Annotated in this window: 54 protein-coding genes and 2 pseudogenes (1 of these 56 only partly in view); 38 read left to right on the plus strand and 18 right to left on the minus strand. The window is 71.0% G+C overall.

Going from position 1 to position 57322, the window contains the following annotated elements:
• Positions 1 to 326 precede the first annotated feature (326 nt).
• From LV75_RS26305 to LV75_RS26315, 3 genes are all read left to right on the plus strand, one after another.
• On the plus strand, positions 327 to 1277 hold the full coding sequence (locus LV75_RS26305) for a serine protein kinase RIO (RefSeq protein WP_372504232.1): 951 nt from the start codon (positions 327 to 329) through the stop codon (positions 1275 to 1277).
• Between the two features lie 238 nt (positions 1278 to 1515).
• A complete protein-coding gene (locus LV75_RS26310) occupies positions 1516 to 3324 on the plus strand; it encodes a DEAD/DEAH box helicase (protein WP_425547630.1) in 1809 nt (602 codons plus the stop codon).
• A 156-nt stretch (positions 3325 to 3480) separates the two neighbouring features.
• Positions 3481 to 4065, plus strand: a complete 585-nt coding sequence (locus LV75_RS26315) for a hypothetical protein (RefSeq protein ID WP_253889708.1) — start codon at positions 3481 to 3483, stop codon at positions 4063 to 4065.
• Here the strand turns inward: LV75_RS26315 and LV75_RS26320 are convergent.
• Positions 4028 to 4522, minus strand: a pseudogene (locus tag LV75_RS26320) (DUF6069 family protein). The gene LV75_RS26315 and the pseudogene LV75_RS26320 sit on opposite strands and share 38 nt — an antisense overlap.
• Positions 4523 to 4629: 107 nt before the next feature.
• On the opposite strand from LV75_RS26320, the gene LV75_RS26325 reads away from it, so the two are divergent.
• Both LV75_RS26325 and LV75_RS26330 read left to right on the plus strand, forming a co-directional pair.
• Positions 4630 to 4983: a YciI family protein gene (locus tag LV75_RS26325; protein ID WP_253889711.1), complete on the plus strand. Its 354-nt coding sequence runs from the start codon at positions 4630 to 4632 to the stop codon at positions 4981 to 4983.
• Positions 4980 to 6164 carry an RNA polymerase sigma factor gene (locus LV75_RS26330; protein WP_253889712.1) on the plus strand — a complete coding sequence of 395 codons (1185 nt, stop codon included), beginning with the start codon at positions 4980 to 4982 and terminating at the stop codon, positions 6162 to 6164. The genes LV75_RS26325 and LV75_RS26330 overlap by 4 nt, the downstream gene beginning before the upstream one ends.
• Here the strand turns inward: LV75_RS26330 and LV75_RS26335 are convergent.
• Entirely contained in the window at positions 6161 to 6526 is a 366-nt protein-coding gene (locus LV75_RS26335) for a VOC family protein (RefSeq protein ID WP_253889714.1), read from the minus strand. The two genes, LV75_RS26330 and LV75_RS26335, sit on opposite strands and share 4 nt — an antisense overlap.
• On the opposite strand from LV75_RS26335, the gene mtnA reads away from it, so the two are divergent.
• The 4 genes from mtnA (at position 6519) to LV75_RS26355 (ending at position 15109) form a co-directional block, all read left to right on the plus strand.
• Entirely contained in the window at positions 6519 to 7544 is a 1026-nt protein-coding gene (gene mtnA, locus LV75_RS26340) for an S-methyl-5-thioribose-1-phosphate isomerase (RefSeq protein WP_253889716.1), read from the plus strand. The two genes, LV75_RS26335 and mtnA, sit on opposite strands and share 8 nt — an antisense overlap.
• 55 nt (positions 7545 to 7599) lie before the next feature.
• Complete coding sequence (locus LV75_RS26345; protein ID WP_253889717.1) at positions 7600 to 9345, plus strand: proline--tRNA ligase; 1746 nt, start codon at positions 7600 to 7602, stop codon at positions 9343 to 9345.
• 206 nt (positions 9346 to 9551) lie between these two features.
• Positions 9552 to 10394 carry a DUF4132 domain-containing protein gene (locus LV75_RS26350; RefSeq protein ID WP_253889725.1) on the plus strand — a complete coding sequence of 281 codons (843 nt, stop codon included), beginning with the start codon at positions 9552 to 9554 and terminating at the stop codon, positions 10392 to 10394.
• Positions 10391 to 15109, plus strand: a complete 4719-nt coding sequence (locus tag LV75_RS26355; protein WP_253889727.1) for a serine/threonine-protein kinase — start codon at positions 10391 to 10393, stop codon at positions 15107 to 15109. The genes LV75_RS26350 and LV75_RS26355 overlap by 4 nt, the downstream gene beginning before the upstream one ends.
• Before the next feature lie 270 nt (positions 15110 to 15379).
• Here the strand turns inward: LV75_RS26355 and LV75_RS26360 are convergent.
• The 5 genes and pseudogenes from LV75_RS26360 to LV75_RS26380 all read right to left on the minus strand — a co-directional run bounded on the left by LV75_RS26360 (position 15380) and on the right by LV75_RS26380 (position 19496).
• Positions 15380 to 16135, minus strand: a pseudogene (locus LV75_RS26360) (transposase family protein).
• Between the two features lie 164 nt (positions 16136 to 16299).
• Positions 16300 to 17142 (minus strand): DUF8017 domain-containing protein, encoded by an 843-nt coding sequence (locus LV75_RS26365; protein ID WP_253889734.1) that lies wholly within the window; start codon positions 17140 to 17142, stop codon positions 16300 to 16302.
• The gene (locus tag LV75_RS26370) at positions 17139 to 17864 is read right to left on the minus strand and encodes an HAD family hydrolase (RefSeq protein WP_253889735.1); all 726 of its coding nucleotides are present in this window, start codon (positions 17862 to 17864) and stop codon (positions 17139 to 17141) included. The genes LV75_RS26365 and LV75_RS26370 overlap by 4 nt, the downstream gene beginning before the upstream one ends.
• Positions 17865 to 17884: 20 nt before the next feature.
• Complete coding sequence (locus tag LV75_RS26375; protein WP_253889736.1) at positions 17885 to 18676, minus strand: DUF8017 domain-containing protein; 792 nt, start codon at positions 18674 to 18676, stop codon at positions 17885 to 17887.
• A 112-nt stretch (positions 18677 to 18788) separates the two neighbouring features.
• Positions 18789 to 19496 carry a DUF8017 domain-containing protein gene (locus LV75_RS26380; RefSeq protein WP_253889737.1) on the minus strand — a complete coding sequence of 236 codons (708 nt, stop codon included), beginning with the start codon at positions 19494 to 19496 and terminating at the stop codon, positions 18789 to 18791.
• A gap of 125 nt (positions 19497 to 19621) precedes the next feature.
• Here LV75_RS26380 and LV75_RS26385 point away from each other — a divergent pair, with 125 nt between their 5' ends.
• A complete protein-coding gene (locus LV75_RS26385) occupies positions 19622 to 20578 on the plus strand; it encodes a YhgE/Pip domain-containing protein (RefSeq protein WP_308211041.1) in 957 nt (318 codons plus the stop codon).
• Here the strand turns inward: LV75_RS26385 and LV75_RS26390 are convergent.
• Positions 20563 to 20973 (minus strand): YjbQ family protein, encoded by a 411-nt coding sequence (locus LV75_RS26390; protein ID WP_253889976.1) that lies wholly within the window; start codon positions 20971 to 20973, stop codon positions 20563 to 20565. The genes LV75_RS26385 and LV75_RS26390 overlap by 16 nt on opposite strands.
• Positions 20974 to 20997: 24 nt before the next feature.
• Between LV75_RS26390 and LV75_RS26395 the strand changes: the two genes are divergently transcribed.
• The 3 genes from LV75_RS26395 (at position 20998) to LV75_RS26405 (ending at position 24577) form a co-directional block, all read left to right on the plus strand.
• Positions 20998 to 22029: an aminotransferase class V-fold PLP-dependent enzyme gene (locus tag LV75_RS26395; protein ID WP_253889977.1), complete on the plus strand. Its 1032-nt coding sequence runs from the start codon at positions 20998 to 21000 to the stop codon at positions 22027 to 22029.
• 48 nt (positions 22030 to 22077) lie between these two features.
• Positions 22078 to 22845, plus strand: coding sequence for a hypothetical protein (locus LV75_RS26400; protein ID WP_253889738.1), 768 nt, complete (start codon positions 22078 to 22080; stop codon positions 22843 to 22845).
• 136 nt (positions 22846 to 22981) lie between these two features.
• Positions 22982 to 24577 (plus strand): methyl-accepting chemotaxis protein, encoded by a 1596-nt coding sequence (locus tag LV75_RS26405; RefSeq protein ID WP_253889740.1) that lies wholly within the window; start codon positions 22982 to 22984, stop codon positions 24575 to 24577.
• 118 nt (positions 24578 to 24695) lie between these two features.
• Here LV75_RS26405 and LV75_RS26410 read toward each other — a convergent pair whose 3' ends face one another.
• Together LV75_RS26410 and LV75_RS26415 are read right to left on the minus strand one after the other, a co-directional pair.
• Positions 24696 to 25214 carry a ferritin-like domain-containing protein gene (locus tag LV75_RS26410; protein ID WP_253889742.1) on the minus strand — a complete coding sequence of 173 codons (519 nt, stop codon included), beginning with the start codon at positions 25212 to 25214 and terminating at the stop codon, positions 24696 to 24698.
• Complete coding sequence (locus LV75_RS26415) at positions 25211 to 25711, minus strand: hypothetical protein (RefSeq protein WP_253889744.1); 501 nt, start codon at positions 25709 to 25711, stop codon at positions 25211 to 25213. Before LV75_RS26415 ends, LV75_RS26410 begins: the two co-directional genes overlap by 4 nt.
• A 166-nt stretch (positions 25712 to 25877) precedes the next feature.
• On the opposite strand from LV75_RS26415, the gene rimP reads away from it, so the two are divergent.
• From rimP to LV75_RS26470, 11 genes are all read left to right on the plus strand, one after another.
• Positions 25878 to 26420, plus strand: coding sequence for a ribosome maturation factor RimP (rimP, locus tag LV75_RS26420; protein ID WP_253889745.1), 543 nt, complete (start codon positions 25878 to 25880; stop codon positions 26418 to 26420).
• Positions 26417 to 27430, plus strand: coding sequence for a transcription termination factor NusA (gene nusA, locus LV75_RS26425; protein WP_253889746.1), 1014 nt, complete (start codon positions 26417 to 26419; stop codon positions 27428 to 27430). Before rimP ends, nusA begins: the two co-directional genes overlap by 4 nt.
• A 22-nt stretch (positions 27431 to 27452) precedes the next feature.
• Positions 27453 to 27809 (plus strand): YlxR family protein, encoded by a 357-nt coding sequence (locus tag LV75_RS26430; RefSeq protein ID WP_253889748.1) that lies wholly within the window; start codon positions 27453 to 27455, stop codon positions 27807 to 27809.
• Between the two features lie 86 nt (positions 27810 to 27895).
• Positions 27896 to 30952: a translation initiation factor IF-2 gene (gene infB, locus LV75_RS26435; protein ID WP_253889749.1), complete on the plus strand. Its 3057-nt coding sequence runs from the start codon at positions 27896 to 27898 to the stop codon at positions 30950 to 30952.
• A 68-nt stretch (positions 30953 to 31020) separates the two neighbouring features.
• Entirely contained in the window at positions 31021 to 31314 is a 294-nt protein-coding gene (locus LV75_RS26440) for a DUF503 domain-containing protein (protein WP_204455358.1), read from the plus strand.
• Positions 31315 to 31345: 31 nt separating this feature from the next.
• Positions 31346 to 31798, plus strand: a complete 453-nt coding sequence (rbfA, locus tag LV75_RS26445; RefSeq protein WP_253889751.1) for a 30S ribosome-binding factor RbfA — start codon at positions 31346 to 31348, stop codon at positions 31796 to 31798.
• 189 nt (positions 31799 to 31987) lie between these two features.
• The gene (locus tag LV75_RS26450; protein ID WP_253889752.1) at positions 31988 to 32851 is read left to right on the plus strand and encodes an alpha/beta hydrolase; all 864 of its coding nucleotides are present in this window, start codon (positions 31988 to 31990) and stop codon (positions 32849 to 32851) included.
• A 114-nt stretch (positions 32852 to 32965) separates the two neighbouring features.
• Positions 32966 to 33796 (plus strand): alpha/beta hydrolase, encoded by an 831-nt coding sequence (locus LV75_RS26455; RefSeq protein WP_253889753.1) that lies wholly within the window; start codon positions 32966 to 32968, stop codon positions 33794 to 33796.
• Positions 33797 to 33856: 60 nt separating this feature from the next.
• A complete protein-coding gene (locus tag LV75_RS26460; protein ID WP_253889754.1) occupies positions 33857 to 34840 on the plus strand; it encodes a DHH family phosphoesterase in 984 nt (327 codons plus the stop codon).
• A 218-nt stretch (positions 34841 to 35058) separates the two neighbouring features.
• Complete coding sequence (locus LV75_RS26465; protein WP_253889756.1) at positions 35059 to 36456, plus strand: ABC transporter substrate-binding protein; 1398 nt, start codon at positions 35059 to 35061, stop codon at positions 36454 to 36456.
• Positions 36457 to 37192: 736 nt separating this feature from the next.
• Positions 37193 to 38485: an MATE family efflux transporter gene (locus tag LV75_RS26470; RefSeq protein ID WP_308211042.1), complete on the plus strand. Its 1293-nt coding sequence runs from the start codon at positions 37193 to 37195 to the stop codon at positions 38483 to 38485.
• A gap of 44 nt (positions 38486 to 38529) precedes the next feature.
• Here the strand turns inward: LV75_RS26470 and truB are convergent, their stop codons facing one another.
• Together truB and LV75_RS26480 are read right to left on the minus strand one after the other, a co-directional pair.
• Complete coding sequence (gene truB / locus LV75_RS26475) at positions 38530 to 39420, minus strand: tRNA pseudouridine(55) synthase TruB (protein WP_372504233.1); 891 nt, start codon at positions 39418 to 39420, stop codon at positions 38530 to 38532.
• Positions 39421 to 39431: 11 nt separating this feature from the next.
• Positions 39432 to 40757 carry an MFS transporter gene (locus LV75_RS26480; RefSeq protein WP_253889757.1) on the minus strand — a complete coding sequence of 442 codons (1326 nt, stop codon included), beginning with the start codon at positions 40755 to 40757 and terminating at the stop codon, positions 39432 to 39434.
• Between the two features lie 156 nt (positions 40758 to 40913).
• On the opposite strand from LV75_RS26480, the gene LV75_RS26485 reads away from it, so the two are divergent.
• The 8 genes from LV75_RS26485 (at position 40914) to LV75_RS26520 (ending at position 48523) form a co-directional block, all read left to right on the plus strand.
• Positions 40914 to 41849 (plus strand): bifunctional riboflavin kinase/FAD synthetase, encoded by a 936-nt coding sequence (locus LV75_RS26485; protein WP_253889759.1) that lies wholly within the window; start codon positions 40914 to 40916, stop codon positions 41847 to 41849.
• Between the two features lie 105 nt (positions 41850 to 41954).
• A complete protein-coding gene (locus LV75_RS26490; RefSeq protein ID WP_253889762.1) occupies positions 41955 to 42425 on the plus strand; it encodes an XRE family transcriptional regulator in 471 nt (156 codons plus the stop codon).
• Positions 42422 to 42964 carry a 2'-5' RNA ligase family protein gene (locus LV75_RS26495; RefSeq protein WP_253889765.1) on the plus strand — a complete coding sequence of 181 codons (543 nt, stop codon included), beginning with the start codon at positions 42422 to 42424 and terminating at the stop codon, positions 42962 to 42964. The genes LV75_RS26490 and LV75_RS26495 overlap by 4 nt, the downstream gene beginning before the upstream one ends.
• 84 nt (positions 42965 to 43048) lie before the next feature.
• A complete protein-coding gene (rpsO, locus tag LV75_RS26500; RefSeq protein ID WP_092778728.1) occupies positions 43049 to 43318 on the plus strand; it encodes a 30S ribosomal protein S15 in 270 nt (89 codons plus the stop codon).
• Positions 43319 to 43588: 270 nt separating this feature from the next.
• The gene (locus LV75_RS26505) at positions 43589 to 45853 is read left to right on the plus strand and encodes a polyribonucleotide nucleotidyltransferase (protein ID WP_253889766.1); all 2265 of its coding nucleotides are present in this window, start codon (positions 43589 to 43591) and stop codon (positions 45851 to 45853) included.
• Between the two features lie 128 nt (positions 45854 to 45981).
• Positions 45982 to 47307, plus strand: a complete 1326-nt coding sequence (locus LV75_RS26510; protein ID WP_253889984.1) for a M16 family metallopeptidase — start codon at positions 45982 to 45984, stop codon at positions 47305 to 47307.
• Positions 47304 to 48086 carry a 4-hydroxy-tetrahydrodipicolinate reductase gene (gene dapB / locus LV75_RS26515; RefSeq protein ID WP_308211043.1) on the plus strand — a complete coding sequence of 261 codons (783 nt, stop codon included), beginning with the start codon at positions 47304 to 47306 and terminating at the stop codon, positions 48084 to 48086. Before LV75_RS26510 ends, dapB begins: the two co-directional genes overlap by 4 nt.
• Positions 48086 to 48523 (plus strand): tetratricopeptide repeat protein, encoded by a 438-nt coding sequence (locus LV75_RS26520; RefSeq protein ID WP_253889767.1) that lies wholly within the window; start codon positions 48086 to 48088, stop codon positions 48521 to 48523. Before dapB ends, LV75_RS26520 begins: the two co-directional genes overlap by 1 nt.
• Here LV75_RS26520 and LV75_RS26525 read toward each other — a convergent pair.
• Positions 48520 to 49029: a hypothetical protein gene (locus tag LV75_RS26525; protein ID WP_253889768.1), complete on the minus strand. Its 510-nt coding sequence runs from the start codon at positions 49027 to 49029 to the stop codon at positions 48520 to 48522. The genes LV75_RS26520 and LV75_RS26525 overlap by 4 nt on opposite strands.
• Positions 49030 to 49102: 73 nt before the next feature.
• On the opposite strand from LV75_RS26525, the gene LV75_RS26530 reads away from it, so the two are divergent.
• From LV75_RS26530 to LV75_RS26545, 4 genes are all read left to right on the plus strand, one after another.
• Positions 49103 to 49768 carry an alpha/beta fold hydrolase gene (locus LV75_RS26530; RefSeq protein ID WP_253889769.1) on the plus strand — a complete coding sequence of 222 codons (666 nt, stop codon included), beginning with the start codon at positions 49103 to 49105 and terminating at the stop codon, positions 49766 to 49768.
• Positions 49769 to 49834: 66 nt separating this feature from the next.
• Positions 49835 to 50308 (plus strand): GyrI-like domain-containing protein, encoded by a 474-nt coding sequence (locus tag LV75_RS26535; protein WP_253889770.1) that lies wholly within the window; start codon positions 49835 to 49837, stop codon positions 50306 to 50308.
• A gap of 50 nt (positions 50309 to 50358) precedes the next feature.
• On the plus strand, positions 50359 to 50496 hold the full coding sequence (locus LV75_RS26540; protein WP_253889771.1) for a hypothetical protein: 138 nt from the start codon (positions 50359 to 50361) through the stop codon (positions 50494 to 50496).
• A 135-nt stretch (positions 50497 to 50631) separates the two neighbouring features.
• On the plus strand, positions 50632 to 50847 hold the full coding sequence (locus tag LV75_RS26545; protein ID WP_253889772.1) for a DUF2277 domain-containing protein: 216 nt from the start codon (positions 50632 to 50634) through the stop codon (positions 50845 to 50847).
• Between the two features lie 5 nt (positions 50848 to 50852).
• Here LV75_RS26545 and LV75_RS26550 read toward each other — a convergent pair whose 3' ends face one another.
• The 3 genes from LV75_RS26550 to LV75_RS26560 form a co-directional block, all read right to left on the minus strand.
• Entirely contained in the window at positions 50853 to 51371 is a 519-nt protein-coding gene (locus tag LV75_RS26550) for a hypothetical protein (protein ID WP_253889773.1), read from the minus strand.
• A 147-nt stretch (positions 51372 to 51518) separates the two neighbouring features.
• Positions 51519 to 51944 carry a hypothetical protein gene (locus LV75_RS26555; RefSeq protein ID WP_253889774.1) on the minus strand — a complete coding sequence of 142 codons (426 nt, stop codon included), beginning with the start codon at positions 51942 to 51944 and terminating at the stop codon, positions 51519 to 51521.
• A 127-nt stretch (positions 51945 to 52071) separates the two neighbouring features.
• On the minus strand, positions 52072 to 52680 hold the full coding sequence (locus LV75_RS26560; RefSeq protein ID WP_308211044.1) for a GNAT family N-acetyltransferase: 609 nt from the start codon (positions 52678 to 52680) through the stop codon (positions 52072 to 52074).
• 38 nt (positions 52681 to 52718) lie between these two features.
• On the opposite strand from LV75_RS26560, the gene LV75_RS26565 reads away from it, so the two are divergent.
• Complete coding sequence (locus LV75_RS26565) at positions 52719 to 53927, plus strand: winged helix-turn-helix domain-containing protein (RefSeq protein ID WP_253889990.1); 1209 nt, start codon at positions 52719 to 52721, stop codon at positions 53925 to 53927.
• 1417 nt (positions 53928 to 55344) lie between these two features.
• On the opposite strand, the gene LV75_RS26570 is transcribed toward LV75_RS26565, so the two are convergent.
• Positions 55345 to 56223 (minus strand): DUF4097 family beta strand repeat-containing protein, encoded by an 879-nt coding sequence (locus LV75_RS26570; protein WP_253889775.1) that lies wholly within the window; start codon positions 56221 to 56223, stop codon positions 55345 to 55347.
• Positions 56220 to 56723 carry a toxin-antitoxin system HicB family antitoxin gene (locus LV75_RS26575; RefSeq protein WP_253889776.1) on the minus strand — a complete coding sequence of 168 codons (504 nt, stop codon included), beginning with the start codon at positions 56721 to 56723 and terminating at the stop codon, positions 56220 to 56222. Before LV75_RS26575 ends, LV75_RS26570 begins: the two co-directional genes overlap by 4 nt.
• A gap of 142 nt (positions 56724 to 56865) precedes the next feature.
• On the opposite strand from LV75_RS26575, the gene thyX reads away from it, so the two are divergent.
• Positions 56866 to 57322 carry the 5' portion of an FAD-dependent thymidylate synthase gene (gene thyX / locus LV75_RS26580; RefSeq protein ID WP_253889777.1) on the plus strand. Its footprint extends 296 nt past the window's final position, so only the first 457 of its 753 coding nucleotides appear in the window; its start codon is at positions 56866 to 56868; the stop codon falls past the right edge of the window.

Genomic DNA, 57322 nt, shown 5'->3' on the forward strand with positions numbered 1-57322 from the left:
GCGAACCCCGAGCGGCGAACCCCGAGCGGCGAACCCCGAGCGGCGAACCTGGGCCCGAGTCCCAGGCTCAGGGCGCGGACCCCGCTCGAGCTCACCCCCGAAGCCCCAGAGCCCGCCCCAAGAACCCACCCGAATAAATCAGTTGCCGACGTCCACGCGCACGCGGCAAGCTGTCCGACGTAGCGACCGGGATGAGCCGGTGGAGAGAGCAGGGAGGTGCCAGGTGAACACGACCGTCGTTGTGGGCGCGGCGCTGTCCCGTCCACCCGCCCCACTCGGCTGATCGCGGCTGTGGGGCGTCCTTCCCGATCAAGGAGTCCCACCCAGTGCGCGAGCACGACTTTTCCCACGATGACGACGCCCCCCGTTCGACCAGGATGCGGCGGCGGCGATTCGATGATGACCCCCAGCCCCAGCGGTCCGGCAGGCTTACCGAGGCCGAGCGGGTCAGGCTGGCACGTGTCCGTGAGGACGCCTACACCGCTGCGCAAGAACTCCCCGAAGGCACTGACCGATGGTCTACCTGGGGTGACAGCGAGCAAGGACCGCACCCTCGCCCGGATTGGCTTGTCATCGACGATGGCGCCGCCGATACCGAGCTCGGGGTCCTTAAGACCGGTAAAGAAGCCGATGTGTTCGTTGTTGAGCGCGCCGTGCCCGAAGGGCAATCGTGCCTCTTGGCGGCGAAGCGCTATCGCAGTGGCGAGCACCGGTTGTTCCACCGTGACGCCGGTTACCTTGAGGGGCGGCGGATGCGGCGGTCCCGGGAGTCCAGGGCCATCGCCAACCGCACGGTCTTCGGGCGCAACCTGATCGCCGAGCAGTGGGCGGTGGCCGAGTTCGCGGCGTTGTCGCGGCTGTGGTCGGTCGGCGCGCCGGTGCCCTACCCGGTGCAGCGCGACGGCACGGAGTTGCTGTTGGAGTTCCTGTCCGACGCCGACCGGCAGGGCTCGCCCCGGCTGGCGCAGGCGCGGCCGGAGCTCGACGAGCTGCGCGAGTTCTGGGAGCAGATGGTCGCGGCGCTGGAGCTGTTCGCGGCGCACCGGATGACCCACGGCGACCTGTCCGCCTACAACGTCCTCGTCCACGAGGGGCACCTGGTGCTGATCGACCTCCCGCAGGTCGTCGACATCGTCGCCAACCCGGCCGGGCCGGAGTTCCTCGCGCGTGACGTGGCCAACATCGCGCGGTGGTTCGCCGGTCGGGGCCTGCCGGAGCACGTCGTCGACCCGGGGGTGCTGACCGCGCACCTGATCGACGTCGCGGGCCTCGGTTAGCGAGGTCTTCACCCCCCGAATACGTGATCCAGCTCCCGCCGTGCGGGCACGTGTCACGCCGTCGGGTAGAGTTGTGGGGCATCGTGCGCGGAGCCGACCTGAGGCTCCGGGAACACAGCCGATGCCACACCACCCGACGGCGTGACACACGCGCCGGGCTCGTCCTGCGATAGCCTGCCGGCCTCCTGTGAAGAGGGCGGAGCCTCCTGAGACGTGCCATCGTCCGGAGAGGACTCCGTTGCTCGACTCCGCTGTGCCCACAACCGCCCTGACCACGAATGACCCGGCCGACGAGGCTGGCGAGCGCAAGCTGCGCCACCGCCAGAGCGGCAAGGGCCGCTTCGAGACCTCCGAGGTCACCTTCGCCGACCTGGGTCTGCCCCGCCCGCTGCTGCGCGCGCTCGCCGACGCCGGGATCGACCAGCCCTTCCCGATCCAGGCCGCGACCATCCCGGACGCCCTCGCGGGCCGCGACGTGCTCGGTCGCGCGCAGACCGGCTCCGGCAAGACCCTCGCGTTCGGGCTCGCCCTGCTCGCCCGCCTCGCCGACGGCGAGGCCAAGCCGCTGCGCCCCCGCGCCCTGGTGCTCGTGCCGACCCGCGAGCTCGCGCTGCAGGTCAGCGACGCGCTGACCCCGCTGGCCCGCTCGCTGGGCCTGTGGTGCCGCACCGCGGTCGGCGGCATGTCCTTCCCGCGCCAGGCCGAGGCGCTGCGCCGCGGCGTCGACCTGCTCATCGCCACCCCCGGTCGGCTCTCCGACCACGTCCGGCAGGGCACCTGCGTGCTCGACTCGGTCAGCTTCAGCGCGATCGACGAGGCCGACCAGATGGCCGACATGGGCTTCCTGCCCCAGGTCCGCGAGATCCTCGACCTCACCAACCGCGACGGCCAGGTGCTGCTGTTCTCGGCCACCCTCGACGGCGACGTCGACCAGCTGGTCCGGCGCTACCTGAACGACCCGGTGACGCACTCGGTGGACAGCTCGACCGCCAGCGTGTCCACCATGGAGCACCACATGCTGGTGGTGTCCAAGCAGGACAAGGCCGACGTCATCACCGAGATGGCCGCCCGCGACGGCCGCACGATCATGTTCGTGCGCACCAAGCACCACGTCGACCGGCTCGCCGACAAGCTGCGCTCGGTCGGTGTCCGCGCGGGCGCGCTGCACGGCGGCAAGACCCAGGGCGCGCGCAACCGCGTGCTCAGCCAGTTCCGCGACGGTGACATGCCGGTCCTGGTCGCCACCGACGTCGCCGCCCGCGGCATCCACGTCGACGGCGTCAGCCTGGTCGTGCACGTCGACCCGCCCGCGGACCCCAAGGACTACCTGCACCGCGCCGGTCGCACCGCCCGCGCCGGTGAGGCGGGCACCGTGGTCACGGTCGTCACCCACGACCAGCGCCGCGGCGTCGTGCGGCTCACCGACAAGGCGGGCGTCAAGCCGGAGCACACCAAGGTGCGCCCCGGTGACGCCGACCTGATCCGCATCACCGGCGCCCGCGTGCCCAGCGGCGAGCCGGTCGTGGAGAAGGCCCCGCCGGTCCGCGCGCCGCGCTCCGGGCACACCGCCCGCCGCACCGGTGGCGAGTTCCGCCGCCGCACCGGTGGTTCCGAGGGCCGCGGCCCGCGCGAGAGCCGGGCGACCAGCCGCGGTGGCGAGCGCAACGAGGGCCACCCCCGTGACGACCGCCGCGACCCCAGCCGCGACCACCGCACCCGCGACTTCCGCGACTCGGCCCCCAGCCGCGACCGCGCGCCGCGCGAGGGTGGCCCGCGTGAGGGTGGCAACCGCGAGTACGGCAGCCGCGACAACGGCGGCTACCGCGCGGGCGGCAACACCCGCGACGGTGCCCCGCGCACCGGTGGCTTCCGCGGCGAGGGTGCCCCCGCCCGCGACGGCGGCTTCCGCGGCCGCGCGCCGCGTGAGGGCGGCAACCGCGAGTACGGCAGCCGCGACGCTGGCCCGCGCCGCGAGTTCACCCCCCGTGAAGGCGCTCCCCGCGCGAACGCCTCCCGCGGCTGGCGCGACGGCGACCGCAACCGCTAAAGCACGCTGAAGAAGGCCCACTCCCGGTCGGGGGTGGGCCTTCTTCCTTTGTGGACACTTACCGAAGTCTTACCCCGAGCCCGGATTCCTTGTCCGCGCCCAGCAGCCCCGAAAGGCTTGTGCCGTCACGCCACACCACCGCTAGGAGATGACGACATGCCGACGACGCTGATCCGGATCGCGGGCTGGTCGGGTCCACTGTGCTCACTGGTCCTGCTGCTCAACGCCGGTCGCCGGGGCGGTGTGCTGCCCGACACCGCCTTCGGGCACGCGGTCGCCCCGCTTGGCCAGGTGACCGGCCTGGTCCTGATGATCGGCCTGTACCTGGTGCACACCAGGCCGACCAGGGGCCTCACCATCGGGTTCGTGCTCAACGTCGCGGGCCTGGGCGCGGTGCTGGGGGTCGAGTACATCCTCAACCTGGTCTACCCCCAGTTGGACCCGGCGCTGGTGCGCGAGCTCAACGCGGGCTTCACCGGCAAGGGCCTGCTGGTCTCGTCGGTGGTGTTCCTGATCGGCATCCTCGCGTTCGGCATCGCGCTCATCGCGGCCAGGCAGGTCCCCCGGGCGGCCATCACGATCTACCTCGTCGCGTTCGTCCTCGTCGCGCTGCGCCCGTTCCTGCCGACCTTCGTGCTGCCCATCGCGGTGGCCGTGGGGGCGGTCGCGACCGCGTGGCTGGGCATCGCGCTGCTGCGCAAGGTCAGCGGTGAGCGAGCCGCCGCGCTACCGGTGGGATGACGATCGCCGCGGCCAGCAGGTGCGCGACCACCAGCACGACCTTGGTCGAGGTGGCCGTGTCCGCGGCGGCCAGCGGACCTGCCAGCGACAGCGCGGTCAGCACGACCGTGGTCCGCAGGTAGGTCCGTGCCGCGTCCTTGGCGTAGCGGGCCACCAGCAGCGCCAGCACGGTCCCTCAGAAGACGCTGATCACGGTGCCCATGGCGAACATCCCCACGGTGATCGGCTCGGCGGTGTCCGCGCCGAGGCCCCCGGCGGCCATCGGGACGCCCGCGGCGCGGGCGAGCAGTCCGTACACTTCGGTCGCCGCGGCGGCCGCGAGTCCGGCGGCGGCGCTGACCAGCCAGATCGGGCGGGTGGTCATGGGCGGGCGCGCGGTGGTGGTCATCGGGTGCTCCTCGGATTGTCGTCTCGCTCGGACACCCTGGGGTCGGAACCGACCCGCGCCGCTCGACATCGCACCGCCGGGAAAAAGTTCGCCGATCGATGTCGAGGACGTCCGGGTCGCTCCGACTCGAGGGTGGGAGCGGGCCGCTGCGGCCCGCCGGACACGAGGAGACCCGGATGAAGTACCTGATGCTCGTCTACGGCAACCAGGAGAAGTGGGACGCCATCCCCGCCGACCAGTGGCCCGCGGCGATCGCGAAGCAGGAGGCGTTCAACACCCGCTACCGCGAGACCGGTGAGCTCATCGGCGCCTACGGCTTGGCCGACGCCGTGATGGCCCGGTTGGTGCGCCGCGAGGGCGGTGCCCCCGCGGTCACCGACGGGCCCTACCTGGAGACCAAGGAGTACCTCGCCAGCCTGTACCTGCTGGACGTGGACAGCCAGGAGCGGGCCGAGCAGATCGCCGCGGACATGCCGTGGGCCGACGAGGCGCCGGTCGAGGTGTGGCCGGTCCTGCACGAGTCGGCGTGACCGGGGCCGAGGGGGACCTGCTGCGCGAGCTCGCGCCGCGGGTCCTCGCAGCCCTGGTGCGCCGCCACGGCTGGGTCGACGGGGCCGAGGACGCCGTGCAGGAGGCCCTGCTGGCCGCCGCCGCCCAGTGGCCGACCGAGGGCACCCCGGACAACCCGCGGGCCTGGCTGGTGACGGTCGCTTCGCGCAGGCTGGTCGACCAGGTGCGGTCCGCGGTGGCGCGCAGGCGCCGCGAGGACGAGGACCTCGTGGCGCGGTCGGCGCCGCCCGAGGTGCCCGACCTGGACGACTCGCTGGAACTGCTGTTCCTGTGCTGCCACCCGGAACTGAGCTCGTCCTCGCGGATCGCGCTGACGCTGCGCGCCGTCGGCGGGCTCAGCACCGCCCAGATCGCCGCCGCGTTCCTGGTCCCGGCGGCCACCATGGCGCAGCGGATCAGCCGCGCCAAGCAGACGATCCGCCAGGTCGGCTTCGGCACCGCGGGCGCCGACCGGCTCGACGCCGTGCTGCACGTGCTCTACCTGGTGTTCACCGAGGGGCACACCAGCACCGACGGCGCCGAGCTGACCGCCCCCGCGCTGTCGGACGAGGCGATCCGGCTGACCCGCTGGCTGCGCGGCCTGCTGCCCGAGGACACCGAGGTCGCGGGCCTGCTCGCGCTGATGCTGCTCACCGACTCGCACCGCCAGGCCCGGGTGGACGCCGCGGGGGAGCTGGTGCCGCTGCCCGAGCAGGACCGGGCCCGCTGGGACCGCGCCGCGATCACCGAGGGCGTCGCGCTCATCACCTCGGCGCTCGCCCGCGGCCGGGTCGGCCCGTACCAGCTGCAGGCGGCCATCGCCGCGGTGCACAGCGAGGCCGAGACCGCCGCCGACACCGACTGGCCGCAGATCGCGGGCCTCTACCAGCTGCTGGAGCGGATCGCGCCGAACCCGGTGGTGACCCTCAACCGCGCGGTCGCCGTCGGGATGACCGCAGGCCCCGCGGCAGGCCTGGAACTGCTGGAGACGGTGGCGGGGGACAAGCGCGTGTCCCGCAACCACCGGCTCTACGCGACCAGGGCCCACCTGCTGGAGCTGGCCGGTGACCACACCGGGGCGCGCGCGAACTACCGCGAGGCGGCCAAGCGCGCCACCAGCGCCCAGGAGCGCAGGTACCTCACCACCCGCGCCCAGGGCTAACCCTGGGTCGACCCGACGCAGAACTCGTTGCCCTCCGGGTCCCGCAGCACCGTCCAGCTCAGCCCCGGGACGGCGTGCTCGCCCGCCTCGACCGCGCCCAAGCCGACCAGCCGGGCCACCTCGGCCGAGCGCTCGGGGGTGGTGAAGTCCAGGTGCAGCCGGTTCTTGCCCGAGCGCTCCTCCGGCACCTTCTGCAACCCGATGAAGACGGCCTCGCCCTGCTGCTTGCCGGGCGGGCCGAGGAACAGGAACTCACCACCGAAGTCCTGCACCACCTCGTAGCCCAGGGCCTGGGTCCAGAACCCGGCCAGACCGCGCGGATCGGCGCAGTCGATGGTCACACCTGCGATACCAATGCTCATATCCAGCACGGTAGCGGCGCGGACCGACAATCATGGTGGCGTGCGCACCATCGATTGGCAGTCCGACCACATCGTCATCGTCGACCAGACCCGACTCCCCGACGAAATCGTCATCCGTGAGCTACGCACTGTTCCCGAACTCGTGACCGCGATCCGCACCCTGGCCGTGCGCGGCGCGCCCGCGCTCGGGGTCGCCGGTGCGCTCGGGGTGGCGCTCGCGGCGCTGTCCACAGCGGATCCGGTCGCGGCCGCCGCCGAGATCAGAGCCGCCCGTCCGACCGCGGTCAACCTTGCCTGGGGCGTGGACCGGGTCTTGGCCAAGCTCCCTGAGGGCATCCCGGAGGCGGTTGTAGAGGCGATCACCGTCCTAGAGGACGACGTCAGGCTCAACCGGACACTGGCACTGCGCGGTGCCGACTGGCTGGCTGCCCGGGTCACAGGGCCGGTCAACGCCCACACGCACTGCAACGCCGGAGCGCTCGCCTGCGTGGAGTGGGGGACCGCACTAGGAGTCCTCCGCGCGTTGCACGAGCGCGGCAAGCTCGGGCATGTCTATGCGGATGAGACCAGGCCGTTGCTACAAGGCGCGCGGATCACCGCTTGGGAGCTTTCCCAGATGGGGGTGCCACATACGCTTGTCGTCGACTCGGCAGGGCCATCTGTCATTGCCAACGGTCTAGTGCATGCGGTGGTCGTCGGCGCTGACCGAATCGCGGCGAATGGGGATGTAGTCAACAAGATCGGCACATATCCACTGGCGTTGGCCGCCGCGCGTGCCGGGATCCCGTTCCTCGTCGTCGCCCCCGAGTCCACCGTGGACATGGCGACCCCGGACGGTGGGGCCATCACCATCGAGGTGCGCTCGGAGGAGGAGGTCACGGGGTTCGGCGGGGTCCGCACGGCGCCGGTGGGGACGCGGGCGCTCAACTACGCCTTCGACGTCACCCCCGCCGACCTGGTCACGGCGATCGTCACCGAGGAACGGGTCATCGAGCCGGGCCGAACCCAGATGCGTTGACCAGGGGCAGGTCACTACGCTCTATGGGCACCCGCCCGACACGAGGAGCATTACCGTGATCACCAGGATGTCGACGCTGTTCCTGCGAACCCTGCGCGAGGACCCGGCCGACGCGGAGGTGCCCAGCCACAAGCTGCTGGTCCGCGCCGGGTACGTCCGCCGGGTCGCCCCGGGCGTCTACTCCTGGCTGCCGCTCGGTCTGCGCGTGCTGCGCAAGGTCGAGGCGATCGTGCGCGAAGAGATGGACGCGATGGGCGCGCAGGAGATCCAGTTCCCCGCGCTGCTGCCCCGCGAGCCCTACGAGGCGACCAACCGGTGGACCGAGTACGGCCCCAACCTGTTCCGCCTCAAGGACCGCAAGGGCGGCGACTACCTGCTCGGTCCGACGCACGAGGAGCTGTTCGCTCTTACCGTGAAGGGCGAGTACTCCTCTTACAAGGACTACCCCCTCTGGCTCTACCAGATCCAGAACAAGTACCGCGACGAGGCGCGTCCCCGCGCGGGCATCCTGCGCGGGCGCGAGTTCCTGATGAAGGACTCGTACTCCTTCGACCTGACCGACGAGGGACTGGCCGAGAGCTACGCCGCGCACCGGGCGACCTACGTGCGCATCTTCGACCGCCTCGGCCTGCGCTACGTCATCGTCAAGGCCACCTCCGGCGCTATGGGCGGGTCGGCATCCGAGGAGTTCCTCGCCGAGGTTCCCATCGGTGAGGACACCTTCGTCCGCAGCACCGACTCCGACTACGCCGCCAACGTCGAGGCTGTCGTCACCCCTGCGCCTCCTGCCCGCGACCTGGCGGGCCTGCCGGACGCGCAGGTGCACCACACGCCTAACACGCCGACCATCGACACCTTGGTCGACTACCTCAACAAGGCCGACTTGGGTCGTGAGTTCACCGCTGCGGACACCCTGAAGAACGTCCTCTTCAAGGTCCGCCTCCCAGGAGCAGCAGACTGGGACATCCTCGCTGTCGGCGTCCCCGGTGACCGCGAGATCGACCTGAAGCGCCTGGAGGCCTCTCTAGCGCCCGCCGAGTTCGCGGTGCTTGAGGAAGCCGACTTCGCTAAGAACCCCTTCCTGGTCAAGGGCTACATCGGTCCCCAGGCCCTCCTGGACAACGGCGTTCGCTACCTCGTCGACCCCCGCGTGGTCACCGGGACGGCGTGGGTGACCGGTGCCGACAAGCCCGACCACCACGTCATCGACCTGGTCGCGGGCCGCGACTTCACCCCCGACGGCACGATCGAGGCCGCCGAGGTCCGTGAAGGCGACCCCGCCCCGGATGGCACCGGAACCCTGGTGGCCGCCCGGGGCATCGAGATCGGCCACGTCTTCCAGTTGGGCCGCAAGTACTCCGAGGCCCTGGGGCTCGACGCGCTGGGACCGGACTCCAAGCCCATCACGATCACCATGGGCTCGTACGGCATCGGCGTCTCCCGGCTGGTCGCGGTGATCGCCGAGCAGACCTTCGACGAGATCGGCCTGGTCTGGCCCCGCCAGGTCTCGCCCGCCGACGTCCACATCGTGATCGCGGGCAAGGACGACACCCTGCGCGAGGCGGGGGAGCGGCTGGCCGCTGACCTGCACGCCCGCGGGGTCGACGTGCTGCTGGATGACCGAACCGCCTCGCCCGGGGTGAAGTTCAAGGACGCCGAGCTGATCGGTGTGCCGACCATCGTGGTCGTGGGGCGCGGGTTGGCGAACGGGGTGCTCGAGGTGAAGGACCGGGTCAGCGGGTCGCGCGAGGAGGTCGCGGTGGACGCCGTGGTCGAGCACGTGGCGTCGCTGATCGGCTGAGGCTTTCGGAGGCCGCCCCCCGGAGTTCCGGGGGGCGGCCTCTTCGTTTCCCGGGCCTGGGAGCGCTCCGCCCTGGGCGGTGTGGACGGACGGTGTGGACAGGCGGGTGTGGGCGGGCGGGTGTGGACAGAGGTGCGCGGGTTGTCGGTGCGGGTCGCTAGGGTGGCGGCGATTGGTGCGGATCCGGACATCGAGGGTGGGGCGTCGTGGGGTGGGTTGATGCGGCTGGTGGTTACCAGGTCCGGGTCGAGGGCGGCAAGGTCAAGTGCCGCAACGCCAAGGGCAAGGTGCTGGGTGCGGTCCCGGCGGCGCTGAAGGAGGACCCGCAGGTCGTCCGGCTGCGGCAGTTGGTCGAGTGGCTCGACCGGCACCAGGGCGACTGCCTCTCCACTGTGGACACCTGGCTGGCCAGGTCGCTGCCGGTGCCGGTCGCCCTGATCACCCGGGTGTGGCCGGACAGCGCCTGGGTGGCCGCGCTGCGCGACGTCGTGGTGGTCGCGGGCGACGAGGTCGGGTTCCTGCGCGACGCCGACCCCGAGCGGGGGCTCGGGGTGGTCAACCTCGACGGCGACACGGTGTGGGTCAACCCGGAGACGGTCGCGCTGCCGCACCCTGTGCTCCTCGACGACCTCGACGACCTGCGGGAGTTCGCGGCCGAGTTGGGTGTCGAGCAGGGGGTGCAGCAGCTGTTCCGGCACACCTTCGCCCGGCCGGACGAGCCCGAGGGCGACTCCGTCGGCGACTACTCCGGCGGCCGGTTCGAGCAGGTGAACCACGTCCTCGCCCGGTGCAGGACCCTGGGCTACCCGGTGCGCGGCGGCGAGGCCGTGTGCTCGGTGTTCGAGGCCGGGGCGACGGTGCAGGCCCGGTACTGGATCGGGGCCGAGTACTACCCGGAGGAGGAGGCCTGGACCGGCGACCTCACCTGGACCCGTCCGGACGGCACTGCGATCCCGCTCGCCCAGGTCGGGCCGGTCGCTTGGTCCGAGGGCATGCGCATGGCGGCCACGGTCTACGCCGGGCGCGTGGTCGAGGCGGCAGCGGAATGATCGTGCTGACCGGCACCCCCGAGCCCGGGGATGACCACGACGTCCTGCTCGCCCGCGCGTATGAGCACCCTGCCCTCGACGACCGGGTTGTGGTGCGCCTCGTCCCCGCCGTGCTCGCTGAGGCCGAGGACCTGACGGCGGAGTACCTGGGGTTCGCCGAGCCCACCGGGTCCGCCGAGGTCGGCGCGGTGCGCCGGGTCGCGTTGGGGTTCCCGGCGTGGGCGCTGGTCAACGACCCCGGCAACGCGCACCACGCTTTGGCGCTGGTCAAGGAGATCGAACGCCTCGACCGGGTGGCGAAGTCGAAGGCGGGTGCGGCGAAGGACGGTTTCACCGAACTCGCCACGATGCTGGGTCGATCCGCGCCGCACTTCCTGCCGACCTTCTACGAAGAGGCAGCGAGGATCTTCCTCAAGCACGACAACACCAACTACGCGTCCACCATGTTCGGCAAGGCGCGCGAAGCGGAGCAAGTCCACGATCTCGCGGTAGACCCAGAGCGAGTTCGGGCCGTATTCCTCGAGTTCGCCTTCGCGGGTGCGCTACCTGCCAAGGCTTTGTCGGCTTACGCCAAGGACCTCGCCCGCCGCTATGACACTGCTGAAGCCTTCGAGAAGTTCCGCACCCTCTGCCTGGAGCGCGTTCGTGCGGGGCTGCCTCCGCACGCCGGGATGCCGGAAGACCTGCGCAGGCTCGCGAAGGCTGCGAAGCTCGATGTCCACGCGGAGGACGAGCGAGTCCTGCGCGAGGTGCTTGGTACGTCCTCCATTGCTCGCGCGGCCGCTAGCTTCTGGAAGTCCTATCGCGATGCGCTCGTCGCGCTAGCCAAGAACGACCCCGAAATTCGGGCGCGGCTGTTGGCTTTCGTCCCGCAGCAGACCTCCACACTGGACCTCTGGTTGGGCATCCTCACCGCTAGCGGCGCCAGCAAAGCTCTAACAGGCCCACCGGACCCCGCTGTGTCTGTTACGCCTGCCGCGTGGTTGACCTCCGTCGTCGCTACTCGGTCCGCGGGATGGCGCGATGTTCCCCGATCGGCCGCTCTGCTCGCCTTGGTGGAAGAGATGGCAGGCAGGCTCGCCGCTGACGGGGAGCGGGTGCAGTTGTCGAGCAGGTGGTACGAGGTCGAACTCGACCTGATCGACCTACTTCTCGCCCACGGCATCCCCATCGACTCCGACGCCGATGAAGCCGACGTGTGGGAGTGGCTGGTTGATGAGACCCCCGGTCGCCGTGACCTCACCGCGTACGCCGCTAGCGAGCGCGGCGCGGTACTGGGCGACGGAATCGTCAACTGCCTGAACAACAACTCGGACGAAGAGGACATCGCCAAGAGCCACTTGGTGCGCGAGATCCTGGCCGTACCGGGGCTGCGTATCGCCCTGCGCGACTGGATCATCAAGCGCACCAGCGCGATCGCTCTTACTGTCCCCAGCCTCACCCAGACTCTTACCGACTTCGCTGTCCTACGCCTCCCGGAAGCTTTCGCCGACGTGCCGGAAGCAGTCGAGAAGCTTGTCGGGATCGATGTTGCCGAGGCGCTGCGGCGGACCCTCAAGGCTGGTCTGCTCGACGAGTTGGGTTGGCCTGCGGTAGAGGAAGCCGCAGCCAAGTTCACCGATCCGGTCGGGCTCAGTGGCGAAGGATGGCCGGCCCTGGTGCTCGGTCGCGGGGAATACTTCGTGGTGGCCGGGCCAGAAGGCGTGCTGGCCGAACACCTGGCCAAGATCCCATCGTCCGCGCGCCACCAGTGGTACCAGGACGCGACTGCGGCCTGGTTCGACGGTGTCCTGTTGGTGAGCTGGTCCGGCCCCAATCGCCGCCTCGCCTACTGGAGCGACAACCCGGGCAACCACATCGCCCCTGGCGCAACAGACCCCTTCGAGTCCTACGACGTGCACGCGTCGGTGGCTCTGCCGGGCGGCGGCAGGTTCACCGGCTGGCGAGCGGTTCACCTCGGCGACACGCTGATTCCGCTACCGCGCAACAGCTACAGCGACGGCGCCACCATGTGGGCCACCGCGCAGTGGATTGAGGTAGACCCGCTCAGTGGGAAGGACGGCCGCGAAAGCCTGCCCGCCTTCCTGGACGGCGTGGAGCGGCTAGAGCGTGAGTACTGCGATCTTCGGCCTACCGCGCCCGGAACTGAGTTGAGTCCGCTGGGCGCGAAGGACGGCCTGCACGGGTGGCGAGTTCACCGTGACGCCGACGGCACTTGGGTCGGGGAGGGTATCGACGGTCGTCGAGTTCAGGCGGCTGTACCGGTGTCCGGGCTGCTCGACCTGCCCGGTACCCGGCTGGCGGTGAGCGAGCAAGAGGACACGTTCACCCTGCTCGACGCGAACGGCGACACTGTTGCCACGGTGGAGTACGCCGAGAACCACCCCCCTTACGCCGCCGGGACACCCATCGTGGTGCCGCTGCGGTGGTGGCACATGTTGCGTCCTCGAGACGAGGCTGGCTCTGCGGCGTTGCGTGAAGTCAGCCGCGAAGCCGCTGAGGCAATCCTGGCTGTGGCGGTCACCGAACTCGATGCCTCGGACTGGGACGGCGACCTAGAGGACGACGACACCGACGACAACCGCGACCGGTACACCGACCTGGTCAGCGGCAAGCGCGACGCTCTAGCCAAGGCCGTGCTTGCCGCGTTGCCCGGGATCAGCCACCCGGGGCTGCTGGCAGGTGTGCTGTCCGTGGTCCGGAAAGCGGCTCGGTTGGTGGTCGTCCACCGCGGGTTCGTCGAGATCGCTCCAGCGGTCGGGCGGCCGGAACCGGTCCAGACGGGCCCGGAGGTGACCGAGAACCAGGTAGCCGTCGCGCTCGACTGGTTCGGTCAGCACCGCAGCGACACCGCGGGCCCGGCGCGGACGGCCTTGCCCGCCCTGCTAGCCGCTTTGCGGGAGATCTCGGCCCGACCCGAGCAGATCGCCGAGGACCTCCCGGAGTGCGGCGCGTTCCACTGGGTCGACCTGATGCCGCACCTGGGTGCCGTGGCGCTGCGCGCGGCCTCGCCGCTCACCCCGGCCGACCGGCGCGACACACTCGTGCAGGTGCTGCGATGGATCGCCGACAGCGGCATCCTCGACCACCCCGGGCAATGGCGCCGCGTGGTCGCGAAGGTGCCCGAGGACCAAACCGCGCACCGCCACCGGGTCCAGCCGACGCCGAATGGCTTTATCGCGGTCGCCTACAGCAGTTGGTTCGGTCCCGGCGGTAGTGCTACCGGCATGCAGTTCACCAGAACCGCGGGTGAGTTTGAGCTGCCTGCGGGCTGGGAGCTTGAGGTCGCCGAGCCGGTCTCGTCGCTAAACAGCGCGTGGGTCATCCGGTTCCTCGACGTGCTCGCCGAACGCGGGCCGCACTCGTGGCAGCCGGAGCCAGTGGCAGCGCTAACACAGCGAACCGGGCTGGGCTCCGCTGAAGCGGCCTATCTGCTCGCAGGCACGCCCATGGTCTTCCGCTCGGGAGCCGGGTTCATCAGCACCGAGGACCGTGCTGTGCTCAGGTTGTCCCAACCGGGCGCGAAAGCCGCTCGCGAGCGCATGCGCGATCTCAACCGGCGCTTGCGCTGGCGGCTGCTCGCAGCCGCCGCTCCGGCTGAACCAGAGGACCTGTGGTCCTCGGGGCTCAACGCCGCCGGGGTCGCTGAGGTGTGGACCGCTGAGTTCGGCGCGACGACGCCGGTCGACGACGACGTACTGGCCGACATCACCAAGCAGATGTCGTCGTGGCGGGGCGCCGCGGAGATCGTCACGGCTCTGCTGAACCCGACCAGTACCAAGTGGCTCACCACTGAAGCGGACCTGCGCGTGGCGAACGGGCACCTGCGGGAGCAGGTCGAGGACGGGTTCACGGAGTCGAACCTGCTCACCGTCGCCCACGTCCTGCTGTGGTTGGCCCAACGGCTCCCGGGGGACTCGCCGCACCGGGCAGCGCTGGCGCAGTCACTGGAGTTGGCCAGGCAGCGGGTGGCCCACCCCTCGTTCGGGCTGGCCCCCGGCGGGTGGTTCGACGCGGAGCAGGTGCACGCCCTGACCGGCGTGACGCCGTCCACAGAGGTCGGTAGCAGCGCCGCCCGGGACTGGCTCGACGTGCACTTCGACGGCGAGGACTATTCGTTCATCGTGTGGCCAGGACGCATCGGCCCCCACGACCGGGACTTGGTCGGCGCCGTCGCCGAGCTCACCCACTCCCGCCTCTTTGACGTCTTAGACCTGCTCGCCGCAGATGGCACTACCGCCGCATGCACGGTCCCGCCGGTGAACGGGTACTACCAGGACGCGTCCATCTCCGTCCCGCACTTAGTGGCTGAGGTCGCCGCCCACCACAACCTCGACCCCGACGCCGCTGTGCTCTACCTGCAGCTGTTGGCACTACCGGACCCGACAGACGCCAACGTCGCCCGCTGGACCGGCTGGAAACCCGCTCGCCTCCGCAAGGCCCGCGCCGCCCTGGCCGAGACCGACCTGGTCCTCACCGCGAAACGCGCCCGAGCGGGCCGCACCCTCTTCCTGCCTGGCGGTTGGTTGGCCTTGGCCAGCCCCCACCTACCGCTCGAATCCTGGAAAGCCCCCTTGTACAACCTCCCCACCAACCCCTGGCTCGTCATCACCGCTCTGGAGCCCATCCCAGACCTGTTCACCCGAGCCTGGACCCGAACCCAAACCGGCGACGCCCCCGGCTACGAGCGGCTCGACACCGCCCGCGGCCGCTGACACCACCGGAAGCCCCCAGTAGGCGCGGAAGCCCGAGATCGCCTCCCAGGCGACCGCCATTATTGCTATGGACATGCTCGGAATATCCAAGGCGGCGAGTTGAAAGGGCTATGCTGGTAGCTGAAAGCCCTGAAGCTGCATGCAGAAAGGAATTGTGTGGAGATGTGACCAAGGGGTGTGGGGTGATCGCTAGAAATTGGGAATTGCGAATGTTAGCCCGATGTTTCCGACCGAATCTCGCAATGGTCGTGACATGACTGTGAGGGTTATTCACGCCTGTCTGTAGAACTGTAGGCCGAGGGCCGCGGAGATGGTTGTCGCGAAGGTGTCGATGGGCCGCCGGTGGTCGGTGTGGAGGATGTGCCAGGTTGTGAGGTTGGCGATGGCGTGTTCGACGATGGCTCGTTTCTTGTTGTGGTGGTAATTGAAGTCCTTCTCCCAGTCGAGCAGGTCGCGGTGTTTGGGTTTCCTGATCGGTGTCAGCATCGCGGTACCGATGTAGCCTTTGTCGCCCATTCAGGCGGTCACATCGTATTCGTCCAGGATCCCCGATGTCCGCAGACAGTACGAGTCGTGTCGGCTTCCCGGAACCGGATCCGACACCCATGCCAAGCGGCCGGACAACGTGCGGGCGACCTGGAGGTTCATGCCGGTGGTGCGATGCTTGCCGGAGTAGAGCTCCTTCTCTCGCACACGCCATGACCAGCAAGGAACCAGCGTCCCGTCGACGATGTAGGTCGAACGGGCATCCAGATCGCCACTCGTGGGCACGCACTCCGACAACACCGCGGCAAGCAACGGGGTGACCGCTGTTACAGCCCGGCTGATCGTCGACTGCGACACCCCGAACATTTCCGCGAGTTCCACTTGAGCCCGGTCGCGGCGCAGATAGATCAACGCGACACGCACCGAGTCGAACAAACCCAACTTCGGCGGCCACGGACGTCTGATGGACAGCCGGGAATGGTGGATGATCGCACACAAGTCCACGATCCGATCGCGAGTCAAGCCGGTGGTAGAATGCATACAGGCAGTCCGTCTGGTGAGGATTCTGGCGTGGCAACCGAATTCTCTTAAACGGACTGCCGCTTACTTGATCAGGGGTAGCGCGAATTCAGCCGCTCCAACTCCTGAATAACCCTCTGTATGTCTGAACGGCTCGGGCGGGCCATCTGCGGGGGGGGGGGGGGTTACTTGCGGGGGCGGATGGACTTGATTATCTGCTCGGCGATGTCCGGGGCCAGCGCGTCTGGTACGCCTTCGTCCAGGTACATCATGAACAGGGCCGTCGAATTGCCGTTCTTGAATGCCACTGAGGTGAATAGGATCGTGGGGGAGGGGCACACGGTGGGGTGGGTGATGGTTACCCGGGCGGTGGCGGTGACCGCGGGGGTGCCGTTGGCGATTGTGGTGGGTTTGGGGTCGGTTATGGCTACCGGGGCCCGGGTGTCGTCTGGGTTGAGGGCTGCGGCGTCGGCGAAGAGGCGGACGCCGTTGAGGGCGGCTCGTTGGGGGTCGGTGGAGCCCACGGAGACGAAGCCGGTGTGGCCTCGGTAGGAGCCGCGGGAGTCGGGGCAGGCTTCGGGCTTGTAGGTGGTGGCGCCGTGCATGATGGCGACGGGGTGGCTGTCGTTGTCGTTGAAGCCGACCTGGGTGCCCGGGCTTTCCACCTTCCAGTCCTTCGGGACGTCGTAGGCGACCTGTTCCTTGATGGAGAGGACGCCCTGCCAGCCGGGGGTGATGGCGGGGACTCGGGCGTCCGACGGCTTTGGTTGGTGGGTGCCTGCTGGCGGAGGCGGCGCAAGCGTGGGGTCTTGGGCTACCGCGACCGGTTGGGGGTTGTTGTCCAAGAGCACGACAACGGTGACGACAGCGCCAACTGCGACAACTAGGAGTATCGCGAGTAAGACGAACAAACGCGTGCGCTTGCGCGGGGGTGGTGGCGGGGGAAGCGGCGGTGGGTACGTCCCGAAGCTCTGGTACACCAAGGGCTTGCCGGTCAGCGGGTCCACCTGGTGGTACTGGTCGCTCATGCGCCCGGGGTCAGGTTGTCCGTCGTCCTGAGCAGGGTGGCCACGACCGCGTCGGTGTCGGACAGGTCGGTCAGCACGACGTCCGCGCCGCAGGCGACCAGTTCCTCCACCGAGTGCCTGCCGGTGGCGACCGCGACCCCGACCGCGCCGTGGTGGTGCGCCGCGGCCACGTCGTGCGGGGTGTCGCCGATCACGACGATCGAGCGCGGGGCGAACACCGTGCCGTACTTGGCCTCCGCCGCCCGCTTGGCCGCCGCGACCAGATCGTGCCGGTCGGTCGACACCGAGCCGTACCCGCCGATCTCCAGGTCGACGAACGGCAGCAGGTCGAACGCGGCGAGCTTGCAGTCGGCCAGCTCCACCAGGTTCCCGGTGACCAGCGACTGCACCACCTCCGCTCGCCCGGCCAGCGCGGCGAGCACCTGCGGCGCCCCGGGCAGCGCGCGACCCAGCGACGGCAGCTGCGGGCGGGCGGCGGTGGCGATGCTGATGAGCTCGGCGAACATCCGCTCGACGTGCTCCTCGGTCCAGTCGACCCCGTGCGCCTCCAGCAGCTCCACGGTGATCGAGCGCTCCGTGCGGCCGGGGAACGCGGGGATGTGCGCTATCTCCAACCCCAGCGCGCCTGCCAGGGCCCGGCCGTACCAGTCGTGCCCGGTGCCGCTGTAGTCGACGAGGGTCTGGTCAACGTCCCACAGGACCAGGGTGCTTTTCTCGGTCACCCGGTCATAGTGGCACGGCCTCACAACGGCCGGACGCTGTCCGCGATCGAGGCCAGGTCGGCGTCCTTGGCGGGCGGCGGTGTCGCCGGGCCGCCCTCGGTGTCACCGTTGACCACCAGCAGCCGCAGGTCGGTCTCGTCCTCGAGCAGGACGATCACCAGTTTCCCCTTGCCCGCCAGGCACTGGTCGCCCGCGCTGGTGACCGTCGCCTCGACCCGCACGCCCTTGTAGTTCTTGTCGTCCGCGCCGGTCACCGTGATCGCCCGCGGTGTGCCCGCGACGACGTCCACGGCGGTGCCGCCGCTGTAGAACTCCTTGCCGAAGGCGGTGGCGATCTCGGTGGCCCGCTGGTTCAGCTCGCCCTTGGCGACCTTCCCGCCGCCCACCACGCCCCGGCTGTAGTTCTTGCCGCCGCAGTCGTAGGAGGTGAGCCCGACCAGGTGGTCGATGGCGACCCCGGGCAGCGACTTCAGCGTGAACGGCTGCGACGACTCGATCGGCGTCCAGGTGTCGGGCACCGCGTAGGAGATCTTGGCCGTGTCGTTCTCGACCACCCGCCCGGCCTGCTTGGACGTGGTGGTGGTCGTCTTTCGGCTGGTCGTGGTGGCCGAAGTGGTTGTGGTGGTCGTCGTGGTGTCCGTTGGCAGAGCCGGTGTGCTCGACTGCCGCTGGAGCAGCACGACCGCGACCACGGCCCCCACGACCAGCAGGATCGCGGCCACCGACACGATGATCACGAGCTTGCGCCGGTCGGGTTTGGGTGGGCCCGGGTAGAAGCCCAGGCCCTGGTAGTCGCCGCCGGGGTAGGTCATGGGCGCCGACAGTACCGGTCGGACAGAGCTACCGCCGCCAAACGGGTGGCCACCGCCCAACTATCACGGCCATCCAACGATCACCGTCGTTGAACGGATCACTGCCGAACGATCACTGCCGGGGGCGCACGCTGTCCGCCATCCCCCGCAAGTCGTCCCCGGACGCGATAGGCGCAGTCTCCCCGCGATCGTCGGTGTCCGCGCCCAACACCACCACCGCTGTACCCAACGCCGTGGCTAGAGCGACCACGGTGACCACGCCCCGCGTACTCGCGCACCGGTCGGCGACCTCGCCTGCCGTGACTTCCGCGTCCGCCTTGATAAGCGTGCCGCGGGCGCCATCCCTGACGATCGGTGTCGGCCGCGACAGCGTCACCTTCGCCGTTTGGCTCCCGTCGCTGTATTGGTCTGCCGCGATGGCCGCCGCCAACTCCGTCGCCACCTCGGCAGGGTCGCCGTCGACGCGTCCGCTGCCGGAGAACGCCCGCCCGTACTCGGCCCCCTGGCACAGGTACGTCCCGAAGTCCGCGAGGTGGGTGAGCACGGCGCCGGAGGACGACTCCAGCGTCTCGGATTCCGGGGCGAGCGCCCAGTTCGACGGCACCTCGTAGCGCAACCCGGCCTCGGCGTCGTCGACCACCTGCCACCCGGGAACGCTCGGCGCGGCGGGGGCGGCCTGCCTGGTTCGGGTCGGTGGCACGGCGGTCACCCGCGGTGCGTCCGGGTCGTCCTCGTCGGACCCGAGGACGGCGACGGTGGCCAGCACCGCCACGGCCGCCGCGAGCGAGAGCGCCGCGATGGCCGCCCGCTGAGTGCGCACCTGATGACCGTAGCCCAGCCGCGCCGGGGCCCGTCGCAGGCTGATTTCAACGCACGTTGACTTCGGGCCCGTCGCGGCCCTACCCTGAGCGCAGAATTCAACGACTGATGAATACGGAGAACCCGATGTCCAGCTCGCGCCTGGTCGCCCTGCTCGCGGTCGTGGGTGCCGCGGTCGCCGCCGTCCTCGGCCTGCTCACCTTCGGCAGCCAGGCCAGTGCCCGACCCGACGGCGTCCCGCTCGCGATCGCCGCCGCCGACCCGCTGCGCCCGGTCGCCGAGAAGATCGCCGCCCACGGTGGCGGGGCGGTCTCCTGGCGGGTCGACACCCCGGACCGCGCCCGCGCGGCCCTGGCGGACAAGGAGGTCTACGGCGTGCTGGAACTCGGCGCGGCGGGGCCGACCATCGTGCTGTCCGGCGCGGTCAACCCGCAGGGCACCCAGATCGCCCAGCAGGTCCTCACCGGCGCCGCGGCGGCCCTCGGTGGTCAGGTCCGCACCGAGATGACCGCACCGGCGAGCACAGCGGGTCGGACCGCGCCACTGGCCGCGTCGGCGCTGCTGTGGATCGCCGGGCTCGTCGCCGGAGCCGGACTCGTCGTACTCGGCGCCAAGCTGGGCTTGAAAGCCACACCCGCTCACCGGATCGGCCTGATCGCGGGAGTTAGCGTTACCGGAGTCGCTGTGGTCGCTGGCTTCTTCGCGCTGTGGGACTCCGGACTACCGCTGAACTTCGACGTCTTGGGCTACCTCTTGCTTACTGCCGTGGCGTTCGCGGCGTTGCAAGGCGCGCTGCTGCGCTACCTCGGCATTCGCGCCATGGCACTGCTGGGACCGCTCTACCTGATCGCCCCGGCCGTCGCGGGTCAGGTCCCCGAGATGCTCGACCCGGCCTATCGCGCGCTCTTGTGGTCGTGGACGCCGTTCCGGTTCGCTGCCGAAGGTCTGCGCAGCCTCTTGCAAGGCACCCCCGACGCGCCGGATGTGACGTTGGGTCTGATCGTCCTCGGCAGCATCGCGGTCGCAGGCTTGGTCGCGGTAGCGCTACCGAACCAGCGCAAAGCTGTTCAGCCTGCCAAGTAGCTCAGCCGGACCTTGCGCACCGGGTTGTCCACATTGGTGTCCACCAAGCAGATCGACTGCCACGTGCCCAGCATCATCTGTCCACTCAGGACGGGGATGCTGGCGTACGGCGGTATCAGGGCGGGCAGCACGTGGTCGCGGCCGTGGCCGGGCGAGCCGTGCCGGTGCCGCCAGGAGAAGTCCTTCGGCAGCAGAGCCCGCAACGCGGCGAGCAGGTCGTCATCGCTGCCCGCCCCGGTCTCCAGCACCGCCACCCCTGCGGTCGCGTGCGGGACCCACACGTGCAGCAACCCGTCCACCGCGCCCGCTTCGGCCAGGAACCTCGCGCACCGACTGGTCAGGTCATAGACGACCTCGGTACTACCGGTCGTGATCTCGAACTCCTCGCTGTGCACGTCATCCACCGTAGTGTCGAAGTCGTGCGCATCGCCTTTGGAGAGCAGTTCGAGATCCCGACCGGTTACCTCAACTCCGCCAGCATCGGCATCCCGCCCACCAGGGTGGCCGCCGCTGTTGGCGCTGCCGTCGAACGGTGGAGCCGCGGCGAAGACGCACCCCCGGTGTTCGACGAGCATGTGGCCACCGCCCGAGCCGCTTGGGCGAGCCTGGTCGGGGTAGACCCAACTCAGGTCGCCACCGGCGCCACGGTCTCCCAACTGATCGCCACAGTTGCCGCTGCCGTCCCCGATGGCACCCGGGTGCTCACCCCTAGAGGGGAGTTCACCAGCGTGATCTTCCCGTTCGCCGCCCAAAGCCACCGCGGCGTGACTGTCACCGAGGTAGATCCAGCTGAACTCGTCGACCGCGCCCCCGGCTACGACCTGGTCGCCGTTAGCGCCGTGCAGTCCGCTGATGGGGCTATCGCGGACCTGCCCGGTCTGCGCGCCACAGGCATCCGCGTCTTACTAGACGTCACCCAGGCCCTCGGCTGGCTCCCCATGGACCTGACCTGGGTCGACTGGGTCGTCGGCGCGGGCTACAAGTGGCTCCTATCGCCGCGCGGCGCCTCTTGGCTCGCCGTCCGACCGCAAGCCCGCGAATGGACCCGACCCGTCGCCGCGGGCTGGTACTCCGGAGCGGACCCCTGGGACACCGTCTACGGCCTCCCGCTGCGCCTCGCGGACGACGCACGCGCCTACGACCTCGGCCCAGTCTGGTTTGCCCAGGTAGGCGCCGCGTCAGCACTACCGTGGCTCGCCGGCCTCGACAGGCTCGCCGTGCGTGACCACGTCGTTGGCCTCGCCGACGACCTGCTGACCCGCTTGGACCTGCCGCCGCAAGGCTCGGCCATCGTCGCTCTTGACCTGCCGGGCGCCGCCGAACGACTCGCGGAAGCGGGTGTTCGCTGTTCCACCCGGGCGGGCCGGGCCCGGCTTGCCTTCCACCTCTACAACACCACCGAGGACGTCGAGGTGGCGGTCGCCGCTATCCGACGTGCGCGAGTCGGATGAATCGGGTCGAATGACACCGGCGGGCCACACCAACTACTGTCAGCGTTCGTGTCGGATCCCCAGCGCCCCGGACCGCCTTGGCCCCCCGAGCAGTACAACCGCTCCGGAGAGACCGAGTGGATCCCGCGCGTGCAAGCGGGCCGACGCCCCGACGAACCGTTCCGCTTCCAGGAGCAGGCCCCGGCCCCCAAGAGCAACTCGGCGCTGACCTGGGCGTTGCGCGTCGCGGGCCTGCTCGCCATCGCCCTGGTCTCCGGCCTGGTCTTCTGGTACGTGCAGGACGAGAGCGGCCAGCAGACCGCGCCCAGCACCGAGCAGACCCGCCCGCGGGCCCCGGGCGTCTACACCTTCGTCGCCCATCCGGATGTCCCCCGACCGAGGGTCGACAGCGACTGCCAGCAGCACGCCTACGGCAAGACCCAGCAGTTGCTGGCGCAGCCCGGCCAGTGCACCAAGGTCACCCAGGCCATGTACACCGCCGACGTGGGCGGCAAGCAGGTCCTGGTCTCGGTCTCCGTCGTGCACATGGCCGACAAGGAGAAGGCGGCGGGCCTCATCGCACTGACCAACGAGGACAAGACCGGCAACGTCAACGACCTGGTCCGCGAGGGCGTGGTCAAGGCGGCACCGCTCAAGTCGGTCAGCGTCGGCTACGACTCCCAGCTCAGCGGCACCGTCGTGGTCATCGTCGAGGCCGACTTCGCCCCGGCGGGCGGCAAGGCCGTGGGCACCAAGGCGGACAAACCCCAGCTGGACAAGGTCTGCGCCGACGCGCTGCGCTTGGGCGCCGAGATCGACCCCGACACCGGCGGCTGAACCCGTCGGCGTGAAGTGACGAGAAACTCCTACACCCGGGCTCGCGCCGCCCGATAACCACGCCTGAGGGGTGCCACCGGTGGGTGGCCCCACCCCGGCGTGGGGTCGTCCGCGCACCGGACAGGGAGAGACTCGCATGGCTGATTCAGGGACCCGCAACCCGCTGCGCCGCAGTGTCGGCACCCGGGTGTTCAGCGCCTTCCTCGTGCTCGCCGTCGTCGTCATCGCGCTCGGCGTGTTCAGCCTCACCCAGCAGGCCTCCGTGAGCGACCGGGCCGCCTCGATCTCCGAGGACACCGTCACCCCGCTGGTGGACGTCAAGTCCGTGCAGACCAACAACCTGTCCGCGCTGACCACCGACGTCGTCATGGAGACCGTCAAGGACCCGGGCGCCCTGGAGAGCCTGGCCAAGGGCCGCGACCAGCAGCTCGCCGACACCGACGCCGCCTTCGCCAAGCTCGCCCAGAGCATCCCGGCCGACCTGCAGCCGCTGCTCACCCAGCTCAAGAGCGACAACGAGACCTTCTGGACCTCGCACAAGAACCGCCGCGCCGCCACCGCCGCCGGTGACACGGCCAACGAGGTCAAGTACAACCAGGAGGCCCAGCAGAACCTGCCCAAGGTCACCGCCGACTTCGCGAACCTGACCGACGCGCTGGTCCGCTTCGCCGAGAACCAGCGCCAGGAGATCGCGGACATGACCGCCACCTCCCGCTGGCTGACCATCGGCGTCATCGGCGCCGCCGTGCTGCTCGCCCTCGCCCTGGGCTGGCTGCTCACCCGCAGCATCCGCAAGCCGGTCCGGCACCTGCAGGACTACGCGAACCGGGTCGCCGCCGGTGACCTCACCCAGGACCTCGGCGTGCGCTCCGACGACGAGATCGGCGCCATGGGCCGCGCGCTGCACCACGCGGTCAACGAGATCCGCACCGTGGTCTCCGACGTCGCCGAGTCCGCTTCCGGCCTGGCCACCTCCGCCGACCGCCTCGCGGTCACCAACGGCAAGCTGACCGACGCCGCGGGCTCGACCTCCTACCGCGCGGGCGAGGTGTCCACCGCCGCGGGTCGGGTGTCCGACAGCGTCGGCACCGTATCCGCCGCCACCGACCAGCTCGGCGCCTCCATCCGCGAGATCGCCGCGAACACCTCCGAGGCGGCCAAGGTCGGCGCCGAGGCCACCGCGACCGCCCAGCACACCAACGACATCATCACCCGCCTCGGCTCGTCCTCGGCCGAGATCGGCGACGTCCTCAAGACCATCCGCTCGATCGCCGAGCAGACCAACCTGCTGGCGCTCAACGCCACCATCGAGGCCGCCCGGGCCGGGGACGCTGGCAAGGGCTTCGCCGTCGTCGCCGGTGAGGTCAAGGACCTGGCCCAGGAGACCGCCAGCGCGACCGAGGACATCGGCCGCCGGGTCGCCGCGATCCAGACCGACACCGAGGCCGCGGTGGCCGCGATCGGGCAGATCGTGCAGGTCATCGACCGGGTCAACCAGTTCCAGTCGGCGATCGCGGTCGCCGTCGAGGAGCAGTCGGCCACCTCCGACGAGGTCAGCCGCAGCGTCTCCGAGGCCGCCAACGGCACCAACGCCATCGCCTCGGCGATCACCGAGGTCGCGGGCGCCGCCGACGAGACCTCCCGCGGCGTCACCGACGCCGAGCAGGCCACCTCGGAGCTCACCCGCCTCAGCGGCAAGCTCCAGGAAATGGTCACCCGCTTCACGTACTGACCGCTCCAGTACCGAACGCGGGTCCGGTGACCGGGCAGGGCTCCTCCAGGGGGTCCTGCCCGGTTTCGGCTTGGTGCCCCGGGTCCTAGGACTGACTGGGTTCTAGGGCTGACCGGTTCTAGGGCTGACCGGGTAGCGCGGGCGTCAGCGGGGTGATCCCGGCCGCCTTGCGCCACCTCGTCGCCCGGACCGCGGACTCGGTCAGCGCGAGCGCGGCGGTGGTGCGGACGTCGGCGTCGTCGGTGCGCTCCAGGACCGCCCGCCACGCGACCGCGCAGTCCTGCTCGGCGCCGATCACCAGCTCCAGCGCCGACGCCTGGTTGGTCACCGGCTTCGGCGGCAGGTACGCGGGCTCCGCGGGGGCGGGCGTCGCGCCGGAGGCACCCAGCAGCCGCTCGGTGGTGTCGCGCTGCGCCCGGTGGGCCTGCGCGCCGTCCCCGATCGGCTTGTCGAACGACGCGGGCAGGAAGGCGCTGACCAGCCCGTAGACCCACGCCGCGGCGTGCTCAGCGCCCAAGGCGGCCTGCACGGCGGCCAGTGTGTCCTGCGCCAACGGCGCCCGGGAAGGCGGCACCGACGTCGACACCGGCTGGGTGGACGGGTCTCCGGTGGGCTGGGCCCCGGTCGGCTGGGTCACGCCAGCACCTCCAGCAGACTCGCGCACCCGGCGGCGACCGAACCGACCAAGCCCGCCCGGTACCTGGGCAACCGCGCCACCACGTCCACCGCTTCCTGTCGAGCCTTGGTCAACCCGTCGAGCAGCGCCTGCGCCGCCGCGGGGGGATCGGTCGGGGGAGTGGGCGCCGCCTGGGTCGTCGTGGTCGCGGCGGACGAGGACGAGCTCGGCTTGGGCGGCCGCTCACGGTCCATCTCCGCTCTCAGCACCCGCGCGTGCTCAGTCCTGGCCTCGGCCACCACGGTCGCCTTCGCGGCGAGGTCGGGGACCAGCGCCAGCCCCCGCGCCAGGGCCGCGTCCGCCAGGGCGCGCGCCTCCAGCTCGGCCAACGGGTCCGGTGGCGGTGGCGCCGCGGCCGTCGGCGTGCACGCCGCCAGCCCGGCGGCCCCGACCAGCCCGGCGGCGGCGGAGGTGGCCAACAACAACGCGCGACGGGTGAGGGATCCGGTGGTGCTCACAGTCGGTCATCCTGCCAGGCCCCGGCTCGGGCGGTCGGGAGTCGCCGATGATCGCCTGCGGCGGCTGCCCCCGGGTGGGCGAGATACGCTAGGTGACCACGGTCGGCGGTAGGTACCGCCGACCGGCAGACAATCGCACCATCGACCAGAACAGGGAGCGGCCAACGTGGCCAACGAGGGACAAGGCGACCACGTCACGGCCGAGCTGGAACCCGTGGTGGCGGGCGCCATCGCCGCGGTCGGGTTCGAGCTCGAGCAGCTCGACGTCGCCCAGGCCGGGCGCAGGCGGCTGGTCCGGGTCGTGGTGGACGGCGACGACGGGGTCGGCCTCGACGAGGTCGCCGTGGTCAGCCGCGCGGTCTCGGCCGTGCTCGACGAGCACGACGCCGTCCTCGGCGGGCCCTACACCCTCGAGGTCACCTCACCCGGGGTCGACCGGCCGCTGACCCGCCCCCGGCACTGGCGGCGGGCCAAGCTGCGGCTGGTCAAGATTCGCCCGGTCGAGGGAGACGTGTTCACCGCCCGTGTCGGCGCGGCCGAGGAGGACCCCGACGGCGGGGTCCAGGTGCTCGTCGACGGGCAGGTGCGCAGGGTCGGCTACCGCGAGGTCGCGCACGCCGTGGTCGAGGTGGAGTTCAAACAACCGCCGGTGGCGGAGATGGCGATGCTCGAAGGTCGGGCGTCCGGTACTGAGGAGGACGCGCGATGAACGTGGACATCGCGGCGCTGCGGGCGATCGAGCGCGACAAGGACATCCCGTTCGAGACGGTCATCGAGGCCATCGAGACGGCACTGCTGACCGCTTACAAGCACACCGAGGGCCACCAGCCGCACGCGCGCATCGACATCGACAAGCGCACCGGCCTGGTCCGGGTGCTGGCGTACACGACCGGCACCGACGGCGCGGTCGACGAGGAGTGGGACGACACCCCCGAGGGGTTCGGCCGGATCGCTGCGACCACCGCCCGCCAGGTCATCCTGCAGCGGCTGCGCGACGCCGAGCACGAGCGCACCTTCGGCGAGTTCTCCGCCAAGGAGGGCGAGATCGTCGCCGGGGTGGTGCAGCGCGACACCCGGGCCAACTCCCGGGGCATGGTGGTCGTGCAGGTCGGCGACACCGAGGGCGTGCTGCCCGCGGTCGAGCAGGTGCCCGGTGAGAGCTACGAGCACGGCACCCGCATCAAGTGCTACGTCGTCGGCGTCACCCGGGGCACGCGCGGGCCGCAGATCACGTTGTCGCGCACGCACCCCAACCTCGTGCGCAGGCTGTTCGCGCTCGAGGTGCCCGAGATCGCCGACGGCACCGTCGAGATCCCGGCGGTCGCCCGCGAGGCCGGGCACCGCTCCAAGATCGCGGTCCGCTCGACGGTGTCCGGGGTCAACGCCAAGGGCGCCTGCATCGGTCCGGTCGGCGCCCGGGTGCGCAACGTGATGAGCGAGCTGGCCGGGGAGAAGATCGACATCATCGACTACTCCGACGACCCGGCCACGTTCGTGGGCAACGCGCTCTCACCCGCGAAGGTGGTGTCGGTCACGGTCGTGGACGAGCGCGCCAAGACCGCCCGGGTGGTCGTGCCGGACTTCCAGCTGTCGCTGGCGATCGGCAAGGAAGGGCAGAATGCCCGGTTGGCGGCCCGGTTGACCGGTTGGCGCATCGACATCCGCAGCGACGCGGCGGCCGGTGCGCAGGCAGCTCCGGTATCCGGTTCTGCTGACTGAGCCGGACAAGATAGACTTTCCCATGGTTCGTCATCAACACCCGGTTTCCACGCGCCTGCCTGGGGCAACACCCGTGCGGACGTGCGTGGGGTGCCGGGCGCGGGTGGCGGAGGCGCAACTGCTGCGAGTGGTGCACGCGGATGGGGCTCTCGTGCCCGATCCGCGGCGCAGGATGCCGGGCCGGGGTGCGTGGGTGCACCCCGATCCAGGGTGTCTGGCCAAGGCCGAGAAGCGGCGGGCGTTCCCCCGGGCCCTGCGGGTCCAGGAGGCGCTCGACGTGGCCGGTCTGCGATCGGAGATCGAGCGGATCGCGGACGGTGTCGGGACGGGATACTCCCGCCCCGTGGAAGACCAGAGGAAGCAGGTCGACCCGTCATGAGTCAGCCGTGAAGCTGAAGACATGAACGCGCGACGATAGGACGAGGTCGACGGGACTGCCGCCGGCCTCATCAGACGAGGAGAGCAGTGGCAGGCAAGGCCCGTGTGCACGAGCTCGCGAAGGAGCTCGGAGTCACCAGCAAGGATGTACTCGCCAAGTTGAAGGACTTGGGCGAGTTCGTGAAGTCGGCGTCCTCCACCGTGGAGGCGCCCGTGGCCCGCAGGTTGCGGGACGCCTACCCGGGCAAGGGCGAGGCCAAGCCAGGCCCCCGACCCGGCCCCAAGCCGACCCCGCGCCCCCCGGCGCCGCGCCCGGAGGCGGCTCCCGCCCCCGCCGCGCAGGCCCCGGCGGCCGCGAGCAGCGCCCCGAGCGCACCGGCACCCGCGCCGACTCCGGCGCGGCCCCAGGCGCAGCAGACCGCGCCGCCCAAGCCCGGTTTCGTCCCCGGTCCGCCGCGGCCCAAGCCCGCGCCGCGCCAGGCCGAGCCCGTGCGCGAGCAGCAGGCCCCGGCCGCCGCCGCGCAGGCCCCGGCCGCGCCCGCGGCGACGCCGCCCTCGGCACCCAAGCCCGCCCAGCGCCAGGAGCGGTCGACGCCGCCCCAGCAGGGTGGTCAGGGTGGCGGGGTCGTCCCGCCGCGGACCCAGTCGCCCAAGCCGGGCCCGCGTGCGCCCCGGCCGGGCAACAACCCCTTCGGTGTCGGTGGCGGAGCCCCGTCGCCCCGGCCGGGCGCGCCCCGGCCCGGTGGCGACCGGCCCGCCGGTGGTGGCGCCCCCGGTGGCGACCGGCCGCCGCGTCCCGGTGGTGACCGCCCGGCAGGCGGTCCCCGCGGTGACCGGCCCGCCGGTCCGCGTCCGGCCGGTGGCCCGAACCCGGGCAACATGCCGCCCCGGCCCAACCCCGGCATGATGCCGCCCCGGCCCGCCCGCCCCGCGGGTGGCGGTCGTGGTGGTCCCGGCGGCGGCCCCGGCGGTCCCCGTGGTGGCCCCGGTGGCGCACCCCGTGGCGGTCCCGGTGGGGGCGGCGGCGGTGGAGGTTTCCGCGGTGGCCCCGGTGGCGGTGGCGGCGGTGGAGGTTTCCGCGGCGGTCCCGGTGGCGGTGGCGGCGGCGGTGGTTTCCGCGGCGGTCCCGGTGGCGGCGGTGGCGGTGCTCCGGCCGGTGGTGGCGGTGGTTTCCGCCCCGGTGGCGGCGGTGGCCGTCCCGGTGCCGGTGGTCGCGGTGGCGCGGCTGGTGCGTTCGGTCGGCCCGGTGGGCCGTCGCGGCGCGGCCGCAAGTCCAAGCGCCAGAAGCGCCAGGAGTACATGGACAACATGCAGGCGCCCAGCGTCGGTGGTGTCCGGCTGCCCAAGGGCAGCGGTGAGGTCATCCGGCTCGCCCGCGGCGCCTCGCTGACCGACTTCGCCGACAAGATCAACGCCAACCCGGCCTCGCTGGTGCAGGTGTTGTTCCACCTCGGTGAGATGGTCACCGCGACCCAGTCGGTCTCCGACGAGGTCCTGGAGCTGCTCGGCTCCGAGATGAACTACACCGTGCAGGTCGTGTCCCCCGAGGAGGAGGACCGCGAGCTGCTCGACTCGTTCAAGATCAGCTACGGCGAGGACGCCGGTGACGAGGACGACCTGCAGGCCCGCCCGCCGGTCGTGACCGTCATGGGTCACGTCGACCACGGTAAGACCCGCCTGCTCGACACCATCCGCAAGACGACGGTGCACGAGGGCGAGGCCGGTGGCATCACCCAGCACATCGGCGCCTACCAGGTCGCGACCTCGCTCGAGGACCGCGAGCGCCTGATCACCTTCATCGACACCCCCGGTCACGAGGCGTTCACCGCCATGCGTGCCCGTGGCGCCCAGGCCACCGACATCGCGGTGATCGTGGTCGCCGCCGACGACGGCGTCATGCCGCAGACGGTGGAGGCGATCAACCACGCCCAGGCGGCCGCCGTGCCGATCGTGGTCGCGGTGAACAAGATCGACAAGGAAGGCGCCAACCCGCAGAAGATCCGCCAGCAGCTCACCGAGTACGGGCTGGTGGCCGAGGAGTACGGCGGCGACACCATGTTCGTCGACATCTCGGCCAAGCAGGGCACCAACATCGAGGGCCTGCTCGAGGCGATCCTGCTCACCGCGGACGCGGCGCTGGACCTGCGGGCGAACCCCGACATGGAGGCCCAGGGCGTGGCGATCGAGGCGCACCTGGACCGCGGTCGCGGTCCGGTGGCCACGGTCCTCGTGCAGCGCGGCACCCTGCGCGTCGGCGACTCGATCGTGGCGGGCGACGCCTACGGCCGGGTCCGGCGCATGGTCGACGAGTTCAACGAGGACATCCTCGAGGCGACCCCGTCGCGTCCGGTCCAGGTCATCGGGTTCACCTCGGTGCCAGGCGCGGGCGACACCTTCCTCGTGGTCGAGGAGGACCGCACGGCGCGCCAGATCGCCGAGCGGCGGGCGGCCAGGAACCGGGCTGCGCAGAACGCGCAGAAGCGCAAGCGCATCAGCCTGGAGGACTTGGACGCGGCGCTCAAGGAGACCAGCCAGCTCAACCTGATCATCAAGGGCGACAACTCGGGTACCGTCGAGGCACTCGAGGACGCGCTCACGAAGATCGACGTCGGCGACGAGGTCGAGCTGCGGGTCATCCACCGCGGCGTCGGCTCGATCACCGAGGGCGACATCAACCTGGCCATCGCGGACAACATCATCGTGATCGGCTTCAACGTCCGCGCCGAGGGCAAGGCCACCGAGCTGGCCAACCGCGAGGGCATCGATGTCCGCTACTACTCGGTGATCTACCAGGCCATCGACGAGATCGAGGCGGCCCTCAAGGGCATGCTCAAGCCGATCTACGAGGAGGTGGAGCTCGGCCGCGCCGAGGTCCGCGACGTCTTCAAGTCCTCCAAGGTCGGTACGATCGCGGGCTGCATGGTCACCTCGGGCGAGATCCGGCGCAACTCCAAGGCCCGGCTCATCCGCAACGGGGCGGTCATCCAGGAGGGCCTGCCGGTCAGCTCGCTGCGCCGGTTCAAGGACGACGCCGTCGAGGTCCGCGAGGGCTTCGAGTGCGGTCTGACGCTCGGCTCCTACAGCGATCTCCAGGTCGAGGACATCATCGAGACCTACGAGATGCGCGAGAAGCCGCGCACGTAAGTGGCAACGACCCCGGGGGCCGCTCGCGGCCCCCGGGGTTTCCTACTCACCCCCCTCGGTGATGCCTGGTGTACGTCGGTGCCCTGGAACTGGACCTCCTGCTCGGGGACGTCCACTCCCTCAAGCAGAAGCGCTCGGCGGTGCGGCCCGTGGTGGCCGAACTGCGCAAGCGGTTCGAGGTCGCGGCGGCCGAGGCGGGTCACCTCGACCTGCACCGCCGGGCCCTGATCGGCGTCTCGGCGGTCGCCGCCGACGCCGGGCACGTCACCGACGTCCTCGACGCCTGCGAACGGCTGGTCGCCGGGCGCCCCGAGCTGGAACTGCTGTCGGCTCGGCGCAGGCTGCTCGGGCCGGACGACTGATCACCGACCGAACACGGAAAGAAGGAGCGTCGTGGCTGACGCACCCCGCGCGCGCAAGCTCGCCAAGCGCATCTCCCAGATCGTGGCCTCGGCCCTGGAGCACGAGGTGAAGGACCCCCGGCTGGCCCGGGTCACCATCACCGACGCCAAGGTGACCGCGGACCTGCACGACGCCACGATCTACTACACGGTCCTCGGCGACAAGCTCGACGCCGAGCCCGACCACACCGCGGCCAAGGCGGCGCTCGACAGCGCCACCGGCGTGCTGCGCACCCTGGTCGGCCAGGGCACCGGCGTCCGGTTCACCCCGACGCTGACCTTCATCGCCGACACGGTGCCCGACGACGCCCGGCGCATCGACGACCTGCTGGCCCGCGCCCGCGCCGCGGACGCCGAGGTGGCCGCCCGCGCGTCCGGCGCGACCTACGCGGGGGAGCCGGACCCGTACCGGGCGCCCCGCGAGGACGACGAGGACGAGGACTGACGGTCGCCAGGTCCCGGGTTCGTCTCCGCCTGTTGTCTCTCGGGGGTGCGACGGTCGGTGCGAACGGACCGTCGTGCCATCTCCGCTGTTCGGGCGACTGGCACTAGCGCTACCGGGCGACAACGTGAAGGATTGCGGGGTACGGAGAGTCGTCGGGGCGTCTCCGAGATCGGCCGTTCCGGGGAGCGCATGTCCGGGTTGTCCCGCCGCCAGGTGATCGCGGCGTCGGTGGGGGGCGTGGCCACCACGGTGGGCCTCGGGCTGTTTGGCGCCTGGGCGCTGCGCCGCGACGAGACGCCCGCCGCCAGCGACGCGCGCACACCCATCCCCACCGAGATGGGCCCGACCACCACGACGCGCCCGCCCAAGCTGCTCGAGGTCCGGACCGTGAAGTCCACGGCGCGCAACCGCGATGTCGAGGTGGTCGCCTTCCGGCCGGACGGGGTCGCGCCGGGCACGCTGCCGGTCTGCCTCGCCCTGCACGGCAGGGGAGCGCGGGCCAGGGTCTTCACCGAACTCGGCGTCGGCGGCCAGCTCAGCGCCGCGGCGGCGTACGCGGTGGTGGCCGTCGACGGCGGCGACTCCTACTGGGTCGGCAACTCGGCCAAGGACGACCCGGTCGCGATGCTCACCGACGAGCTGCCCGGCTGGCTGGCCGACCTGGGCCTCAACCCGCGCCCGTTCGCCGTGCTCGGCGTCTCCATGGGTGCCTACGGCGCCCTCAACTACGTGCGCGAGCACCCCGACGCGGTGCGCGCGGCCGCCGTGATCAGCCCGGCGCTGTTCACCTCCTGGGGCGACGCGCGGGCCCGCAACGTGTTCACCGGCCGGGCCCAGTGGGAGCAAACCGAGCCGCTTCGTCACATCGATGCCCTCGGCGGCGCCAAGCTCGGTGTATGGTGCGGCACAGCCGACCCGCTGCTGCCCTCGGCCAACCGGCTCATCGATACGGCGCGACCCGCCGTGGCCAGGACCGCGCCCGGGGGCCACGACGCCGACTACTGGACCGCGGTTGTGCCCGAGGCGTTGTCGTTCATAGGCTCGCACATCTGACCCAAGTGGTGTAGACCTATTGTTCCGCACCTGCTCGCGTGGTCGCTGATCGCGTCGGGGCGCCCACCCCGCGGCGGTGCTGACCACCGATCATCCCACCACGGGAGTTCCACAGTGGACGGACGTTGGACCAGACGCGGGTTGCTCATCGCCGGTGCGGCCGCGGTGGCCGCGGCGGGCTGCGGTGCCCGCCAGCAGCAGCAGACCCCGGCCGCGACCCCCAAACCGCTGCCCAGCAGCGTGCCCCCGGTCGACTCGACCTCGGTGAGCAACCTGATCTGGCGCTCCTCGATCGGCGACGTCAAGATGATCGTGATGCGCCCGCGCGAGGTCGCCGGGCCGCTGCCGGTCTGCCTGGCGCTGCACGGCGAGGGCACCGACGCCAACCAGTTCGTCGAGATCGGGCTGCCGCCGCTGCTCACCGCCACCGTGCGCGCGGGCACCCGGCCGTTCGCCGTGGTCGCGGTGGACGGCGGCACCAGCAGCTGGCTCGGCGCGCCGCAGACGATGCTGGCCAAGGAGCTGCCGGACTGGCTCAGCCGCGCCGAGCTCGCCGACACCCCGTTCTCGGTGCTGGGCATCTCCTCCGGCGCGGTCGGGGCGTTCGAGTACGCCCGCACCCCGGGGCTGGCGCTGCTGAGCGCGCTGAGCCCCGCGGTGTTCACCGACTGGCGCGACGCGGAGAAGTTCGGCGGCTACACCGACGAGAAGCAGTGGCAGCGCGCGGAGCCGCTGCGCAACCTCACCGCGGTGGCCGGGCTGCCGTTCGCGGTGTGGTGCGGCACCGACGACCCGCTGCTGCCCGCCGCCCGTGAGCTGGCCCAGCGCACCAAGGCGACCCCGGCGGTCTTCGGCGACGGCGACCACTCGACGGTCTACTGGAAGAAGATCTTGCCGGAGGTGCTGCGCAACATCGGCGACTCGCTGGGCAAGAAGACGCCCTGACCCCGGTCCGCTGGGTGGCCCGACTGGACAGCGCGCCCGCGCGCGGGAACCCTGGGTGGGGTGGGAACCGATCTTGCCGCCGACCTGGCCGCCGCAGCCGACCTGCTCCGCACCGCGACCGATGTGACGCTGCTCGCGCACGTCAGCCCGGACGCCGATGCCCTGGGCAGCGCGCTGGCGCTGGGCTTGGCGCTGCACGCGCGCGGGGCGGTGGTGCGGGTCTCCTTCGGTTTCCCGACCGAGGTCCCGCGCTCGCTGCGCGGTCTCGACCCGATCGGGCTGGTCGTGCCCGCGCCTGCGGTCCCGGCCGCCCCGTCGCTGCTGGTGGCGCTGGACTGCGCCAGTGAGCAGCGGCTCGGGCAGCTGGTTGACCGGGTGCCCGCCACGATCGCCGCGGGCGGTCGGGTGCTGGTGGTGGACCACCACGTGGCCAACACCCGCTTCGGCACCGACCACCTGATCGACGAGACCGCGCCCGCCACCGTGGTGCTCGTGCTGGCGCTGCTCGACGAGCTGGGCGCCGAGCTGACCCCGCAGATCGCCAAGTGCCTGTACGCGGGCCTGATCGGCGACACCGGCTCGTTCCGCCGGGCCACCCCGGACACGCACGCCACCGCGGGCCGCCTGATCGCCGCCGGGGCCGACCCGACCGAGGTGGCCAGGCAGCTGATGGATTCGCACCCGTTCGGCTGGCTGCGGATGGTGTCCTCGGTGCTGGCCCGCGCGCAGCTGGTGCCGGACGCGGTCGACGGCCGCGGGCTGGTGCTGACCGTGGTGTCGCTGACCGACCTGGCCGGGCTGGAACCCGAGGACGCCGACAGCGTGGTGGACCTGGTGCGCACCGTCGAGGGCGCCGAGGTCGCCGCGGTGGCCAAGGAGATCACCCCGGGTCACTGGTCGGTGTCGTTGCGCGCGGTGGGATCAGCCGACGTGCGCGCGGTCGCGGCGTCGCTGGGCGGCGGCGGGCACCGGTTGGCCGCGGGCTTCCCGGCGCGCGGGTCGGCCGAGGACGTGTTGGTGCTCATCAAGAACGCCTTCGCCTGAGCCGTCCACACCGGACCCCCGGGCGGGGTTGACCGCGCGGAGTAGACCACTGGGTGACCGGGTCGGGACCGGGCGTGATCCCCCGGCCGCGAAAGCGCGACTTCTCGACGTTTTCCCGCGGTCATGTGATGGCCTGATGGTATAAACCATTCGTTACCGGGCGTGTGGGTCGGGACGTGCGCCGCCGGTGTTTCGCCCAACTCGATCAGGTGGTGGTCATGCGGTCGACCAAGGTCACGCTGCTGGCGCTCGCGTCCGCGTTGGTGGTCGCGGGGTGCGGGTCAGGCGGTGGGGGAGCCGACCCGGCCGTCGGTGCGCCCCAAGGCGCGATCGCCTACCTCGACTCCGACTGCCCGGACGCGGGGATCCGGCCCGACGGGGACAAGGAGTTCACCTACTGGTCGATGTGGAACGCCGACGAGCCGCAGGGCAAGGTGCTGAGCAAGGCGATCCGCTGCTTCACCGACAAGACCGGGGTGAAGGTCAACGTGCTGTGGTTGGGCCGCGACCTGCTCACCCGCAACGTGGCGCCCGCGCTCAACACCGGCACCGTGCCCGACCTGTTCGACCAGGACGTCAGCCAGGTCATGGCGTCGGTGGTCAGCGCAGGTGGAACGCAGCCGGTGGAGGACGTGCTGGACTACAAGGTCGGTGAGGGCGAGCTGAAGGTCCGCGACGTGCTGCCCGCGGCCTCCTACGACTTCCCGCAGAACAAGGGGCCCGACGGCAAGATCTTCGAGATCCCGTACGTGGTGTTCGGGTCCGCTTGGTGGTACGACCGCACCGTCGCCGGGCGGGTGACCGCGCCGAAGACGACCGAAGAGCTGTTCCAGTTGTTCGACAACGCCAAGTCCTCCGGCGTGGCCGCGCTCGCCCAGGACGGCGACCGCCCGGTGTCCAACGCGTCGCTGTTCACCCAGGCCGCGGTGCGCTTCCTCGGCGCGGGCGGCCTGACCAAGGCGGCCCAGGACAAGACGGGCGAGGTGTGGCGCAACGACGTCGGCCTCTACCAGGCGGCCGAGTTCGTCGAGAAGATCGCCAAGGGCCGGTACCTGATCCCCGGCTGGGACTCGGCCAAGTACCCGACCCTGCAGCAGCGCTGGGCCGACGGCGAGGCCGCGTACCTGTCCATGCCGGGGTGGCTGCCCAGCGAGTCCAAGCAGTACCTGGACAAGAAGGGCGGCGACCGCTCGATCAGCCTCGGCTCGTTCCCCTTCCCGCAGCCGGGCGCCGCCTCGCACATCGTCGCCGAGCGCATCCCGGTCGGCTTCGCGATCACCGCGAAGGCGAAGAACCCGGGCGCGGCCAAGGCCTTCATCGCTTACGTGCTCAACAAGGACATCCTCTCCGGCGTCCCCGCGGTCGCCGACAACCTCACCCCCCGCGCCGACCTCGCCGTCCCGGAGTCGCAAAAGGACATCCGAGCCGCCCTGTCCGACCCCGGCACCGAACAAGCCCTCTACCTCGACGGCGTCAACGCCCTGGCCGGTGGCGCGTGGGCCGAGACCGTCCTCTACCCACTCACCGACACCCTCCTACGCGGCAACATCTCCGCCGCCGACTTCATCGACGCCATGGCCGACCGCCAAGCCAAGTTCTGGAAGACCGCCAAGTAGCACCCCACCAACCACTCCCCGCCCCAACCTCCCCCACCTCACCAACCTGCCCCCTGCCACTGCTCGATGGGGCGGACTTGTTTTGCGTGGGGGGACGGCACCCGTAGCGTTTCCTCGCGGCAGGGCCAGTCTTTTCGGCCCCTGCTTTGCGGTTCTGCCACGGGTGTTGTAGGGGCCCCACGCAAAACAAGTTCGCCCCATCGAGCCAACCGCACTCCCAGCCCCGGCACGGACACACGGCTACCTCGCCCCACCGAGCCACACGCACTACCAGCCCCGGGGCGGACACATGGATACCTCGCAGCGAGCCGCACGCTCTCCCAGCCCAGGCGCGGGCACACTGATACCCACCCGTTCGAGCCGACCGCACTGCGAGTCCCGGCGTGGACACACCGATACCCGCCCATCGAGCCACGCGCACGGCCAGCCCAGCGCGGACACACTGGTCTTCGCCTCACCGAGCCACCCGCACTCCCACCACCCCGCAGCCACACCACCGTTCGCGTGGAGGCCCACCGCCCGTAGCGTCGTTCGTGGACCGGCCACGCTTCCGCCTCTGCTTTGTGGACATGCGCGGGTGCCCCACGCACAACAAGTCGGCCCCACCGAGCCCATCGCATGCCGGACCCCGTGGACACTCCCGACACGGCCAACGTCCTCAGTCGAGGCACCGGCTTGATCGATACCCTTCTCGATCACCGGGCACTGTGACACCTGGCTGCGTATTGTCAGCCCGGTGGACCGAGCCTCGTTGCGGCAGATCCTCGGACTGGCCGTACCCGCCCTGCCCGTTCTCGCCGCCGAGCCGCTCTACCTGCTCGTGGACACCGCCGTGGTCGGGCACCTCGGTGGTATTCAACTGGGTGCATTGGGGATCGGCGCGGTTGTCCTCGCGCAACTGTCCACCCAGCTGACGTTCCTGTCCTACGGCACGACGGCGCGCGCGGCCCGGTTGCACGGCGCGGGGCGTGGTGCGGAGGCCGCCGCCGAGGGGGTGCAGGCGACGTGGTTGGCGGTGGGGCTCGGGTTGGCGCTCGTGGGGGTCGGGCAACTGGTCGCCGGTCCGGTGGCGCGGGCGCTGGCCGGGTCGGGCGAGGTCGCGGCGGCGGCGGAGGGTTGGCTGCGGATCGCCCTGTGCGGCGTCCCGATGGTCCTGATCACCCTGGCGGGCAACGGCTGGATGCGCGGCGTCCAGGACACCCGCCGACCGCTGCGCTTCGTCCTGGCGGGCAACGGCGTCTCGCTCGTGCTGTGCCCGACCTTCGTCCACTTCCTCGACTGGGGCCTGGACGGCTCGGCCGTGGCGAACGTGGTGGGGCAAACGGTTGCGGCGGTGCTGTTCCTGGTCGCGCTGCGCGGACACGCGCAGCCGCCCCGCCCCCGGGTCGTCCTGGCACAGCTGAAACTGGGTCGCGACTTCGTCCTGCGCAGCCTGGCGATGCAGGCCTGCTTCCTGTCCGCCGCCGCGGTCGCCGCCCGCACCTCGGTCGGTGCCGTGGGCGCGCACCAGGTTGTTCTCCAGCTGTGGACGTTCCTCGCGCTGGTGCTCGACTCCCTCGCCATCGCCGCGCAATCACTCGTCGGCGCCGCACTCGGTGCCGGGCAAGCCAAGCGCGCCCGAGACCTGAGTGGTCAGTTCGCCCGCTACGGCCTCATCTTCGGCATCGCATTAGGAGCTGTCTTCGCCGGACTGTCCCACGTGCTCCCACGCGCCTTCACCACCGACCCCGCCGTCCTCACCGAGATCCCCCACGCCTGGTGGTTCTTCGTCGCCATGCAACCAGTTGCAGGCGTCGTCTTCGCCCTCGACGGCGTCCTCTTCGGCGCGGGCGACATCGCCTACCTCCGCACCGCCACCCTCGCCTCAGCCCTGGTCGGCTTCCTCCCCCTGATCTGGCTCTCCCTCGCCTTCGACTGGGGTCTCTCCGGAATCTGGACCGGCCTGACCCTGTTCATCCTCTTGCGCCTGATCACCCTCCTGGCCCGCATGCGCACCGGCCACTGGGCAGTCATCGGCGCCACCCGCTAGCGGCCTTCCCTTGTTGCGCAGTCGCTTCAGAGATAGTGCAGCTATCAGGTGACGTTGAGGGCGACCAATGCCTTTGCGGTGTTGCCTTCATCCACTCCCAAAGCAACCGCTTTGCCCGCCGGGTCGAAAAGGCCGTAAGTGCCCTCGATCCCCGCCGCCGGGATGCGCTTTCCGTGCGATAGCGCCAGGGTTTCCACTCGGTCCAGGTCTCGGCGGGGAAAGGCGGCGGTGACGGCGGCTTCCATGTCGAGGGAGAGGGTTGGGGTTTCTTCCAGTGCCTCAAGGGTTCGGGCCACGCGCAGGTCGAACGGGCCGACGGTGGTGCGGCGGAGGGCGCCTAGGTGGCCGCCGACGCCGAGGGCTGTGCCCAGGTCTCGGGCCAGGGCGCGGACGTAGGTGCCTGAGGAGCAGTCGACCATGACGTCGAGTTCGAGGGCTGATCCGGTGCGGGTGGTGGCGAGCAGGTCGAACCGGAACACCGTCACCGGGCGGGCCGCGAGGTGGACCTCCTCGCCCGCTCGCACCCGCGCGTAGGCCCGCTTCCCGTCGACCTTCACCGCGCTGACCGAGCTCGGCACCTGCTGGATCGGACCGGTCAGCGCCGCGATCCCGGCCGCGATGGCCGCGTCCGGCACGCCGGTCGGGTCGGCCTCGGACACGACCTCGCCCTCGGCGTCGTCGGTGGTGGTCGCGACGCCGAGGCGGATCGAGGCGAGGTAGGTCTTGCGGTCCAGCGCCAGGTGCCCGAGCAGCTTGGTCGCGCGTTCCACGCCGAGGACGAGGACGCCGGTGGCCATCGGGTCGAGGGTGCCCGCATGGCCAACCTTGCGGGTGCCGATGATCCTTCGGACCCTGGCCACCACGTCGTGGGAGGTCATGCCGGGGGCCTTGTCGACGACGATGAGGCCGGGGGGGACTGCTGCACGCTGAGACACGAGCGGCAATCCTAAGATGTCGCCGCTTCCTGCTCCGCCGGGATGTCCCACGGCCTGCGCCGGATCCGCACCGGCACCTCATCGCCCCTGGTCTCGGCGGCGAAGACGGCGGCCCGGGCGCGGCGCCACCACACCAGCGTCCGCCAGGCGCCCAGCAGCAGGACGGTGGTCACCGCGAGGAACGCCATCCGGAACGTCGACGGACCGGCCGAGGCGGTGTCGCCGCCGATCAGCAGGCCGACGCCGAGGGCGGACACCGTGATCGCGGTGAAGCCGCCGACGTTGACCACGCCGCTCGCGGTGCCGACCCGGTGGATGGGGTTGTAGTCGCGGGCGAGCGCGAACGCCACACCGGACAGCGGGCCGCCGACCGCGAAGATCGCGAACGCCACCGCGAGCACCGGCGGCGGGACGACACCGCCCGGCCAGCCGAGCAGCACCGCCCACACCAGCACCGCCGCCACCAGGAACCAGGCCACCATCGGCATCCGGCTCTCCGGCCACCGGCTCATCAACTGCCCGATCACCGGTGCCGTCGCCATCGACACGAGCACCAGCAGGCTCAGCACCGACCCGGCGGCCGCGGGCGACAGGCCCTGCCCCTGCACCAGGTACGGGTAGCCCCACAGCAGGCTCAGCACGCCGGGGGAGAACATCGTCGCGAAGTGCACCCAGAACCCCAGCCGGGTCCCCGGCACCCGCCACGCCAACCGGACCTGGCCGACCACCTCGCGCAGCGAGGTCGCCGGGCTCGGCTCCTGCTCGCCGTCGGGGGTGTCGCGCACCCGCACCAGCACGACCAGCGAGTACGCCGCGGTCGCCGCCCCCGCGATGGCGAAGGTCGCCGTCCAGCCCGCGTTGGCCAGCAAGAAGGTCAGCGGCACGGTCGCCAGCAGGTTCCCCAGCTGCCCGAGCGCCGCGGTCACCGACGCCAGCAGGGCGTACTTGCGCGGCGGGTAGTGCGCGGCGACGACCCGCAGCACGCTCACGAAGCTCATCGCGTCGCTGATGCCGAGCACGCCGCGGGCGACCAGGGCCAGCGGGTAGCTCGAGGCGACGGCGAACAGCACCTGGCCCGCACCCATGCCCAAGGCGGCCGCGGTCAGCACCCGGCGCGGGCCGAAGCGGTCGACCAGCAGCCCGGTCGGCACCTGCATGGCCGCGTACAACCCGATCTGCAGCACGGTGAACGTGCCGAGTTCGGCGGCGGTGATGCCGAACCGGTCGGCGGCCTGCAGCCCGGCGACCCCCAGCGTGGTGCGGTGGAACATCGCCAGCAGGTACACCGCGGCGGCGGCCGCCCAGATCACCAGTGCCCTGCGCCCCGTGGCTGGCAACGGCCCGCTCCTCTCGCGGCGTGGCGGACCACCGGCGGTGGCGACGCGATTATTAGCCTAGCTAAGGGTGTGGGCGCGCACACCCGCCCGAACCGGGAGTTCGGTCACACACCCGGGCGGGCGCACCGGCACCGACCACCCACTAGGCTTCGAGCCGTGCAGCGTTGGCGCGGTCTGGCGGACCTACCCGGGGGCTGGGGTCGCTGTGTGGCGACCATCGGCGTGTTCGACGGAGTCCACCGAGGACACCAGGAACTGATCGCCCGGGCCGTCGCGCTCGCCGCCGAGCGCGACCTGCCCAGCGCCGTGCTCACCTTCGACCCGCACCCCTCCGAGGTGGTCCGCCCCGGCAGCCACCCCGCCCAGCTGACCACCCTGCGGCGCAAGGCCGAACTGGTCGAGGAGCTGGGCGTGGACGTGTTCTGCGTGCTGCCGTTCACCCAGGAGCTGTCCAAGGTGGCCCCGGACGAGTTCGTGCACGAGATCCTGGTCGAGCGCCTGCACGCGGCCGCGGTCGTGGTGGGCGAGAACTTCACCTTCGGCAACCGCGCCGCGGGCAACGTCGAACTGCTGACCGCCCTCGGCCAGCGCTTCGGCTTCACCACCGAGGGCGCCGAGTTGGTGACCGCGGGCGAACTCGCCTTCTCCTCCACCTACATCCGCTCCTGCATCGACGCGGGCGACGTGCGGGCCGCGGCCACCGCGCTCGGCCGGGCGCACCGGCTGGAGGGGATCGTGGTGCGCGGCGACGGCCGCGGGCACGAACTCGGCTTCCCCACCGCGAACCTGTCCACCCCGCGCTTCGCCGCCGTCCCGGCCGACGGGGTCTACGCGGCCCGGTTCACCCTGCTCAACGGCCACAACCGGGCACCGCTGGGCGCCGCGGTCTCGGTGGGCACCAACCCGACCTTCTCCGGCCGCGAGCGTCGGGTCGAGGCGTTCGTGCTCGACGTGGAGGAGGACTTCTACGGCCAGCGGGTCGCCATCGACTTCGTCGAGCGGCTGCGCGCGATGGAGCGCTACCCCAGCTCAGCGGCCCTCGTCGAGCAGATGCACCGCGACGTCGCCCGCACCCGCGAGCTGCTCGGTTAGGCCATCCGGAGCACCCTGGTGGTTATCCCACGAAACGAACCGGTGGGCCGGCAAGATACTCCCGAGGTCAGGGGGGACCGGTCCGGCACTAGGGGAGAGGCGCGGGTGGAGGACCACAAGATCGTCCAACGCAACATCGCGTTGCAGCGGGAGTGGTACGGCGAACCCCTCGGGGACCGGGTGCGCAGGCTCGTCGTGGCCTTCGACGTCTCGCAGGCCAACCTGGCCGACGTGCTCGGCATCAGCGCGCCGATGCTCAGCCAGGTGATGAGCGGGCGGCGGGCCAAGATCGGCAACCCGGCGGTGCTGGCCAGGCTGATCATGCTGGAGCGCAAGATCCTCACCCCCGAGGTCGCCTCCGGCCGCCGCGAGGCGCTGCAGCGCGCGCTCGACGACGTTCGCGCTTCGAAACCGGCCGTGACCAGGGACAACCTGCCCGTCGATGTCGGCCGCAGCGCCATCCTCGCGCTGCGCAGGCTCGCCAGCGCCGAGGACCTCACCGAGGCCGCCGGGCTGCTCGACGACCGCTTCCCGGACCTCGCCGACCTGTTACGCCGCGCCGGAAAGCGCGTGTGAGCGGGATCTTCTCCGCGTTCGCGGTGCCCGACCCGGTCGCCGAGCACCTGGCCGAGCGCCTTGCCGAGTGCCGGTCATCCACCGCGCCCGACCTGCGCCGGACGCCCCGCGAGCAGTGGCACGTCACGGTCGGTTACTACGGCCGGGACGACCCCGACCAGCGGCTGGCCCGGCTGACCGAACGGGTGAGCGGGCTGCGGGCGCCGCGGCTGCGGATGAGCGGCTCGGGGACCTTCGCGCAGGTGTGCCTGCTGAAAATCGCTACCCCCGATCCGGTGGACTTGCGTAACCTGGCGGAGGCGGCCGACTTCCAGCTCGGCGGCCACCCGGACTACCTGCCGCACGTGACCGTCGCGCGGTGGTCCACCCCGACCATCCCGATCACCTCAGGCCTCGACCTGGCCGCTGAGCTGCGCGGGTACGACGGCCCGCAGTGGGTTCCCGACGAGCTGGTGCTCTACGCGAGCCACCGGGGGACCTACACCCCGATCGGTCGCGTGCCCCTGCTCACCGCAGGCGCGCCCGGGGCAGGGTGCTAACCTTGGTGTTTGGGTACGGCTGCGGTCCGTGGCGGCTGATACCGACTTTTCCCACACGGCACAGGCACCACGAGGAGTTGACGAGTGGCTCTGTCCACCGAGCAGAAGAAGACGATCCTCACCGAGTACGGCGTGCACGACTCGGACACCGGATCCCCCGAGGCCCAGATCGCGCTGCTGACCAAGCGCATCAAGGACCTCACCGAGCACCTCAAGCAGCACAAGCACGACCACCACTCGCGGCGCGGACTGCTGCTGCTGGTCGGTCGCCGCAGGCGGCTGCTGAACTACCTGACCAAGGTGGACATCGAGCGCTACCGGTCGCTGATCCAGCGGCTCGGCCTGCGCCGATAGCTCGAACCCCGGGGGGAGTGGCCGTCAGGTCGCTCCCCCCGGGTACATAACCGAACCGAAACCACCCCGCGCGTGCCGGACCGGCACACCACGCGGGCGAACCAACAGGGCAGCACGCCGCGCGCCACGGGACCAGTTCGCCGGTCCTCGGTAGTGGTTCCCGCCGAGCCGAGAGGGCTCCGGGGACTTCGATCGAAGACCGGCCTCGTCATGAACCGCGACCCCGTGCCCGGGCAGTGCGCCGCCCTGACGACGAGGAGTTCTCCCTACATGACCGAAATCGCTGTGCACGAGACCACGGCCGTGATCGACAACGGCTCCTACGGCACGCGCACCGTCCGCTTCGAGACCGGCCGCCTGGCCCGCCAAGCCGCGGGCAGCGTCGTGGCCTACCTCGACGAGGAGACCATGCTGCTGTCGGCGACGACCGCCTCCAAGCAGCCGAAGGACCAGTTCGACTTCTTCCCGCTGACGGTGGACGTCGAGGAGCGCATGTACGCCGTCGGCCGCATCCCCGGCGCGTTCTTCCGCCGCGAGGGCCGTCCGTCCACCGACGCCATCCTCACCTGCAGGCTCATCGACCGGCCGCTGCGCCCGTCCTTCGTGGACGGTCTGCGCAACGAGATCCAGGTCGTCATCACCGTGCAGAGCCTCAACCCGCAGGACCTCTACGACGTGGTGGCCATCAACGCCGCGTCCGCGTCCACCCAGCTGGCGGGCCTGCCGTTCTCCGGCCCCATCGGCGGTGTGCGCGTCGCGCTCATCGGCGAGCAGTGGGTGGCGTTCCCGACCCACGACCAGCTCAAGACCGCCGTGTTCGACATGGTCGTCGCGGGCCGCGTCGTTGGTGACGATGTCGCGATCATGATGGTCGAGGCCGAGGCCACCGAGAACGTGATCGACCTGGTGGCCGAGGGCGCGCAGGCGCCGACCGAGGAGGTCGTCGCCGCGGGTCTGGAGGCGGCCAAGCCGTTCATCCGGGTGCTGTGCGAGGCGCAGGCCCAGTTGGCCGCGGTCGCCGCCAAGGAGACCCGCCCGTACCCGACGTTCCCGGCCTACCAGCCCGACGCCTTCACCGCGGTCGAGGCCGCCGTGAGCGACGAGCTCGCCGCCGCGCTGACCATCGGCGACAAGCAGGAGCGCGAGTCCCGCATCGACGAGGTCAAGGCCCTGGTGCTGGAGAAGGTCGGCGCGGTCGAGGGCGGTGCCTTCGACGGCCGCGAGAAGGAGATCGGCGCCGCGTTCCGGTCGCTGAACAAGAAGCTGGTCCGCCAGCGGATCCTGCGCGACAAGGTCCGCATCGACGGCCGCGGCCTCACCGACATCCGCGGCCTGTCCGCCGAGGTCGCGCTGATCCCGCGGGCGCACGGCTCGGCGCTGTTCGAGCGCGGCGAGACCCAGATCCTGGGTGTCACCACGCTGAACATGCTCCGCCTCGAGCAGCAGATCGACTCGCTCTCGCCCGAGACGCACAAGCGCTACATGCACCACTACAACTTCCCGCCGTTCTCCACCGGTGAGACCGGCCGCGTGGGTTCGCCCAAGCGGCGCGAGATCGGCCACGGCGCGCTCGCCGAGCGGGCGCTGGCGCCGGTGCTGCCCAAGCGCGACGAGTTCCCCTACGCGATCCGCCAGGTGTCGGAGGCGTTGAGCTCCAACGGTTCCACCTCGATGGGCTCGGTCTGCGCGTCCACCATGTCGCTGCTCAACGCCGGTGTGCCGCTGAAGGCGCCGGTGTCGGGCATCGCGATGGGCCTGGTGTCCGATGAGATCGAGAACGCTGCCGGTGAGACCGAACGGCACTATGTCGCGCTGACCGACATCCTCGGTGCCGAGGACGCCTTCGGCGACATGGACTTCAAGGTCGCCGGTACCAAGGACTTCGTGACCGCGCTGCAGCTGGACACCAAGCTCGACGGCATCCCGTCGGACGTGCTGGCGCAGGCGCTGGGCCAGGCCCGCGACGCGCGCTACACGATCCTGGAGGTCATGGCCGAGGCCATCGACGGTCCGGACGAGATGAGCCCGTACTCGCCGCGGGTCACCAGCGTGAAGATCCCGGTCGACAAGATCGGCGAGGTGATCGGGCCGAAGGGCAAGATGATCAACTCGATCACCGAGCAGACCGGCGCCGACATCTCGATCGAGGATGACGGCACGATCTACGTCGGTGCCGCGGACGGCCCGTCCGCCGAGGCCGCGATCGGCCTGATCAACGCGATCGCGAACCCGCAGCTGCCCAAGGTCGGCGAGCGGTTCCTGGGCACGGTCGTCAAGACGGCCGCGTTCGGCGCGTTCGTCTCGCTGCTGCCGGGCAAGGACGGCTTGGTGCACATCTCCAAGCTGGGCAACGGCAAGCGGGTCAACAAGGTCGAGGACGTGGTCAAGGTCGGCGACAAGCTCCGGGTGGAGATCGCCGACATCGACCAGCGCGGCAAGATCAGCCTGGTGCTGGTCAGCGAGGACGACGCCGCCGCCGCCTCGGACAACGGTGCCGCCGTGCCCGCCGAGGCTGAGGTGGCTCCCGCCCAGTGAGTCCCAGTTCCCCGGTGACGGCCGCGGGCGCCAACGGCGCCCGCGGCCGTTCCGCACCTCACCAGTCCCCCGGAGACCAGTCCCCCGAAGCGCCGCGGACCCCGGCCGCCAAGCGGGTCCACGGCCACCTGCAGAAGCCCGGCAGCACGGTGCTGCTCGAACGCGACGGCGACACCGAGGTCCGGCGCACGCTGCTGCCCGGTGGCCTGCGCGTCATCACCGAGCGGGTGCCCGGCGTCCGCTCGGCCTCGGTCGGCATCTGGGTCCAGGTCGGCTCGCGCGACGAGCCGAGCTCGGTCGCCGGTGCCGCGCACTACCTGGAACACCTGCTGTTCAAGGGAACCGCGCGCCGCTCGGCCGCGCAGATCGCCGAGGAGATCGACGCCGTCGGCGGTGAGCTGAACGCGTTCACCGCGAAGGAGCACACCTGCTACTACGCGCACGTGCTCGACGAGGACCTGCCGCTGGCCATCGACCTGGTGTCCGACGTGGTCTTCGACGCGGTGTGCGCGGAGTCCGATGTGGAGACCGAGCGCGGGGTGGTGCTCGAGGAGATCGCCATGCGCGACGACGACCCCGAGGACCTGCTGCACGACGCGTTCTGCACCGCGCTGATGGCCGACCACCCGCTGGGCCGCCCGGTCCTGGGCAGCGAGCAGTCGATCACCTCGATGACCCGCACCGCCCTCAACGGGTTCTACCGGCGTCGCTACACGATGCCGCGGATGGTGCTGGCCGTGGCGGGCAACGTGAACCACCGCTCGGTGCTCACCCTGGTGCGCAAGGCTTTGCGCGACAGGCTCACCGGCGACCGGTTGCCCATCGCGCCCCGCACCGGGCGGGCCCGCCTGGGGTCGTCGCCGCGGTTGGTGCTGCACACCGACGACACCGAGCAGGCGCACATGATGCTCGGCGTCCGGGCCCTCGACCGGCACGACGACCGCCGGTTCACGTTGAGCGTGCTCAACGCCGCGCTCGGCGGGGGCATGAGTTCCCGGTTGTTCCAGGAGGTCCGGGAGAAGCGCGGGCTCGCGTACCAGGTGTACTCATCGGTGGCCGCTTACGCTGACACCGGCCACCTGTCCATCTACACGGGCTGCCAGCCGGATCGGCTCGGCGAGGTCGCCGGGGTGGTCCGCGAGGTCTTGCGCGAGGTGGCCAAGGACGGGTTCACCGACGCGGAAGTGGCCCGTGCCAAGGGGAGCCTGCGCGGCGGTCTCGTGCTCGGCCTGGAGGACACCAGCTCCCGCATGTCGCGCATCGGCAAGGGCGAGCTCGCCTACGGCGACTACCTCACCGTCGAGCAGACCCTGGACCGCTACGCCGCGGTCACCGCCGATGACGTCGCGGTCCTCGCGCGTGACCTGCTGGCCCGGCCCCTCGCCGCGGCCGTGGTCGGCCCTTACGCTCACACCGACGACGTTCCGGTCCAACTGCACGAGGTGAGCAAGTGACGAGCTCCGTTCCCCCCACCCGCTCGGCCGACAACCCGATCCGGGTCGGCGTCCTCGGTGCCCGCGGCCGGATGGGCGCCGAGGTGTGCGCCGCGGTGGAGGCGGCCGACGACCTGGAGGTCGTCGCCATGGTCGACTCCGGCGACTGGACCTTCGACCTCGCCGACGCCGGTGCCGAGGTGGTCGTCGACTTCACCCACCCCGACGTGGTCATGGAGAACCTGCGGTTCTGCGTCGACCACGACATCAACGCCGTCGTCGGCACCTCCGGGTTCGACGCGGCCAAGCTCGACACGGTGCGGCAGTGGCTGGAGCCCAAGCCGGAGCTCGGGGTGCTCGTCGCGCCGAACTTCGCCCTGGGCGCGGTGCTGTCGATGCGCTTCGCCCAGCTCGCGGCGAAGTACTACGACACCGTCGAGATCATCGAACTGCACCACAACCGCAAGGCCGACGCCCCCTCCGGCACCGGTGCGCACACCGCGGGGCTCATCGCCCAGGCCCGTGCCGCCGCCGGGCTCGGCGTGGTCCCGGACGCCACGACGTCCGAACTGGACGGTGCCCGCGGCGCGTCGGTCGACGGGGTCCGGGTGCACTCGGTGCGGCTGGGCGGGCTGGTCGCGCACCAGGAGGTCCTCTTCGGCGGCGAGGGCGAGACGCTGACCATCCGGCACGACTCGTTGGACCGCAAGTCCTTCATGCCCGGTGTGCTGCACGGGGTGCGGGCCATCCTCGACCACTCGGGTCTGGTCGTCGGCCTGGAAAACCTGCTGGACCTGTGATGTCCGCGCGTTCGGTGTCGCTGCTGCTGACCGCCGTGCTGGTCGTCTACTTCGTCCTGCTCGGCGGTCGCGCGGTGGCCCTGTTCCGCGACGGCTCCCCGGTCGCGCTCGGCCTCGGTGTCGGCGTTGTGCTGCTGCCCCTGGTCGGCGCCTGGGTCGTGTGGTCCACGCTGCGCTTCGGGGTCCGCACCCAGGAACTGGGTCGGCGGCTGGCCGCGGAGGAGGGCTTGCCCGACACCTCGGACCTGCCGCTGATGCCCTCGGGCCGGGTGGACCGGGCGGCGGCGGACGAGTTCTTCGAGCAGTTCCGTGCCGAGACCGAGGCGGCCCCCGAGGACTGGCGCTCCTGGTACCGGTTGGCTGTCGCTTACGACGTGGCGGGCGACCGGGGTCGGGCGCGCGACTCCATGCGCAAGGCCTTGGAGCTCGCGGACTAGGTGCTGTCCGGGCGCTCGATGTGCGTCTCCTCCGACACGGGCAGCCCGGCTTCGCGGATGCGGCTGACCCAGGCCGCGAGCTCGGGCGAGTAGGCGATCGTGCGCAGTCGCAGCGACCCGTCGCCCGAGTGCAGCAGGGCTTTGGCCTCGAACGGCTCGGAAGCGCTGAGGTTCTGGGTGTAGCGGACGTCCATGTGCGTGCACGCGGTGAGCGACCGGGTCCCCGTGGCGCCGTTGTGGCGGCGGAACTCGACGTGTGTCGGTTCCAGCGGTGGCGCCAGGCGCGCCCACACCACCTCCTGCGAGTACTTCATGAGCCGCCAGCGCAGGTACAGCGCCAGCGCCGCCACGAGCGCCACGAACCCGGCGACCAGACCCGCCCAGAGACCGCTCCCGACCCCCGCCACCAGCCCCACGAGCGCCGCGACGGCGAGTAGGCCGACCGCGACCGCCGCGTACCGCGCCACCACCCGGTCGGGCCGGGGCCACGTCCACTCCCATTCCACGGAGCCCAGGTTAGGGCCGAGGTGGTGGCTGGTGTGGACCGTTTTGTCGGTCTCGGGGGTTAGCCTGGCCCGCATGACGACCTACGTCCTGTTGCCCGGCGCGGCGTCCGACTCGCGGTACTGGCGGTTGGTGGTGCCGCTGTTGCGCGCACACGGCCACGAGGTGGTCACGCCGGACCTGCCGTGCGAGGACGACACCGCGGGGTTCGAGGAGTACGCCGACGTTGTGGTGGACGCGGTGCGCGGGTACTCGGACCTGGTGGTGGTGGCCCAGTCGATGGCCGGGTTCACCGCGCCGATCGTGGCCACCCGGGTACCGGTGCGCCGGATCGTGCTGGTCAACGCCATGGTGCCGGTCGCGGGGGAGACCGGTGACCAGTGGTGGGCGACGTCCGGGTCGTCGGCGGCGATGCGGGCCAACGACGTGCGGGAGGGGCGGGACCCGAACCGCGAGTTCGACCCGGTGGAGGTGTTCTTGCACGACGTTCCCGAGGCGTTGTGGGAGGAGCCGCTGGGGCAGTCGGGCAGGCCGTTCGAGACGGTGTGGCCGTTGGAGCGGTGGCCGGATGTGGCGACCAGCGCGGTGGTGAGTGCGGGGGACCGGTTGTTCCCGGTGGGGTTTCAGCGCGAGTTGTTGCGGGTGCGGTTGGGGGTGGAGCCGGTGGAGATCGATGGGGGGCATTTGCCTGCGCTGGCGAATCCGGATGGGTTGGTGCGGGCGTTGGTGGGGATCGGATAGGCCTGCGCGTTCGTGACCAACACCCGCACCGCGGCGTCGTACAAACAAGATGACGAGAGGAGTTCGATGCAGCCCACTATTGAGACCCGGGCCGCTCAGCCCTATGTGTCGATCCGGACCCAGGCCAGCTTGGCTGAGTGGGGCAAGGTCAACGCGCTGATCGGGGAGGTCTACGGCTGGGTTGCCCAGCGTGGTGTCGAGCCCGCGGGGGCGTTGTTCTACCGGTATCACTCGGTCGCTGGCGATGTGATTGATGTTGAGGTCGGGGTTCCGGTGCCCAGCCTTGTCGACGGTGATGGGCGGGTGTTGGGGGGTAGTAAACCCGCTGGTCAGTACGCCGTGTTGATGCACAACGGGCATCCGGACCGGATTCGGGAGACCTTCGCGGCCTTGGACGCGTGGGCTGAGGCCACCGGCACCGAGTTCGACGTCACCGATGGGGTTTGGGCGGGGCGGTTCGAGTCCTACCTGAGCGACCCGGCGGTGACGCCTGATCCGGCTGAGTGGCGGACGGAAGTGGCATACCGCGTACGGGACTGATCCGGTCGGACTACGCTGTCGCGGTCGTCACCGATCGGAGAGCGCGGATCGTGAGCACATTCGAAGTCGAGGACTCCACCGGCGTCTGCCGGTGCCCGGCCTACTCGGACATCCCGGGGCGCCGTGAACTGCACGACGTGGGGGCGCCCGGGTGCGCCTACGAGACGGAGGAGTCCGAGCAGGACTAGGGCTGGTGGGGATCGGGTCGAGAACCCGGTCCCCACCGGTCTTCCCGGGTTCGGGCGAGTCCGGTGTGGACTCGGTGTGCGGTGCGCGTGGTGGGGATCTCGGCGTTCGTCGGTGGCGCGGGGCATGATGGGGGCATGTGCCGAAGCATCAAGACCCTCCGCGCGCCGTTCGTCGATGAGGTGGGCGACGACGACGTTCGGGCGGCAGCGCTGCAGTACGTGCGGAAGATCTCCGGGTTCCGGGCTCCCGCGCCGCACAACGCCGAGGCGTTCGAGGCGGCGGTGGACGCGGTGACGGCGGCGACGCAGGAGTTGTTGGACCGGCTTGTGGTGCGGGGTGGCAAGCAGTAGCCGTCTTAGAGGAACCAGCCCGCGAACAGGGCGGGCGAGGCGGCTAAGGCGCTGAAGCGGATGAAGCGGCCCAGCAGGCCGACGCCGATGAACGCCGACAGGCGCATGCGCACCAGGCCCGCGAGCACGACCATGGCCATGAACGGTGGCACGCCGACGACCGAGCTGACGCTGTAGGTGCCGTACAGCCAGCCGGGGTGGCGTTCGCAGCGCTCGCGGATCTGGGCGACCCAGTCGCGCAGCCGCTTGGTGCGTACCTCCCAGCGCGCGCGGCGCGGGGTCATCGGCCGTTCCCGGTCGTGGTGGCGGTGCACGAACGCCGGTAAGCGGATCCAGCCGCGCGCGGCGAAGTAGAACAGCAGCTTGCCCAGGACCTGCGCCACCGCGACCACCGCGCCCAGCGCGAGCCAGTGCACCTGCGGTTCCTGCGCGGCGAGGCCGAGCACGAACAGCTCGATGCTGACGAGGGGCACCAGCGCGGAACTGAAGGCGACGCCGAAGGTCACGCACAGCCAGCCCAGCACTAGGCACCCCCCTCCATCATCAACAAAGGTCCGCACCGACGGTACCTGAGAAGCCGACCCGGGCGGCTTGAGTTGTCCACACCACCCCCCGGGCGCACCCGACCCGCTACCCCGCGGCCGTGATCACCGCTCAGCGTGGTCGGTCGATCACCGCCTGGAGTCCTCGGTTGCCTTGCGCTGCACCGGTGTTCGCCGCAGCACGCCGGTCGCGATCAGGGCCGCGACGGCGGTTGCCGCGGCGATCGCGGTGACCGCGCGGGTGCGCCGCGGCTGGTCGCGGCCCGCGAGCTCGCCAGCCGCGGCGGCCGCCTCGGCCCGGTCGTAGAGCACCTTGGCCCGGGTCAGCGCGATCATCCGCTCCCGCCGGTCGGGCACTTGGTCGGCGACCACCCTGGCCAGCAGGTGCCAGGGCACGATCCGCTCGCCGGAGCGGTACTCGCCCCACAGCGCCGCCCAGTTGCCGAACTTGGCGCAGAGCTCGTGCGCGCTCAGCGCCGCGGTGTGCGCGCCGAGGAACTCGGCGAGGTCGTTGCTCTCGGGGGTGCTGCCCCGTTGTCGTGCCGGTTCGCTCATCGTCGGTTCCCCGCTGGTGTCCGGCGGACCGGTGGGTCCGCTTACGTGACCGCCGCCGGTGAGGGGTCTCCTCGGTCGGCGGCGGCGTGGGTCCGGCCGGAGCCGTCGCGAACCAGTATGGGGGCCCTCAGACCAGGTCCAGCCCGAGTGACCCGGTCAGCCGAACCTCGCGCAGCGGCCTGCCGCCCGCGTCCAGCGTGCGCACGACCCCGTCGGGCACCCACCCGGCGCGCTGGAAGAACCCGACCAGCGACTGGCTGCGCTCGGGCACCCAGCAGATCCCCCTGGTCATCCCCGCGTCGGCCGCGGCGGCGCACGACGCGGCCAGCAGCCGTCCGGCGTGCCCGCGCCGCCCCCACCTCGGCTCGACCAGCAACGTCCCCACCAGCGCGACCGTCCCCGCGTCGGGCGCGGGCACGTCGTTCGCCCCCGCCGACTCCGACTCGGGGGAGGGCCCGACCACGCAGAACCCGACCAGCCACTGCCCCTCGACCGCCACGTGCACGGTCGCGGGCCCCTGCTCGAGCACCCGCGCCAACTCCGCCGCCGCGGCGTCGGCGTCCAGCCCGGCCAGCACATCGGGGGGCAGGAGGTTCTCGAACCCGGTCTGCCACGTGCTCACCTGCACGCGGGCCAACTCGGCAACGTCATCGGGACCCGCGGCACGCACGGCGGCTTCGGCCATGCCGCTGAAGGTAGTGGACGGCCCGCGGCTGTCGGTGCCGGGTGAGAGCATCGGGGCGTCCCAGCACCAGGAGCCCACCAGTGACCCAGATGACCCCGTCGGCCGCCCGCCGCACCGCCCTCGCCGCCCAGGGCTTCGCCGACCCCCGCCCCACCGGCGTCCCCACCCGCCGCCACCTCCAGCGCACCATCGACCGGGTGCAACTGCTGCAACTCGACTCGGTCAACGTGGCGGTCCGCGCGCACTACATGCCGCTGTTCTCCCGCCTGGGCCCCTACCCGACCACCCTGGTCGACGACGCCGCGTGGTCGCACTCCACCCGCCGCCCGCGCACGCTGGTCGAGTTCTGGGCGCACGAGGCGAGCCTGATCCCGGTCGAGGACTGGCCCCTGTTCCGCTGGCGCATGGACCGCTACGAGTCCCGCTACGCCAACTACCTGGCCCGCGTCGCCCCCAAGTCCCCCGGCCTGGTCGACGACGTCCTGGCCACGGTGAAGGAACTGGGCCCGGTGTCGGCCGGAACCCTCGAGAGCACCCTCGGCGGGGCCGTCCCCCGGGCCAAGGGCGGGTGGTGGAACCGCTCCGACATCAAGCACATCTGCGAGTTCCTCTTCGCCACCGGCCAACTAACCACCGCCACCCGCGTCGGCTTCCAACGCTTGTACGACCTCCCCGAGCGAGTTCTCCCCGCCTCAGTCCTCGCCGCCCCGCGCGTTCCGGACGACGAAGCCGCCCGCGCATTGACATTGCGCGCCGCAGTGGCGCACGGGGTGGGGACCGAGAAGGACCTACGGGACTACTACCGGCTTGAACCCGCGCGGTCGCAGCAGGCGGTGGGCGAGTTGGTGGAGGCCGGTTTGCTGGAACCGGTCTCGGTACCTGGGTGGCGACACGGCGCCTATAGGCACGTGGACGCGCGAACGCCTCGACGGGTAGAAGGGCGGGCGCTGTTGTGTCCTTTCGACCCGTTGATCTGGGAACGGGATCGAGCGGAGCGACTGTTCGGGTTCAGGTATCGGATCGAGATCTATGTGCCTGAAGCGAAGCGGGTTTACGGGTACTACGTGTTCCCGTTCCTTTTGGACGGTGAGTTGGTGGCGCGGGTCGATTTGAAGGCGGATCGCGCGGGTGGGGTGTTGCGGGTGCAGGGGGCGTTCTTGGAGTTGGGGCAGGATGCTGGGCGGGTGGCTGGGGAGTTGGGGGCGGAGTTGAGGGTTATGGCGGAGTGGTTGGGGTTGTCGGGGGTTGTGGTGGGGGAACGGGGAGATTTGGCGGGGGCGTTGCGGAGGGCGGTGTAGCGCGGGGGTGTCTGTGTGCTTAGAGTTGTTTGTCCACAACCTGATTGGTTGTCCACAGGCCTTGGTTGCTGCTCCTGGTTTGTCGGTCTCCGTCGGTAGGCTGTGTATTGGGGGCTCTTGCGGCAGATGATCTTGCGGGGCGGCTGGGTTGTCCACAACGGCTTTGGTTGTCCACAGGGCGCTGCTTGGTGCTCCCGGTTTGTCGGGGTGCGTCGGTAGGCTGTGTATTTGGGGGCTTTCGATCAGGTTGATCTTGGCGTAGGCCGTGGTTGGGGGTGCGGGGCAAGGGATTGGGTCGGCCTCGTCGCCTGGCGGCGAGCTCGGCGACCCGGGATCGGACGCCTCGTTGCCTGGCGGCAACATCGGGCCCGATCCGCGATTTTCGAGCTTTGCTCGATGCGGTGGACCTGTTTTGCGCGGGGCCCCTACGACACCCGTGGCAGAACCGCACAGCAGGGGCCGAAAAGCATGGCCCTGCCGCGAGGCGACGCTACGGCTGCCGTCCCCCCACACAAAACAGGTCCACCCCATCGAGCACCTGGCACCAGCGACTCCGACTGTCCAGGCGCTGGGATGGCAGGACAGCCGAGAACGGGATGAGATGGCACCGCCAAGTCCGACTGTCCACGGGCTGGGTAGGTGGGCTGAGGCGGACCTGACGGAAGGCCAGTTGGCACCGCCAAGTCCGAGTGTCCAGGTGCTGGGTAGGTGGGTTGGGGCGGACCTGACGGCAGCTGGGTCGGCACCGCCGGGTCCGAGTGTCCAGGGCTGGCACTGTGGGGTGGGCGGACCTGACGGAAGGCCAGTTGGCGCCGCAGGGTCCGAGTGTCCAGGGGGCTGGGTTGGCAGGGCTGGCTCGGTGGGCTGGTTTGGCGCCGGCTGGTCTGAGTGTCCAGGGGCTGGGTTGGTGGGCTGGGTCCGGACCTGACGGAGGCTGGGCTGACATCGGCAGCTTCGGTGTGTCCAGTGGTTGGGGTGGTGCGGGCAGGTGGGATCGCGAACTCGGGGGGCTAAGAGTCCGCACCCCGGTCGGGGCTAACCCGTCAGCGGGGGGATACCGCTGAAGTCCCGGGGGATGGGGGCGGCAGGTCGGGGGGAGTGTCCACCTGGTGGGTGCTCCTGGCGCCGGCTGAGGTGCCGGGGTATGCCTGGAGTGGTCGGTCCGGTGGCGCGTGTGGCAGGCGGGCCGCACCCTTGCTGGATACCGACGACCGCGCGGAGGGCTTTCCGATGGAGAGAACCACTGTGGACACCCGTGAGCTCGTGCTTCCCAAGCCGCGCACGGAAGTGATCGGGGGGCGGGGGCCCGGGTGGCCGGTCGGGACGCCGTTGGAGGATGAGGAGTATGAGCCGACGATCGTGCGGGGGCGTGAGTGAGGGCCCCCGGACGGAGTCCGAGGGCCCTCGACGCGAGCGACTAGCGGGTTGCCGGGGTGACCAGCGCTGAGCCCAGGCCGGTGCGGCCCTTGACCTTGAGCGGCGGCGCGTCCTCGGGGCGTGTGCCGGTCAGCGGTAGTTCGCTGCGGGCCTCCCCTGACCCGGACGACACGTCGACCTCGGCGGGGCAGCCGGGGCGGATGCCGACCCTGAGGGCGCCGGAGCCGGTGGTCAGTTCGAGGGTGCCCTCGGCGGCGTCGGCGATGGTGATGTCGCCGGTGCCGCTGCGGATCGTCACGTCGGCGGTGACCGCGCCGAGCCAGACGTCGCCGCCGCCGGTGATTACGGTGGTGGGGCCGCCTACAGCAGTTAGCTCTACCTCGCCGCGGCCGGTGCGGGCTTGGACGCCTGCGGGGGCTGGGCCGATCTTCACCGAGCCGGTGCCGCTGGTGGCCTGAACGGCGCCCGTGGACTCGGCGACGTCAACGCTGCCCGCGCCGGTGGTCACGTCGACCCGGTCGGCCAGGCCGGTGATGCGCACCGAGGCCGCTCCGCTGCGGGCTGACACCACGGAGCCGACGGGGGCCCGGACGGTCACCGCGATCGGGATCCCGCGCAGCTGCGGTTCCTTCGGCGAGCGGACCACCAGGCGACCGCCCACGAGTTCGACCCGGGTGCGGCGCACCGCCTCCGCGGCGGCGTCCTGCGTGGCGGCCTCGCCGAACTGGGTGGTGAACCAGGACACCAGGTTGGTGAGACCGTCCGCCCACGGGTTGGCGTCCTCCGGGGCGTGCCTGACCTCGACGTCGATGCCCTCTTCTGCGGTGAGCCGGACGTCGATGCGACCCGACCCGGTGGCCACCGCGATCTCCACCGGGTCGGTGCCGGTGGTGAACTGCTCCATCCGCGTCTCGCTCATCCCCCGTACCACCCCTGCACTCGTGACGCGCCCTTGTCCGGGTCCGCCTGCTTGCCCCCCGTGTGCTTGCGGTGCCCGCTCAGCGCACCCTGCAGCGCCTGCTGCACGTAGGTGTTCAGCGACACCCCCTCCGACGACGCCGCGCGCTCGGCCTTCGCCTTGAGCTCCTCGAACAGGCGCAGTGTCATCCGGCTCATGTCGCCGCCGAACTCCGACTTCGCCTCCTCCGGCCGCGGTGGCGGGTCGGCCTGCGCCTGGGCCGTCTTGGTGACCACCACGCGCACGTCCCGGCCGTCCAGGCGCACCTCGACCACGTGGTCGGGCAGGTGCGCGGTCACCTCCGCGGCCAGGTCGGACAGCGCGGTCATGATTGCCAGTCGCGCGGAGGGCTCCAGCGCGGCGGCCAGCACGGCCGCGGCGCGGCGGGTGGACTCGTCGCCCGCGGACGCCGTGGTGCTCAGGTCGTCGCGCAGGGTGGTGAGGTAGCTGCTCAGATCCATGACACCACCATGACGTCATATTCGACATCAGTCAACCTGGACCGTGGTGTCACTTGATGTCAGCCGCATGTCAGCCTCCGCTACTCCAGTTGGCCGGACTACTGTGGCGCCGGGTATCGCGAGCGGAAGTGAGGATGGGGACGTGACCGAGACGGTGTCGCCGAAGGTGCAGCTCATCGCCAAGACGGAGTTCTTCGCGCCATCGGACGTGCCGTGGTCGACCGACGCCGACGGGGGTGAGGCGCTGGCCGAGTTCGCCGGGCGCGCCTGCTACCAGTCCTGGCGCAAGCCGAACCCGGCGACGGCCACCAACGCGGGCTACATCCAGCACATCATCGAGGTCGGCCACCTGTCGGTGCTCGAGCACGGCAGCGTCTCCTTCTACATCACCGGCATCTCCCGGTCGCTGACCCACGAGCTGATCCGGCACCGGCACTTCTCCTACTCGCAGCTCTCCCAGCGCTACGTGCCGGAGAAGTCCGCGGCCATGGTCGAGCCGGACGTCATCGCGGGCGACCCCGACCTGCACGCCAAGTTCCTCGCCGCCGCTCAAGCCGCGCAGGACGCCTACAACGAGCTGCTCGTCGGCCTAGAGCAGA

The organism is Actinokineospora diospyrosa, from assembly GCF_024171925.1.
In the GTDB taxonomy this organism is placed as follows: domain Bacteria; phylum Actinomycetota; class Actinomycetes; order Mycobacteriales; family Pseudonocardiaceae; genus Actinokineospora; species Actinokineospora diospyrosa.

What these genes read in the sequence shown, in the direction of transcription:
- mtnA (WP_253889716.1), top strand. Translation starts at nt 6,519, where the DNA reads ATGCTCATATCCAGCACGGTAGCGGCGCGGACCGACAATCATGGTGGC.
- LV75_RS26535 (WP_253889770.1), top strand. Translation starts at nt 49,835, where the DNA reads ATGCAGCCCACTATTGAGACCCGGGCCGCTCAGCCCTATGTGTCGATC.
- LV75_RS26365 (WP_253889734.1), bottom strand. Translation starts at nt 17,142, where the DNA reads ATGAGCGACCAGTACCACCAGGTGGACCCGCTGACCGGCAAGCCCTTG.
- LV75_RS26405 (WP_253889740.1), top strand. Translation starts at nt 22,982, where the DNA reads ATGGCTGATTCAGGGACCCGCAACCCGCTGCGCCGCAGTGTCGGCACC.
- LV75_RS26555 (WP_253889774.1), bottom strand. Translation starts at nt 51,944, where the DNA reads ATGAGCGAACCGGCACGACAACGGGGCAGCACCCCCGAGAGCAACGAC.
- LV75_RS26560 (WP_308211044.1), bottom strand. Translation starts at nt 52,680, where the DNA reads ATGCTCTCACCCGGCACCGACAGCCGCGGGCCGTCCACTACCTTCAGC.
- LV75_RS26520 (WP_253889767.1), top strand. Translation starts at nt 48,086, where the DNA reads ATGTCCGCGCGTTCGGTGTCGCTGCTGCTGACCGCCGTGCTGGTCGTC.
- LV75_RS26570 (WP_253889775.1), bottom strand. Translation starts at nt 56,223, where the DNA reads ATGAGCGAGACGCGGATGGAGCAGTTCACCACCGGCACCGACCCGGTG.
- LV75_RS26375 (WP_253889736.1), bottom strand. Translation starts at nt 18,676, where the DNA reads ATGACCTACCCCGGCGGCGACTACCAGGGCCTGGGCTTCTACCCGGGC.
- LV75_RS26355 (WP_253889727.1), top strand. Translation starts at nt 10,391, where the DNA reads ATGATCGTGCTGACCGGCACCCCCGAGCCCGGGGATGACCACGACGTC.
- LV75_RS26505 (WP_253889766.1), top strand. Translation starts at nt 43,589, where the DNA reads ATGACCGAAATCGCTGTGCACGAGACCACGGCCGTGATCGACAACGGC.
- LV75_RS26565 (WP_253889990.1), top strand. Translation starts at nt 52,719, where the DNA reads ATGACCCCGTCGGCCGCCCGCCGCACCGCCCTCGCCGCCCAGGGCTTC.
- LV75_RS26545 (WP_253889772.1), top strand. Translation starts at nt 50,632, where the DNA reads ATGTGCCGAAGCATCAAGACCCTCCGCGCGCCGTTCGTCGATGAGGTG.
- LV75_RS26575 (WP_253889776.1), bottom strand. Translation starts at nt 56,723, where the DNA reads ATGGATCTGAGCAGCTACCTCACCACCCTGCGCGACGACCTGAGCACC.
- LV75_RS26385 (WP_308211041.1), top strand. Translation starts at nt 19,622, where the DNA reads ATGTCCAGCTCGCGCCTGGTCGCCCTGCTCGCGGTCGTGGGTGCCGCG.
- LV75_RS26315 (WP_253889708.1), top strand. Translation starts at nt 3,481, where the DNA reads ATGCCGACGACGCTGATCCGGATCGCGGGCTGGTCGGGTCCACTGTGC.
- LV75_RS26465 (WP_253889756.1), top strand. Translation starts at nt 35,059, where the DNA reads ATGCGGTCGACCAAGGTCACGCTGCTGGCGCTCGCGTCCGCGTTGGTG.
- LV75_RS26335 (WP_253889714.1), bottom strand. Translation starts at nt 6,526, where the DNA reads ATGAGCATTGGTATCGCAGGTGTGACCATCGACTGCGCCGATCCGCGC.
- LV75_RS26450 (WP_253889752.1), top strand. Translation starts at nt 31,988, where the DNA reads ATGTCCGGGTTGTCCCGCCGCCAGGTGATCGCGGCGTCGGTGGGGGGC.
- LV75_RS26325 (WP_253889711.1), top strand. Translation starts at nt 4,630, where the DNA reads ATGAAGTACCTGATGCTCGTCTACGGCAACCAGGAGAAGTGGGACGCC.
- LV75_RS26530 (WP_253889769.1), top strand. Translation starts at nt 49,103, where the DNA reads ATGACGACCTACGTCCTGTTGCCCGGCGCGGCGTCCGACTCGCGGTAC.
- LV75_RS26430 (WP_253889748.1), top strand. Translation starts at nt 27,453, where the DNA reads ATGGTTCGTCATCAACACCCGGTTTCCACGCGCCTGCCTGGGGCAACA.
- nusA (WP_253889746.1), top strand. Translation starts at nt 26,417, where the DNA reads ATGAACGTGGACATCGCGGCGCTGCGGGCGATCGAGCGCGACAAGGAC.